56 protein-coding genes (1 of these 56 running past the window's edge) are annotated in these 57,671 nt (G+C 40.4%); 41 read left to right on the forward strand and 15 right to left on the reverse strand.

The features are described from left to right. Positions 1 to 517: 517 nt before the first annotated feature. From SFU91_15020 to SFU91_15030, 3 genes are read left to right on the forward strand one after another with little or no spacing between them, the layout of a single operon-like run. The gene (locus SFU91_15020; protein ID MDX2130345.1) at positions 518 to 1,900 is read left to right on the forward strand and encodes a DUF262 domain-containing protein; all 1,383 of its coding nucleotides are present in this window, start codon (positions 518 to 520) and stop codon (positions 1,898 to 1,900) included. Then, positions 1,900 to 3,033, forward strand: coding sequence for a DUF3696 domain-containing protein (locus tag SFU91_15025; protein ID MDX2130346.1), 1,134 nt, complete (start codon positions 1,900 to 1,902; stop codon positions 3,031 to 3,033). The genes SFU91_15020 and SFU91_15025 overlap by 1 nt, the downstream gene beginning before the upstream one ends. Beyond that, positions 3,030 to 3,845, forward strand: a complete 816-nt coding sequence (locus tag SFU91_15030) for a hypothetical protein (protein ID MDX2130347.1) — start codon at positions 3,030 to 3,032, stop codon at positions 3,843 to 3,845. Before SFU91_15025 ends, SFU91_15030 begins: the two co-directional genes overlap by 4 nt. A 263-nt stretch (positions 3,846 to 4,108) precedes the next feature. Here SFU91_15030 and SFU91_15035 read toward each other — a convergent pair whose 3' ends face one another. Then, positions 4,109 to 5,053 (reverse strand): SDR family oxidoreductase, encoded by a 945-nt coding sequence (locus SFU91_15035; GenBank protein MDX2130348.1) that lies wholly within the window; start codon positions 5,051 to 5,053, stop codon positions 4,109 to 4,111. Between the two features lie 170 nt (positions 5,054 to 5,223). Here SFU91_15035 and xrtK point away from each other — a divergent pair, with 170 nt between their 5' ends. From xrtK to SFU91_15055, 4 genes are all read left to right on the forward strand, one after another. Beyond that, positions 5,224 to 5,766, forward strand: coding sequence for an exosortase K (gene xrtK / locus SFU91_15040; GenBank protein ID MDX2130349.1), 543 nt, complete (start codon positions 5,224 to 5,226; stop codon positions 5,764 to 5,766). Then, entirely contained in the window at positions 5,726 to 8,656 is a 2,931-nt protein-coding gene (locus SFU91_15045) for an MSEP-CTERM sorting domain-containing protein (protein ID MDX2130350.1), read from the forward strand. The genes xrtK and SFU91_15045 overlap by 41 nt, the downstream gene beginning before the upstream one ends. Before the next feature lie 228 nt (positions 8,657 to 8,884). Beyond that, positions 8,885 to 9,094, forward strand: coding sequence for a hypothetical protein (locus SFU91_15050; protein MDX2130351.1), 210 nt, complete (start codon positions 8,885 to 8,887; stop codon positions 9,092 to 9,094). After that, a complete protein-coding gene (locus SFU91_15055; GenBank protein MDX2130352.1) occupies positions 9,081 to 9,299 on the forward strand; it encodes a type II toxin-antitoxin system PemK/MazF family toxin in 219 nt (72 codons plus the stop codon). Before SFU91_15050 ends, SFU91_15055 begins: the two co-directional genes overlap by 14 nt. A gap of 243 nt (positions 9,300 to 9,542) precedes the next feature. Here SFU91_15055 and SFU91_15060 read toward each other — a convergent pair whose 3' ends face one another. Continuing rightward, positions 9,543 to 10,289 (reverse strand): succinate dehydrogenase/fumarate reductase iron-sulfur subunit, encoded by a 747-nt coding sequence (locus SFU91_15060; GenBank protein MDX2130353.1) that lies wholly within the window; start codon positions 10,287 to 10,289, stop codon positions 9,543 to 9,545. 61 nt (positions 10,290 to 10,350) lie between these two features. Here SFU91_15060 and SFU91_15065 point away from each other — a divergent pair, with 61 nt between their 5' ends. Continuing rightward, positions 10,351 to 10,599 (forward strand): hypothetical protein, encoded by a 249-nt coding sequence (locus SFU91_15065; GenBank protein ID MDX2130354.1) that lies wholly within the window; start codon positions 10,351 to 10,353, stop codon positions 10,597 to 10,599. Here the strand turns inward: SFU91_15065 and SFU91_15070 are convergent. The 3 genes from SFU91_15070 to SFU91_15080 form a co-directional block, all read right to left on the reverse strand. Beyond that, positions 10,574 to 10,732: a YqaE/Pmp3 family membrane protein gene (locus SFU91_15070; GenBank protein MDX2130355.1), complete on the reverse strand. Its 159-nt coding sequence runs from the start codon at positions 10,730 to 10,732 to the stop codon at positions 10,574 to 10,576. The two genes, SFU91_15065 and SFU91_15070, sit on opposite strands and share 26 nt — an antisense overlap. Positions 10,733 to 10,902: 170 nt before the next feature. Next, positions 10,903 to 12,927, reverse strand: coding sequence for a fumarate reductase/succinate dehydrogenase flavoprotein subunit (locus SFU91_15075; GenBank protein MDX2130356.1), 2,025 nt, complete (start codon positions 12,925 to 12,927; stop codon positions 10,903 to 10,905). Between the two features lie 462 nt (positions 12,928 to 13,389). After that, entirely contained in the window at positions 13,390 to 14,082 is a 693-nt protein-coding gene (locus SFU91_15080; GenBank protein ID MDX2130357.1) for a succinate dehydrogenase cytochrome b subunit, read from the reverse strand. Positions 14,083 to 14,346: 264 nt separating this feature from the next. Between SFU91_15080 and SFU91_15085 the strand changes: the two genes are divergently transcribed. The 6 genes from SFU91_15085 to SFU91_15110 all read left to right on the forward strand — a co-directional run bounded on the left by SFU91_15085 (position 14,347) and on the right by SFU91_15110 (position 25,791). After that, positions 14,347 to 15,099, forward strand: a complete 753-nt coding sequence (locus tag SFU91_15085; protein ID MDX2130358.1) for a hypothetical protein — start codon at positions 14,347 to 14,349, stop codon at positions 15,097 to 15,099. A 714-nt stretch (positions 15,100 to 15,813) separates the two neighbouring features. Next, the gene (locus SFU91_15090) at positions 15,814 to 19,224 is read left to right on the forward strand and encodes a helicase-related protein (GenBank protein MDX2130359.1); all 3,411 of its coding nucleotides are present in this window, start codon (positions 15,814 to 15,816) and stop codon (positions 19,222 to 19,224) included. Between the two features lie 2 nt (positions 19,225 to 19,226). Beyond that, on the forward strand, positions 19,227 to 20,282 hold the full coding sequence (locus SFU91_15095; protein MDX2130360.1) for a PDDEXK nuclease domain-containing protein: 1,056 nt from the start codon (positions 19,227 to 19,229) through the stop codon (positions 20,280 to 20,282). Further along, a complete protein-coding gene (locus SFU91_15100) occupies positions 20,272 to 24,123 on the forward strand; it encodes a TaqI-like C-terminal specificity domain-containing protein (protein ID MDX2130361.1) in 3,852 nt (1,283 codons plus the stop codon). Before SFU91_15095 ends, SFU91_15100 begins: the two co-directional genes overlap by 11 nt. Positions 24,124 to 24,337: 214 nt before the next feature. Beyond that, complete coding sequence (locus tag SFU91_15105) at positions 24,338 to 24,607, forward strand: DUF2442 domain-containing protein (GenBank protein MDX2130362.1); 270 nt, start codon at positions 24,338 to 24,340, stop codon at positions 24,605 to 24,607. A 68-nt stretch (positions 24,608 to 24,675) separates the two neighbouring features. Beyond that, entirely contained in the window at positions 24,676 to 25,791 is a 1,116-nt protein-coding gene (locus SFU91_15110) for a glycerate kinase (protein ID MDX2130363.1), read from the forward strand. Between the two features lie 694 nt (positions 25,792 to 26,485). Here the strand turns inward: SFU91_15110 and SFU91_15115 are convergent. From SFU91_15115 to dnaN, 5 genes are all read right to left on the reverse strand, one after another. Continuing rightward, a complete protein-coding gene (locus SFU91_15115) occupies positions 26,486 to 26,827 on the reverse strand; it encodes a hypothetical protein (GenBank protein ID MDX2130364.1) in 342 nt (113 codons plus the stop codon). Positions 26,828 to 26,935: 108 nt separating this feature from the next. Then, positions 26,936 to 27,346: a DUF6157 family protein gene (locus tag SFU91_15120; protein MDX2130365.1), complete on the reverse strand. Its 411-nt coding sequence runs from the start codon at positions 27,344 to 27,346 to the stop codon at positions 26,936 to 26,938. A gap of 174 nt (positions 27,347 to 27,520) precedes the next feature. Continuing rightward, a complete protein-coding gene (locus SFU91_15125) occupies positions 27,521 to 27,778 on the reverse strand; it encodes an HAD hydrolase-like protein (GenBank protein MDX2130366.1) in 258 nt (85 codons plus the stop codon). Positions 27,779 to 27,810: 32 nt separating this feature from the next. After that, positions 27,811 to 28,263, reverse strand: a complete 453-nt coding sequence (locus SFU91_15130) for a DUF5362 family protein (GenBank protein MDX2130367.1) — start codon at positions 28,261 to 28,263, stop codon at positions 27,811 to 27,813. Positions 28,264 to 28,349: 86 nt separating this feature from the next. Further along, complete coding sequence (dnaN, locus tag SFU91_15135) at positions 28,350 to 29,492, reverse strand: DNA polymerase III subunit beta (GenBank protein ID MDX2130368.1); 1,143 nt, start codon at positions 29,490 to 29,492, stop codon at positions 28,350 to 28,352. A 384-nt stretch (positions 29,493 to 29,876) separates the two neighbouring features. Here dnaN and SFU91_15140 point away from each other — a divergent pair, with 384 nt between their 5' ends. The 3 genes from SFU91_15140 (at position 29,877) to SFU91_15150 (ending at position 32,598) form a co-directional block, all read left to right on the forward strand. Then, complete coding sequence (locus SFU91_15140; GenBank protein MDX2130369.1) at positions 29,877 to 30,338, forward strand: VOC family protein; 462 nt, start codon at positions 29,877 to 29,879, stop codon at positions 30,336 to 30,338. Between the two features lie 87 nt (positions 30,339 to 30,425). After that, the gene (locus SFU91_15145; GenBank protein ID MDX2130370.1) at positions 30,426 to 32,393 is read left to right on the forward strand and encodes a LamG-like jellyroll fold domain-containing protein; all 1,968 of its coding nucleotides are present in this window, start codon (positions 30,426 to 30,428) and stop codon (positions 32,391 to 32,393) included. Between the two features lie 46 nt (positions 32,394 to 32,439). Further along, positions 32,440 to 32,598, forward strand: coding sequence for a hypothetical protein (locus SFU91_15150; protein ID MDX2130371.1), 159 nt, complete (start codon positions 32,440 to 32,442; stop codon positions 32,596 to 32,598). Between the two features lie 27 nt (positions 32,599 to 32,625). Here the strand turns inward: SFU91_15150 and SFU91_15155 are convergent, their stop codons facing one another. The 4 genes from SFU91_15155 to SFU91_15170 form a co-directional block, all read right to left on the reverse strand. Continuing rightward, positions 32,626 to 33,045: a putative toxin-antitoxin system toxin component, PIN family gene (locus tag SFU91_15155; protein MDX2130372.1), complete on the reverse strand. Its 420-nt coding sequence runs from the start codon at positions 33,043 to 33,045 to the stop codon at positions 32,626 to 32,628. Positions 33,046 to 33,051: 6 nt separating this feature from the next. Continuing rightward, positions 33,052 to 33,336: a hypothetical protein gene (locus SFU91_15160; protein MDX2130373.1), complete on the reverse strand. Its 285-nt coding sequence runs from the start codon at positions 33,334 to 33,336 to the stop codon at positions 33,052 to 33,054. Between the two features lie 94 nt (positions 33,337 to 33,430). Continuing rightward, positions 33,431 to 35,149 carry a cation:proton antiporter gene (locus tag SFU91_15165; protein ID MDX2130374.1) on the reverse strand — a complete coding sequence of 573 codons (1,719 nt, stop codon included), beginning with the start codon at positions 35,147 to 35,149 and terminating at the stop codon, positions 33,431 to 33,433. A gap of 116 nt (positions 35,150 to 35,265) precedes the next feature. Continuing rightward, on the reverse strand, positions 35,266 to 36,075 hold the full coding sequence (locus SFU91_15170) for a dienelactone hydrolase family protein (GenBank protein ID MDX2130375.1): 810 nt from the start codon (positions 36,073 to 36,075) through the stop codon (positions 35,266 to 35,268). Positions 36,076 to 36,229: 154 nt separating this feature from the next. Here SFU91_15170 and SFU91_15175 point away from each other — a divergent pair, with 154 nt between their 5' ends. The 15 genes from SFU91_15175 to SFU91_15245 all read left to right on the forward strand — a co-directional run bounded on the left by SFU91_15175 (position 36,230) and on the right by SFU91_15245 (position 49,172). Then, positions 36,230 to 37,045: a class I SAM-dependent methyltransferase gene (locus tag SFU91_15175; protein ID MDX2130376.1), complete on the forward strand. Its 816-nt coding sequence runs from the start codon at positions 36,230 to 36,232 to the stop codon at positions 37,043 to 37,045. Between the two features lie 103 nt (positions 37,046 to 37,148). After that, complete coding sequence (locus SFU91_15180) at positions 37,149 to 37,658, forward strand: DUF1648 domain-containing protein (protein ID MDX2130377.1); 510 nt, start codon at positions 37,149 to 37,151, stop codon at positions 37,656 to 37,658. Between the two features lie 181 nt (positions 37,659 to 37,839). Then, a complete protein-coding gene (locus SFU91_15185) occupies positions 37,840 to 39,795 on the forward strand; it encodes a tetratricopeptide repeat-containing sensor histidine kinase (protein ID MDX2130378.1) in 1,956 nt (651 codons plus the stop codon). Positions 39,796 to 39,843: 48 nt separating this feature from the next. Further along, entirely contained in the window at positions 39,844 to 40,407 is a 564-nt protein-coding gene (locus SFU91_15190; GenBank protein MDX2130379.1) for a hypothetical protein, read from the forward strand. A gap of 14 nt (positions 40,408 to 40,421) precedes the next feature. Continuing rightward, entirely contained in the window at positions 40,422 to 41,009 is a 588-nt protein-coding gene (locus tag SFU91_15195; GenBank protein MDX2130380.1) for a hypothetical protein, read from the forward strand. Positions 41,010 to 41,030: 21 nt separating this feature from the next. Further along, positions 41,031 to 41,576, forward strand: a complete 546-nt coding sequence (locus tag SFU91_15200; protein MDX2130381.1) for a DUF1697 domain-containing protein — start codon at positions 41,031 to 41,033, stop codon at positions 41,574 to 41,576. 49 nt (positions 41,577 to 41,625) lie between these two features. Further along, positions 41,626 to 43,509 (forward strand): tRNA uridine-5-carboxymethylaminomethyl(34) synthesis enzyme MnmG, encoded by a 1,884-nt coding sequence (gene mnmG / locus SFU91_15205; GenBank protein MDX2130382.1) that lies wholly within the window; start codon positions 41,626 to 41,628, stop codon positions 43,507 to 43,509. Between the two features lie 65 nt (positions 43,510 to 43,574). Further along, on the forward strand, positions 43,575 to 44,072 hold the full coding sequence (locus SFU91_15210) for a hypothetical protein (GenBank protein MDX2130383.1): 498 nt from the start codon (positions 43,575 to 43,577) through the stop codon (positions 44,070 to 44,072). 83 nt (positions 44,073 to 44,155) lie between these two features. After that, on the forward strand, positions 44,156 to 44,557 hold the full coding sequence (locus SFU91_15215) for a nucleotidyltransferase substrate binding protein (GenBank protein MDX2130384.1): 402 nt from the start codon (positions 44,156 to 44,158) through the stop codon (positions 44,555 to 44,557). Further along, a complete protein-coding gene (locus SFU91_15220; GenBank protein MDX2130385.1) occupies positions 44,554 to 44,883 on the forward strand; it encodes a nucleotidyltransferase domain-containing protein in 330 nt (109 codons plus the stop codon). The genes SFU91_15215 and SFU91_15220 overlap by 4 nt, the downstream gene beginning before the upstream one ends. Positions 44,884 to 45,062: 179 nt before the next feature. Further along, positions 45,063 to 45,533 (forward strand): hypothetical protein, encoded by a 471-nt coding sequence (locus SFU91_15225; GenBank protein ID MDX2130386.1) that lies wholly within the window; start codon positions 45,063 to 45,065, stop codon positions 45,531 to 45,533. Continuing rightward, positions 45,520 to 45,717, forward strand: coding sequence for a DUF433 domain-containing protein (locus tag SFU91_15230; GenBank protein MDX2130387.1), 198 nt, complete (start codon positions 45,520 to 45,522; stop codon positions 45,715 to 45,717). Before SFU91_15225 ends, SFU91_15230 begins: the two co-directional genes overlap by 14 nt. 25 nt (positions 45,718 to 45,742) lie before the next feature. Then, positions 45,743 to 46,966, forward strand: coding sequence for an efflux RND transporter periplasmic adaptor subunit (locus tag SFU91_15235; GenBank protein MDX2130388.1), 1,224 nt, complete (start codon positions 45,743 to 45,745; stop codon positions 46,964 to 46,966). 28 nt (positions 46,967 to 46,994) lie between these two features. Next, positions 46,995 to 48,446, forward strand: a complete 1,452-nt coding sequence (locus SFU91_15240) for an AAA family ATPase (protein MDX2130389.1) — start codon at positions 46,995 to 46,997, stop codon at positions 48,444 to 48,446. 48 nt (positions 48,447 to 48,494) lie between these two features. Beyond that, positions 48,495 to 49,172: an ABC transporter ATP-binding protein gene (locus SFU91_15245; protein ID MDX2130390.1), complete on the forward strand. Its 678-nt coding sequence runs from the start codon at positions 48,495 to 48,497 to the stop codon at positions 49,170 to 49,172. Positions 49,173 to 49,198: 26 nt separating this feature from the next. Here the strand turns inward: SFU91_15245 and SFU91_15250 are convergent, their stop codons facing one another. Next, positions 49,199 to 49,426, reverse strand: a complete 228-nt coding sequence (locus SFU91_15250; GenBank protein ID MDX2130391.1) for a hypothetical protein — start codon at positions 49,424 to 49,426, stop codon at positions 49,199 to 49,201. Positions 49,427 to 49,658: 232 nt separating this feature from the next. Between SFU91_15250 and SFU91_15255 the strand changes: the two genes are divergently transcribed. The 9 genes from SFU91_15255 to SFU91_15295 all read left to right on the forward strand — a co-directional run. Further along, the gene (locus SFU91_15255; GenBank protein ID MDX2130392.1) at positions 49,659 to 50,813 is read left to right on the forward strand and encodes an FtsX-like permease family protein; all 1,155 of its coding nucleotides are present in this window, start codon (positions 49,659 to 49,661) and stop codon (positions 50,811 to 50,813) included. A 419-nt stretch (positions 50,814 to 51,232) separates the two neighbouring features. Next, the gene (locus SFU91_15260) at positions 51,233 to 52,399 is read left to right on the forward strand and encodes an FtsX-like permease family protein (protein MDX2130393.1); all 1,167 of its coding nucleotides are present in this window, start codon (positions 51,233 to 51,235) and stop codon (positions 52,397 to 52,399) included. A 20-nt stretch (positions 52,400 to 52,419) separates the two neighbouring features. Further along, positions 52,420 to 52,962: a hypothetical protein gene (locus tag SFU91_15265; protein MDX2130394.1), complete on the forward strand. Its 543-nt coding sequence runs from the start codon at positions 52,420 to 52,422 to the stop codon at positions 52,960 to 52,962. After that, complete coding sequence (locus SFU91_15270) at positions 52,928 to 53,284, forward strand: hypothetical protein (GenBank protein ID MDX2130395.1); 357 nt, start codon at positions 52,928 to 52,930, stop codon at positions 53,282 to 53,284. Before SFU91_15265 ends, SFU91_15270 begins: the two co-directional genes overlap by 35 nt. Positions 53,285 to 53,347: 63 nt before the next feature. Beyond that, positions 53,348 to 54,109 carry a YoaK family protein gene (locus SFU91_15275; protein MDX2130396.1) on the forward strand — a complete coding sequence of 254 codons (762 nt, stop codon included), beginning with the start codon at positions 53,348 to 53,350 and terminating at the stop codon, positions 54,107 to 54,109. Positions 54,110 to 54,148: 39 nt separating this feature from the next. Beyond that, positions 54,149 to 54,526, forward strand: coding sequence for a DoxX family protein (locus tag SFU91_15280; protein ID MDX2130397.1), 378 nt, complete (start codon positions 54,149 to 54,151; stop codon positions 54,524 to 54,526). Between the two features lie 107 nt (positions 54,527 to 54,633). After that, a complete protein-coding gene (locus SFU91_15285) occupies positions 54,634 to 55,419 on the forward strand; it encodes a DUF2490 domain-containing protein (protein MDX2130398.1) in 786 nt (261 codons plus the stop codon). A 355-nt stretch (positions 55,420 to 55,774) separates the two neighbouring features. Next, entirely contained in the window at positions 55,775 to 57,532 is a 1,758-nt protein-coding gene (locus SFU91_15290; protein ID MDX2130399.1) for a hypothetical protein, read from the forward strand. Between the two features lie 27 nt (positions 57,533 to 57,559). Next, positions 57,560 to 57,671 carry the 5' portion of a hypothetical protein gene (locus SFU91_15295; protein ID MDX2130400.1) on the forward strand. It continues 416 nt past the right edge of the window, so the window shows 112 of its 528 coding nt (coding positions 1-112); it begins with the start codon at positions 57,560 to 57,562; the stop codon falls past the right edge of the window.

Below are 57,671 nucleotides of genomic sequence, written 5' to 3' on the forward strand. Positions count from 1 at the left end.
GATATTCACAGATCATCCGCGCTAATCTGCTCAATCCGCGTTATCCGTGTTCTATTTCTTTCATGACTCAGCAACTTGTTCGGCAACCGATATGCCTTACAACATTTCTTCACCTCACTTAAAATATCCCTTTCAAAATTCCTTTCCCTTTTCTAAATTCTAAAATCTTTTTTTTTGCATCGATGTAATACAATGAGCGGATTTTTTCACAAATTTTAGTTTATTTCGCATTAATAATTGAATTAGATGTTTTTATGACTAATTTTGGTCTAGGTATTGGATGTGCCTAATTAATTGTTATCCTAAACTTCGCTTTTTTTCGATAAACATCAAGTTATCCAGAATCATTGGGCTGCCTTGTATCTTTCAATCCTGTATGCCCACTTTCCATTATAACCAATGATTATAATGACAAATTATTAATTAAATCTAATTGGCATTCATAAATTATAAGAATAATTTGATTTAGAAATCAATAAACAAAAAGGTATCTTTGTAGCTAAAAATTATTATATCAATGAACTATACGGACATATATTTAAGAGTCAATGAAAATGAAGAAAGGCTTCTTCGTTTGAAAATTGACAATTCCCAAGCAACAGACGGCATAGTGGTGTTCGATTTAGCTTCCGTTGCTGACGGTCAAAATTTACTCAAACTAGAATTAAAAAATGACAAACTAACCGTTCTGAATAAGGCTATTGAGTTTGAAGAAGACATTGACCAACTCAAAGAAATTCTTGAAGAATATTTAGTTCAAAATAATCCGCATCAATTTGGTTCCGAAGACACAGAAATCGAAGAAGAAGACGATGAAACACCTTACGACCCTGACAAGATAAGGGTTGACACCAAGAATTTTTCTTTGCATCAAATCTACGATATGATAAAAAGAGAAGACATTAATCTAACTCCAGACTTTCAAAGAAACCTTGTTTGGGATAATCAAAGAAAATCAAGACTTATTGAATCAATCTTGATGAGAATTCCTTTACCAATGTTTTACTTTGCCCAAGATGATGAAGGAAGAATATCAGTAGTTGATGGATTACAGCGACTAAGCACCATCAGAGATTTTATGGACAACAAATTTCAACTCCGAAAACTTGAATATTTGGGTGATAAATGTGACGGAAAAGTTTACACACATAAAAACCCCAAAAAAGCAATTGATGCAAAATATTACCGTTGGTTCAATATGACTCAAATTACGGTGAATGTAATTGACCCTTCTTCCCCATTCAAATTGAAGTATGATATTTTCAGAAGAATCAATACAGGTGGTCAACCACTAAATGCTCAGGAAATTAGAAACTGTTTATCCAGTGATGACCTACGAAAAGCCCTTAGAGAAATGGCTAATCTGCCAAGTTTCAAAGAAGCAACAGGGTATAGCATAAAAGATGTGCGAATGGAAGCACAGGAATTAGCTTTACGTTTTATAATGTTTTACAGAAAGTATGCTGCTGATAAAACGCTAAATAATTACAGCGGAAACATAGAATCTGAACTGAATTCATTGACAGAAACTTTGAGCAAGGACAAAAAATTTGATTACTCAAAGTATGTAAATCTCTTTGACAATGCAATGAAGAACGCTTACCATTTATTCGGCAGATACTCCTTTAGAAAATGTAAAGTTGAACATATCAATTCAGACGCATACCGCCAGTTAATTAACAAAGCATTATTTGTAAGTTGGAGTGTATTGTTGAGTGAAATCGAATCTATTAAATTGAAATCATCAAATCAATTTGAATCATTTGCTATGAATTTAGCTGAAAAGGTTTCTAATGAAACAGAATTGTTTTTGTATCTATCATACAGCACAAACTCTAAAGCAAATATTCAAGCAGCATTTAAGGCTGCCGAACAATTAATCAGCAATAATTTGAAATAATGAATCATTTAAAAATTAATCAATTCAAATGCTTTGTTGATACTGATATAAATATCAATCAACTTACAGTAATGGCGGGAGCAAATGGTAATGGCAAAAGCACCGCAATTCAAGCATTACTCTATTTTAGAAGAACCATAGAGCATTGTGGAGAATGGATAAACGGGCAATACCAATTGAATAAAATAAATGGGTTAAATGTTCAACTTAATGGAGCATATTGTTTAGCTCTCGGAAACAGCAGTTTTGTCTTGAATAGAAATGCTGAATTAAATCAAATTACCATTGGTCTATTCAATGAACAGGAAGAAGTAACTGTAACTTATAATGTAGACAACAGAGATGCTAAACTTTATTTGACACCCAATGTAATCAACAAAACTGATGTTGCTAATTTTCCTATATTTAACCAAGAGTTTTATTACTTAAGTGCAGAACGATTTGGCCCTAGAATTAATCAACAATTACAATTTTTTGATTATCCAAATGCTGGTTGGCAAGGTGAAACAACAGCCCAATTAATCGGTTTAGAGAATGGCTATTTTAAAATTGAAAATGAAAGACGATTTGGCGAAACACAAACTAACTTTCTTATAGACCAAGTAAACAATTGGCTTGACTTCATAATGAAAGGCGTAAAAGTTAGAGTTGAAACAAGTCCAAATACATTGACGGCACAAGTGTTAATTGAAAATCAATTTACTATTTCAGACCCAACTCTTTCAACTAATTTGGGTTTTGGAATTAGCTATATTCTACCAATTATTGCAACTGGCTTAATTGCCAAAAAAGGTAGTTATTTTGTTATTGAAAATCCAGAAGCCCACTTGCATCCATCTGCACAATCAAGAGTTGGCAGATTTTTAGCTATGGTGGCAAGTTCAGGAGTAAATGTAATTATAGAAACACACAGTGACCATTTGATTAATGGTCTTCAAATAGCTGTTGCAGAGAAGAAGATTTCTAATAACGCTGTTACAATAAACTTTTTCAGTCATAAAGAAAAAAGCATTCAACCTGATGTTCAACCAATTTCAATTACAGAAAAGGGAGAGTTGACGGTTTGGCCAAGTGGATTTTTTGATCAAACTCAAATTGATTTTGCTTACTTATTTAATTTAAGGAAAGGATGAACAACTTTTATCTATTCAAAGATGCCTTAAATACAGCAACACTTGGTGATTTTGAAAACGGTATCAAATCGTTAAATGAAGTTGTTGCGAAAAGGAATACACAGACTGATAATCTTATTCGTTATGAAGATTTCTGGATGCAAAGTTGCGTTCACGGAGTTTTTTATGAATTACCTCTGAGTCTTACCAATGAGTATAAGGGTTTAGTTGTTAAGTTGTTTAATTCATTTTCTCCCATCGCATTTGATATACCCAACGAAGCTGATTTTGATATTCTTTACAATAATGACTGTAACGGTTTTAAAGGGTTTGACTTTACATTAACGGCAATACTTCCAAATAGACAAATAGCAAATTTAGTTAGTTTCAATGAATTTAAATTTAATTGTGCGAAACAAGTTGCTTACAAATCAATTCAAAATTATTGGGACAATAGAGATATTCTTTTTCCAAACCTTATTTTTTGTGATAGAGTATTGGAGCAAATTCGGCATCTTTCTGTAAATGATGACCGTTTTGGATTAATAGACCAAAAGCTTAAGCGACTTAACTTGTTTACTGGAACTTGGAAACACGGTAATTTTGATTATTCAAATTTGGGATTGGATAATTCCCCTGATACTCCTACTCGTATAACTAATTCACTTGCATTAAGAACTTTCAATTGTCCGGGCATTGGAGACCGTGTATTTAGTCTTCATATTAAATGGTATTTTGGTGGTGAACCCTTTAGGTTATATTACTTCCCAAACAATTCAAATAGAAAAGTTTATATCGGCTATATAGGCCCAAAAGCTGATATAGGATTTTGAATTATTTTCAACCACTCATAATGTTAAACACATTAATAGAATTATTTTGACTGAATGATTAATTGAGACCGCTGGCTATAGTACAAATTTTCGCAATGGGTTAGACGTCGTTAATTTAAATTTTGTGTTTATGTCATCTTTAGTGATAGACTGACCGTAAAGTGCCTCGAAATCCCCTCTCAGGAGCAATTGCCAAGTAACATTCAGCCAGAATACTTTTCACACCGTCGATTAGCGGTTTTGCTTTAGTCTGTATTCTTTTTTCACCCCACCAACAATTTCCCCCCATACTTCTTCTCATACGCTTCGGTGATATAGGCTTCGAGGGTCATCATGTCTTCGGTGATGCCCAAGAGGCGTTTGGGTTCGGTCATGTCGCAGGCCATTGAGTCGTAGCTGAAGTCGAGCAGGTGAACAAGGCCCCACGCTTGCTCATAAAAAGGCTTAATCATTTCGGCAAGGATTCGCGTTGGGGTGAGCGGGATGTGCATCGGCAAAACCGATTTCCCTTCAACCTTTTCACGCACGCGCGACCACTCGGCAATCAGATCATCGAATGTCATTATTCTCCCGCCACCGATTTCCAACGTCTTTCCAAAACACGCCGCATTACCCACCGCCGCCGCATACATTTTCGCAACATCTTGCTCGGCAAGCATTTGTGTGGTGGATTTTCCATCGCCCAGAATGGGAAACATATTCGTGGCTTCCACAAATGGGGCGCCGCGGTAATAGAGTTCGTAAAAAAAGCCGCACGGTCGGAAGATGGTGTAGGTAAGGCCGGAGTCGCGCAGTTTTTCTTCCGTCATGAGCTTTGCCCATACAAAGCTGTAGCCAAGCGCATTTTTTGGAAAGAGCGTTGAAGTGAAAATAAATTGCTTCACCGCGTTTGCTTTTGCGGCATCGATGAGGTTCATCTGCCCGAAGTGCTCGGCATTCCCGCGCGATTCCGCCGTTCGGTCTTGCCCGGCGCTCACGGCACTAATCACCACATCGATGCCTGTCGTCGCTTCCAAAAGCGACGCTTTATCCATTATGTTGCCAAACACGGCCTCGAATTCGGGCAAGCCCTCGGCCATTGCCTTTTCAAGTTTCTCTTTCGATTCAGGTCGCACAAGCCCGCGAACCCGAAGCCCCTTTGCGCTTAAGCGCGGAATAAGCTCTTTCCCCAAAACGCCCGTAGCGCCTACAATTAAGACGGATTGCATGTTTAACTCCTCTCGTTCTGTTTCTTTAAATATGTTGATTAAATCCCAATAATTTGCTCTTCTAATTGCTTAATTCTTCTCTGTTGAAGGTCGTTTTGGACGAGTATAGGGGAATATTTGCACCCTTAAATGTCAACTTCACTCGATATCTTTGAGAATAAAAATACTTTATGAAAAAGCTCCTCATTATTTATGTTCTTCTCGCAGCCATTATTTTCGTTGGGTTTAAGTATTTCTTTAAATATGCAGCGTGTGAAGACATGCTCTTTCTACTTTCTCCGGTAAATTTTCTTGTGAGTATTCTATCAGGGTCAGAGTCGATTTACTCTTCTACTTATGGTTACTTTCATCCCAGATTGAATATTACTATCGAAAAGGGATGCTCTGCTTATAACTTTTTCATGATGCTTTTTCTCCTGTGCGTGTATCATTATTCAAAGCTGATTAAAGGCTTTTATAACATTTTTCTCTTTAACATTCTCTCTCTTTTAATTGCGTATGTTGTGGTTATACTTGCAAATACCGCAAGAATATTATCTCGGATTCATTTCAACTCAACGCCTTTGGTTTCTCAATTTCAAAATCCATTACTTATTCATGAAGCAATTGGTATCATTAATTTTTTCTTTTTTTTGATAGCCTTGAACTTCATACTAATAAAAATCATTGATTATGAAAAACCAACTTCATCCCGCGCTATTCTTCATACTTAGTATTTTCCCTGTTGCCATATTTATTTATTTCTTTCTTTCCGATCTTGTTTCTGTTCATCATCAGTTATCACGATATGCACTCGTAACGTGGATTGGGTTGATTGGCTTCTTATTGGGTATCATTATATATTCTTCTTTTCATTTATATAAAAGAATTCGAGAAAAATCGTTTTTTCACTTAAATGACGCTTTTTCGATATTTGTTTTACATTCTGCATTTATCATTTCCTATTTTGTTCTTTTCAGTCTTTTTACCCCGTCAACTCCTATTTTCGATTTTATCCCAAATAAGCTTTCTTTTATATGCCTAATCCTTTTATCTCCGGGTGCTTTCGCCGGTTTTGTGATATTTTCAATTTTAACTGAAAGAACAGATAAACTTCCTTTTTCATCGTCTTGGCTACTTAGATTATTTATTTTACCTACTATTTTTTATGTTTCTTTCGTCATTATTTTTCCTCTTATAATCTCACAATTAAAGTTGCTTGGTTTTTGGTTTAATGATACGAATCCCTTTTTTAATGGAATTGAAGTAACGGCATTTATTTTTCATTTTGGTTTAATATTTTTGGGCTTAATTTTTGTTTATTTGCTTTTTCTTTTTGTTCGCTTCGTTTATTTTAGAGTTTTTGAAAATAATGAGCGTTCTTTAATCAATTCTTCACTCTTTCGCTTATTTTTCACCCTTCTTTTACCTATCTTTGGTTTATACCTTAATAACTACATATTCTCAAACCACTCTTATGATGATTCGTTTTCTAATCATTCAGGAATGTTTGGCAATTTTAATCATGTAGGATTTTACTTTTTAGCAACTCTTACCGGAATTATCCTTACATTCTCTTCATTTATTCCTCCTAGTTGGACTTTTTTCAGATTTTTGCTCCTCTCAATTACTTTTTCTTATACCTTATACTTTACTTTGGTATTTCTTCCACTAATCCCGCTTGCTGCATTAGCCATCTTAGCCTTTGGTTTGGGCGGTTTGATGTTTGTTCCATTTGTATTATTCATAATACACTCTTTTCAACTATTTCAAGATTACCGCTTTCTCAGAACTAATTATTCTACTCGCTTTTTATCGCTACTTTATTTCTTTTCCCTATTCATTATTCCACTTATTATTTTTGCTTCAAGTTTCCGAGAGAAAGCAAAATTTGATGAAGCATTTGAATATGTTCTAAATCCTATTGAAGGGAAAGAGTATGCGCTCGATTTAGATAAACTTTACCCCTATTTTCGGGAAGTTCTTGAGTTTGGTTCACGAGATAGAAACTCATTTTATTCTAATAAATCCATTCCTATTATTGAATCAGTTCAATCTTATTTAATTTTCGGTCATACATCATTATTCGATAATCGATTTAGTTTCGTTTATTCTGCTTTATATGGCTCTTCTCATGATAAAATATTTTCCCCGTTAAATGAAAATCCTGCGGCTGTAAAACCCACTATAATTGGCTCTTTAGTTAGTTCCGAATATGACTCGGTGAATGGTTATTGGAAAAGTTGGGTTCATTTGGAAATTCAAGGTGACGAAAGGCTTGGTATGAGCGAGTATCAAACCTCTTTTCATTTACCAGACGGCGCATTAATTTCAAATTATTACCTTGATGTCAATGATCGGAGAAAATACGGACTACTTACCGAGCGAAAAGCTGCTTTATTGATTTACAAGGGCATTTTAAGACAGATGCAAGACCCGGGTGTCATTTATATGAATTCTCCTAATTCTTATTCTCTTCGTGTTTTTCCATTTTCAAAATCTGAAATTCGTCGGACGGGTTTCCAAATTTGTCATAAAGAGCCATTCTCTTTTCAAATTGACCAATTAAATATTCAGCTCGCGTCTTCATCTAATTTACCACAAAATCCAATTGAGTTCTCAAATGGAATTTATATTCCTCCATCATATAAAGTTCAATTACCAAAAGTAAATCGATCTCCTTATTTTCATTTTGCCATTGACTGTTCGCGAAATGCAGAATTTATTCTTAAATCGAGTATTCAAGCAATTGATTCCCTACTATCAGCCTATCCCGAATTAGTTCCGAATTCTAAGGTATCATTTGTTGGTTATAAAGTAGAGACTTATGATTTAAGCCAAGTATATGATATTAAGAATAAAGTCCTACTAAAAAATCCTACCTTTGAAGGTGGGTTTTTCTTAGATCGATTAATTAAATCCATTGAGAAAAATTCTATTCAAAACCCGTCTTCTGATAAGTATCCTATTCTTGTTCCACTTACCCGAAATTTTTATAATTCAGTAATATCAAATAGTTATCCATTGTACAAACAACTATTTCCTGAGGCCCCATCATTATTTTTCCATATTCCGGGTAGGCCTTTAGCTGAATATAGTCTTGCGCGCGATTTTCAGTTGGTAAATAGGGAGTGTTTCCCTATTCATTTAGTTAATCGAAGTGTTTATGTTTATAGTAGCCCAAGCCAAGTTTCATACTTTTTGGATGATAAAAAGGAAGGATCGCTCATATTTTTTCCCAATACTCCGCTTTTAGAAAATCATTTATCTCATAATATTTGGGAAGCGGGACTGCAACTTGCTGCATTTTCGGCTTACCTCGAAAATAATAATTCATTCCTTTCAACAGATTGGCATAAAGCTGTGTATTTTTCCGTCACAAAGTCACTTTTAACTTGTTACACCACTTTTATTGTTGTTGAAACAGATGCACAGCAAGCGGAATTGCTCCGTAAACAGAATGAATTGCTTAGTGGAAATTGGTATCACAGTGATGATATGGATCCTATGAGTATGGATGAACCGCTCGTTTTCGAATTTCTTTCTTTCATTTTATCGCTGCTTCTGTTTGGGGTTGCGGCCTATAAACTTTATGTGATGCATCACTTACGAGGGATAAAGTAGCATATAGAAAAACCGAATCAAGAAAATTCATAAGTTCGTTTCTTGATTCGGTTTACTATTTTACACCCCAAGCAATTTAGCGGGGTGCGGCAAAAATTGTGATTCTGAGGTCATGAAAACAATTTTTACCTTTTCCTCTTTTTTGGATTTCAGTAAATAGATTAACTTTCATTTTTGAAAATCCTTAAAATATTTCCTCTTTTTCTACAAAAATTTTATTCGAAGAATATGACGATTCACCTCAATATCGACGAGCATCAAGAAAAGTCGCTTTCTTTAATGGCAAAAAAGCAAGGAATATCTCTTCATGCGTTCATTGAAGAATTGCTTAACAGCTATATTTCAGAAAAGCAAGAAACACTTGATTTGATGAGGCTTTCTGAGCAATCGTTCAAGGAATGGGATAACGAAGCCGATTCCATTTATGATCGATTGTAATAAAGGCGACATCGTTCTTGTACCCTTCCCATTTACGGATTTATCCGCCATAAAACGCCGCCCTGCGCTCATTCTCTCACCGGAAACTTACAATCAAAGCGGCGATGTGGTTATCGCGTTCATTACCAGTAATTTAGAAACACCAAAACGGTTTGGTGACTATTTTATTCAAGAATGGAAAGCGGATTACCTAAGCCTTCATTAATTCGAATGAAATTCGCTACGATTAATCATACGATCATCATCAAAAAAATAGGCAAGTTGCAACAGAGCGATTTGGTAGAATTTGAAAAGATTCTCATAGATTTTTTTAGAGGTTAGTTTGCTTAATCCGTCCAAGAAAATCACATTCTATTTCATTTTGGTTTGAAGCAATTGTTGACAAACTCTAAACGAAACCCTTTTCAGCTAAATTAAAGAGAGACTCTCCCGCATTCCTTTGAGCGACTTACACCCCAAGCAATTGCGCCGTATTGTATTCCCAATTCATCCGTGCGATATTCAGCACCGAAACGCCCATTGGGCATTCGGCTTCGCAGGCTTCAGTATTGGTGCAGTGGCCAAAGCCTTCCTTATCCATTTGTTCAACCATTGCCGTAACGCGCTTTGCCGCTTCAACCTTGCCTTGAGGCAATTTTGCCAAATGCGTGATTTTCGCCGAGGTGAATAGCGCAGCACTGCCGTTTTTGCATGTCGCAACGCAGGCTCCGCAGCCTATGCACGCTGCAGAATCGAAGGCTGATTCGGCGACCTCGTGAGAAATTAAAATGTTATTGGCTTCAGGTGCCGAGCCGGTGCTCGCGGAGATGAATCCGCCCACGGCGATAATGCGGTCAAACCCAGAACGGTCAACACGCAAGTCTTTTCGAATCGGAAATCCTTTTGCGCGAAAAGGCTCAATGTTGATATGATCGCCATCGTTGAACGAACGCAAGTGCAATTGACATGTAGTTATCCCGCTGATAGGCCCGTGCGCTTGGCCGTTGATCATCATTCCGCACTGTCCGCAAATGCCCTCGCGGCAATCGTGATCAAATACTACAGGCCTTTCCCCTTTCTTCACCAATTGAATATTAAGCGCATCGAGCATTTCGAGGAAAGACATATCGGGTTCCATTTTTTCAAGGGTGTAGTCCTTGAATTCCCCTTGCGCTTCCGGGTGAGCTTGTCGCCAAATTTTAAGATGTAGCTTCATTGTTACTCCTTTTACTTCTACTTCAAAAACAAATTCAATTTTCTCTTTTGGTCAAGTCGGGTTGATTGAGCTTGTCGAAATTAACCCGATGGTTGTCGTGCTCACGGTGGTTTCAACCCTTCAACCACTTCATTTTGTGCGTGCTGAAATTCTGAGATTTCTCGCTTCACTCGAAATGACTTGGTTACTGTATGTTGCAAACGACTCGGTGGTTTCGACAAGCCGTGGCCACCTCAATTCTTCGCGCGCTGGAATGAAATATTATTGTCTCGATTTTTCTTATGTCAATCCTTTTGCTTATTCAAAATAATAAGCGCTGCGATCACACCCGGAACCCAACCGCAAAGCGTAAGAATAAACACAATCACAAAACTCCCACAGCCTTTATCGACCACAGCAAGCGGCGGAAATATTATTGAGAGGATGACTCTGATGAGACTCATTTTACTTGAATGGCTATCTTTTTTTCAATTCGATCGGTGGATTCTTCACTTCATCCCCTTCGTTTTGGTACGTGCTGAAATTCTGAGATTTCTCGCTCCGCTCGAAATGACTTGGTTACTGTATGTTGCAAACGACTCGGTGGTTTCGACAAGCTCAACCACCTCGAATTTTACTTATACGACCGTTCAGCGAGTTTCACCGCTTCGAACTCGAGCGACTCGCGATGCAGAATCGGTCCGTTACCTTTATTCCACTCCCACGCTGAAATAAAGCGATAGCTGTCATCATTGCGCTTGGCTTCGCCTTCGCCGGTTTGGAATTCATCGCGGAAATGCGCCCCACACGATTCTTCACGCGTAAGGGCATCGAAGCACATCAGTTCACCAATTTCAAAGTAATCCGCCACGCGCCCCGCTTTTTCCAATTCCACATTCATTGTATCCGGATTTTCAGGAACCATCAAGCGGGTATAGAATTCGTCTTTGAGTTTTCGAATCTCGCGAATCGCGGTTTCAAGCCCTACGCGGTTGCGCGAAAGTCCGCAGTAGTTATACAGCAGCTTCCCGAGTTCCTTATGAAATTCTTCCGCCGTTTTATCGCCTTTGATTGCGACAAACCGATTTAATTGCGCGCGAACTGCCGCCTCAGCTTCATCAAACACGGGATCTTTCGTGCTCACCAAAGGCGTCTTCAATTGTTTCGAGAGAAAATTGGGAAGCGTGTATGGCAGAATGAAGTAGCCATCCACGGAGGCTTGCAAGAGTGAATTGGCGCCTAATCGGTTTGCGCCGTGGTCGGCAAAGTTGGCTTCTCCGGCGGCGAAAAGGCCGGGGATGGTGGTTTGCAAATCGTAATCGACCCACAAGCCACCCATCGTAAAATGTGCTGAAGGTGAAATCTTCATCGGCTCTTCATACGCATCGATGCCGGTGATTTTGCGGTACATATCAAAGAGATTTCCATACTTTTCGGCAATCTTCTTTTTGCCTTGCGCTTTAATGGCGGCGGAGAAATCGAGATAAACGGCATTCTTTTGCGGCCCTACACCAAAGCCGGCATCAATGCGCTCTTTTGCGGCACGCGATGAAATATCGCGCGGGGCAAGATTACCAAACGAGGGATATCGCCGCTCGAGATAATAGTCGCGGTCTTCTTCCGGAATTTGATTCGGATGTCGGCTTTCATCCTTTTTCTTCGGGACCCAAATTCGCCCGTCATTCCGAAGCGATTCAGACATTAATGTAAGTTTCGATTGATGTTCACCCATTTGCGGCAGCGATGTCGGGTGGAATTGAATCCAACTCGGCGAAGCCATAAACGCGCCCTTTTTGTGCGCTCGCCAAATCGCCGAAGCATTGCAACCCATTGCAAGCGTAGAGAGGTAGTAGATTTTTCCGTATCCGCCGGTCGCCAATATGACGGCGTGCGCCGCGTGCCGCTCGATTTCACCGGTAATCAAATTGCGAGCAATCACCCCAACGGCACGACCATCGGAGAGGACGAGATCGAGCATTTCATGACTGTGATTCAATTTCACTGTGCCCGCACCGACTTGTCGCATCAGGGCTTGATAGGCACCGAGCAATAATTGCTGTCCGGTTTGCCCGCGGGCATAAAAGGTACGGCTGACTTGCACACCGCCGAAAGAACGGTTATTGAGATAGCCGCCGTATTCGCGAGCGAAGGGCACGCCTTGCGCCACAGCTTGATCGATGAGCAGCTGCGAGCACTCGGCAAGCCGATACACATTGGCTTCGCGGGCGCGGAAGTCGCCGCCCTTGAGTGTATCGTAAAACATTCGAAAAATGCTATCGCCATCGTTCTTATAATTTTTGCAGGCGTTCACACCGCCTTGAGCGGCCACGCTGTGCGCGCGCCGCGGGGAGTCTTGAAAGCAGAAGGATGTGACATTGTACCCCATTTCCCCAAGCGAGGCCGCGGCAGAAGCGCCGGCGAGTCCGGTACCGATGACAATGACATTGAGTTTTTTTCGATTAGCGGGGCTGACAAGTCCGGCGTGGTCTTTAAAGTATTGCCACTTTTTTTCCAAGTCGCCGGGCGGAATTTGCGCGGCAATCGGTTTGCCTTCGGTGATTCCGAATTCCGGATATTTTAATTCGAGCGGGGTGTTTTCGCGAAGTGCTTCAATAGAAGCCTTGCGTTCTACGGTTTCGGGTGTATTTAATGCGGCCACGGTGTACTCCTCCTGTGGTTTAGTGTTTTGGCAATGCTTTGCCGTTCAAAGTGTCCTTTTTTTCTTGGTGGTTGAGCTTGTCGAAACCACCGTCAATAACCCTTTCATGTCATTCCCGCAAGTCGCTACTGCGACGCGTCGGGAATCGGTGTGCCCTACATGTCATTCCGGCTTGTCCGGAATCTGCGAGCCCTTCATCTTTATGGTGGTTGAGCCAGTCGAAACCACCTTACAATTTTTCTTTTCTCTTGGTGCTCTTTGTGGCTTTTCTCTGCGTCCTCCGTGTTATTGAATTACAAACACAAAGTTCACAAAGGAAGAACTCAAAGGACACTGAGAATTAATCAATTAAAAAAAAAGACATAGCGACTTTTTCATACAATTTTCTCATCACCTCTGTGGTTTTGATAAGCCGAGGCTACTTCTAATTGCCTCGTGCAGGATTACACAGTCCTTAACTTCCTATTTCACCTGCAAAAACGAGAGCACCTTCTCTTGATGCTGAACAAAGAAGACATAAATCGGAATGATGGTGAAGCCGCCGGCAATGATGACGGTATAGGCCACGCCGGCGAATTTCACGGCATTGACATACTTAGGATGATATAGCCCCAAGGTTCGCACTGCGCTGTAAACGCCGTGCAAAAGATGATATCCCATTGCAATCATCGAGACGACATAAAGCACCACATACCAACCGTTGGCGAATAAATTCACAACCGCGCTGTATAAATCCTTTCGACCCCACGCATCAAGTGGCATTGCGGTGAACTTGTAGTAATACCAGAAGTTTTGGAAGTGAACCACAATGAACACAAAGAGAACCGTCCCTAAAACGCCCATCGAGCGGCTATACCACGGGCTGACTTTACTGCGGCTATCGTGCGTGTAATTTCCGCCCGATTTGCGATTGTAAATCGTAATGACCACGGCATAAATGGCATGCGCCAAAATGCTGAGATACAGCACAATCGAGACCACTTTAATCAGTGGGTTACCGGAAAGCAGTTGAGAATAGGCGTTGAATTGTTCTTGCGCGTGTTCTTTTGGCAAGAAGAGTTGAAGGTTTCCAAGGAGATGAATCACAAGGAAAACACAGAGGAAGAGACCCGTAAGGGCCATTACGAGTTTGCGAAGAAGCGTCAGCTGAATCATACTACGGTGCTGATAAGTTGGCAATGCGCGCCCGCATTGTCTCCGCTAAAAAGTCGGGAAAAGGGACATTCTGAAACGGGTGTTAGACTTCGCAAGGAAATCGCACAATGATTTCAGGTTCATTTTTAACAGAGAAGAAAATTACTTCATAACTGCTATAAACGTACGGAAATGGATTGGGGTGTGCAAGTTTGTTTTTTGCTTTTCAAAATTGATTAACAATTATTACATTAAATAATCTCGATTAACAAAACATTTCCACCTATGACCTGCACACCACGACAATTAGAGAAGATAGAAGAATTACGCTGTAAAAATCCTTTAAGCGAAACCCAACCTTTTCCTACAAAAGGAAAGCTAAAAGCCAACATGAATCTTTCCCTTAGAGACTTAAAACAAAGACTTAAACAAAGTGGTGGGAAAGAAGTCCGAGCTTACATATTAAAGACTTTTGATTGGAAAGGAGAAACTCTTATTCAATATGGTTCAGGACCTAACTTTCAGGGAGGATTGATTACACTTTCTACATGTAAGCATCACATGCGAACTTATTATTCATCAACTGATTGGGTCGGTAATTGGGTTTTAGGCAAAATGAAAAAGAGTGTTGGTGAAAATGCTTTATTTTATTTGATGAAAGTAGCTCACGCTTATGATTCACAATATGACTATTGGCAAAGTTTAGATGAAAACGTAAAGAAAGCAAAAAACTCGCGTTATAATATCCTTGGCGATGCATTTGAACCTAAACGAGATGTATTATCCGGAAATGCGAGATATACCCCTAATAATTATTACAAACCCCATACTAAACACTCACACTATAACGGGTGGGAAAATGATATTGAATATAAAAGCAGAACTCGTTATACATCAATTTTAGTTGGTGATGTTAATAATAGTTTTCTTTGGACAAGCCCCAAGATATATTTTCATTCAAACAAGAATAACACAAGAGGGGACAACAAATGTTCTATGGATGAATTTATTGATTGTCTTTTCAATACGCCACTTTAATCCAATATTTAAATTGACATGTTTTTTTTGCTTGTTTACATGATAGAAGCTAAAAAAACGAGTTAAAAGCAATTGATTTCTTTTGCGGTGCTGGGGGTTTTTCTGAAGGATTCAGGCAGATGGGATATGAGATATTTTATAGTTTTGACTATTGGAAACCTGCCATAGACACTTTTAATTAAAATTTTTAATCTAAACTGTGAAATAAAGAATATATTAGATTTTAAATATTTAATTGATGAAATTGAAAATTTACCGAAAACAGAAATCATCATTGTAATTCCGCCTTGTGTAAGTTTTTCAAGTTCAAATAAGTCTGGTAATTCATATAAGTCTTTAGGGGTTGAACTAACGGAAATATTTTTTAGAATTATTGCTGTAAATAAATATCAGCCTAATTCAGTTCTTAAGGCTGGGTTTATGGAGAACGTAGAAAACTCAAAAGGTATTTGCAGACCGCATATACTTTTAAGGACTTAGGGCTTACTGAGTGTGCAAATAAAAATAGAATTGCCCTCCTTAAATTTCTATACACCGATAATAATTCACTTCATTTATTAATTCTACTTTATTCGATTCTTATATTTTTAATAATTTTATTTACTGGCGAAAGAATAACGAGTTTATCTAATTTTCCTATACAAACCAGATTCGGAATAAAACCTCTTTCCCTCCAATAACAAATGTGAATTAATTAAGATACTTATAAATACAATGAAAGAACCTGTAATTACTAAAAGTGTTATTAGCATTAGAGATAACTTTTCTAATGGCAGTGTTGGCGACTTCTTAGTTGACAACATTGTAAACAACTCTAACCTTTCCTTTGTTACTGCATATTTTACCATTTACGCCTACGAAAAACTTAAACCCCAACTTGATAATGTTAATTCTTTAAGACTTCTTTTTGGCGAACCTCGCTTTATAAAAAGTGTGGCTTCTTCTACAGAAGCAAAGAATTACAAAATAGAGGATGATAAACTTGTTATTCCTGTTGAGAATAGACTTCAACAAAAAGTTATAGCCAAACAATGTTCAAACTGGATAAGAGAGAAGGTTGAAATTAAATCTATGGTGCGGCCTGACTTTTTGCACGGCAAACTCTATCATATAGAAAAACCTAATGGCGTGGAGGAGGCTATTACAGGAAGTTCCAATTTTACTGTGAATGGTCTTGGATTAGGTGCTCATCCAAACATAGAACTTAACCTAGTGGTTAACGACCGCAGGGATTTAACTGACTTAAAAGAATGGTTTGACAAATTATGGAATAATGAAATGGAAGATGTTGAGGTGGAAGATGTAAAAGAGCAAGTTCTTAAATACATAGAACTTCTTCATCGTGACAATAGCCCTGAATTTGTCTATTACAAAACTTTATTCCACATCTTTGAACAATATTTGAATGAAACAGATACTTCGGGACTTTATGACATTAAAGCCAATCTATACGATTCAGAAATTTGGAAAACCCTTTTTACTTTTCAACAGCACGGAGTTAGAGGAGCAATCAATAAGATCTTAAAATACAATGGTTGTATCATTGCTGACAGTGTGGGTTTGGGTAAAACCTATGAAGCATTAGCGGTAATCAAGTATTTCGAAATGCTTAACTATCGCATTTTGGTTTTAACGCCCAAAAAATTGCGAGACAACTGGACTATTTATCAAGCTCATAAAGGACATACCTTAAACCCTTTCCCCAAAGACCGTTTTTCATATACTGTAATGTATCATACCGATTTAAGCCGTGAAATAGGTTTTACAGAAGCGGACAACATTGATTTATCGAATTTCAATTGGGGAGCTTACGACTTGGTGGTAATCGATGAAAGTCACAATTTTAGGAATAATAAAAAGGGAAAGAAAGATGAGGAAGGTAACACTATTCGTAAAAGCCGTTACGAAAGATTGATGCAAGACATCATACTTGGTGGTAAAAAAACAAAAGTGCTTTTACTAAGTGCTACTCCGGTTAACAACGAATTGAAAGACCTACGGAATCAATTAATGTATATCACAGCAGAAAATGACAATGCGTTTGCAGGTGATGATGACGGAAGATTAGGTATTGAAAGTATTGCCGAATTGCTTAAACAATCTCAAGTACGATTTACCAATTGGGCTAAGGCGAGAATGAAGGAAGAACGAACAACAAGAGATTTGTTAAATAATTTGGATTCTGCTTTCTTTAAGTTGTTAGATGCTTTAACCATTGCCCGTTCAAGAAAACACATTACTAAATACTACAAATCAGAAATGGAAAGAATTGGTGGGTTTCCAGAACACGAACCTGTTCTTTCAATTTACCCTGAAATTGACACTGCACATAAATTCCTTTCATATGATAAACTCAATGAGAAAATAAGCAAATACAAGCTGGTTCACTTTACACCAAGTTCATTTGTATTGCCCGAACACAAAGCGTTGTATGAAGATAAAGTAATGAAAAAATCCGGGCCTTCAGCCGTAAAAATGTTCTCGCAGGAACTACGTGAAAGTTATTTAATTGGAATGATGAAAGTTAATTTCATGAAACGCTTGGAAAGTTCCATCTATTCTTTCAGAGAAACACTGCAACGAACAATCAACCGAATAGAAAACTTAGAAAAACGCATTGACCGTTTCCAAAAATACAAAGATGATAACCCAGATTTAGAAATGGAAGAAGTAGAGATTGATGCCATTGAAGATGATGAATTACGAGAAGCATTTGAGGTAGGTGAAAAGCTTACTTTCAAAATGAGTCACCTGCAATTAAAGGAATGGAGAGCAGCAATGCAGGAAGACAAAGACCAATTGTATGAATTACTGTTGAGAGCAAAAGATGTAGAACCTATACGCGATGCAAAACTTAAAGTATTAAAATCTTTAATTAAGAAGAAGGTTCAAAATCCTACAATTACCAAAACCGGTACTGAAAATAAAAAAGTAATTGTATTTACAGCCTTTGCAGACACCGCCAAATATCTTTATGAGCACTTAGAGCAATGGGCAAAAGAAGAATTAAGAGTAAACATAGCTATGGTTACAGGAGGCAATGAAAACAAAACGACTTTCAAGCCAAAAGGCTTTTCAGAAAACACAGAGTTCAATCACATACTCACCAACTTTTCCCCAATAAGCAAAAAGCGTAGTTCTCAAAAAACAATGCCAAAAGATTCGGATGGTGAAATTGATATTCTCATTGCCACCGATTGTATCAGCGAAGGACAAAATTTGCAAGATTGCGATTACTTGGTGAACTATGATATTCACTGGAATCCCGTTCGTATCATTCAGCGTTTTGGACGTATAGACCGTATCGGTTCAATCAATCAAAAAGTTCATTTGGTAAACTTTTGGCCAACCAAAGACCTTGACAATTACATTAAACTAAAATCACGGGTTGAGGCAAGAATGGCCTTAGTTGATATTAGCGGAACAAACGAGGATAATATCCTGAACACTGAGCAGATTCGTGAATTAATAGAAGATGATTTAAAATTTCGCGATAAACAGTTGAAACGCTTACAGGAAGAAGTTCTTGATATGGACGAACTGAATGAAGGCGGTGTCTCTTTAAGTAATTTCTCATTAGACGATTTCCGAATGGACTTGCTCAACTTCATTGAAGCAAATCGAAAACAATTGGAAACTGCACCTTTGGGTATTTATGCTTTAGTTCCTCATACAGTGGAAGCTTCTTTATTTAATCCCGATGCAACGGATGTCGTAAAACCCGGTGTAATATTTTGCTTGCGTCAATTGGGCGATAGTGCAGGAAACGAAAAGGTAAATCCTTTGCAACCATATTTCTTAGTTTATGTTCGCAATGACGGTACCGTTCGTTACAACTTTACACACCCAAAACAAATACTAGACATCTACCGCTTGCTTTGCACAGGCAAGAGTGAGCCGATTCAGGAATTATGCGATTTGTTTAATGAAGAAACCAACAACGGATTAAACACAAGCCAATATGCGGCTTTGCTCGCTGAAGCTGTAAAGGAGATTACAAGCACTTTCAAGAAAAAGAATTTAGGTATGCTTTCAGGTAGCCGCAGCGCAACCATCATTCCACAAGAAAAACAAATTGATCGCGCAAATCAATTTGAACTCATTACTTGGTTGTTATTAAAATAAAAATGGCCAAAAGAAAAATAGAAACTGATCGCAGCCAGTTACTTTTTGATTCTATCAGAACTCTAATCAACGAGAGTAAATCGGCCATCGCCATTTCAGTTAATCGGCAATTAACATTGCTGTATTGGAATATTGGGAAAACGATCAAATCAGATATTCTTCACAATAAGAGAGCAGGATACGGAGAACAAGTCATTGAAACCTTATCCCTTAAACTCACCGAAGAATTCGGGAAAGGCTGGACTAAACAACAACTTTGGAATTGTCTCTACACCGTAGAGACAATTCCTTCCAAAAAAATTATCTATACACTGTCGGGAGAATTGAGCTGGTCACATATCAAAGAACTGATTTACATCAAAGATGATTTGCAACGAGAGTTTTATATGCAACTTTGCAAAAATGAACAGTGGAGTGTACGCCAGCTTAGAGAAAGAAAAGATAGTATGTTATATGAACGAACCGCCTTATCTAAAAAGCCTTCAAAACTCATTCAAAAAGAGCTAAAAGCCCTGCAAAATCGACAACCCGTTTCGCCCGACGTATTTTTCAGAGACCCTTACCTACTCGACTTTTTGGGATTACAAGATGCTTTTAGTGAAAAAGATCTTGAATCAGCGATTATTGCAGAGTTACAACGCTTTATTACTGAACTTGGAAATGATTTTGCTTTTCTGGCACGGCAAAAACGGATTTCGGTTGATGGAGAAGATTATTACATCGATTTGCTTTTTTATCATCGGCAACTGCATCGGCTTGTTGCCATTGACCTGAAACTCGGGAAATTTAAAACCGCTTATAAAGCACAAATGGAATTGTATCTCAAATGGCTAAATAAATACGAAAAAAAGGAACATGAAGAGTCACCGATTGGCTTGATTTTATGTGCCGATAAATCACAAGAACATATAGAATTACTTGAACTCGATAAAGGGAATATTCGCGTTGCTCAGTACTACACCATTCTTCCATCCAAAAAGTTGCTCCAAGAAAAACTGCATAAAGTCTTACTGAAAGCCCAACAAAATGTAACGTCTATACATAACAATGACAGATAAAGACTACGATAAACTCAAGCAGATAGAAGCCGCGATTCAGGGTTTCAACAATAAAAACCTGTATGAAAGTAGTTTGGCTTTTTATAAAGCTTTAGACTATCAGAGCCATAAAACACAACGCATAAGTCCCGCCACTTTTGAAGGATTTATAGATAGTTTCAGCCTCACAAAAAACGCCATCAACCAAGAGAAAGCGTTGGTTAGCCATTGGCAAAACATTGAGTTTATTTTTCAATTCTCTGATGCAGAAATTACCCGTGTGCAAGCGCTGTTTGAAACTGGCGAAGTGGACAGAAACGAATACCAAAGCTTCTTGTTTTTCACCATACAACTGAAAGAAGAAAGCTACAAAAGAAGCGAGCTTGTAAAGATTACCCGGGAACTGAATGTGCCCTTTAAAATGCCGGTAATCGTTCTGTTTCATTACGGTAACAAACTCACGCTTTCCATCATTGACCGCAGGTTGCACAAAAAAGACACCAGTAAAGATGTATTAGAGAAAGTTACCTTAATTAAAGACATTGACATTACCAATCCACAAAGAGCACATAAAGAAATTCTAAAAGACCTGAGCTTGAATGAACTTTATAATGAGCATAAGTTCACCAGCTTTGTAGAACTGCATAAAGCGTGGAAAGCTACGCTCAATATTTCTGAACTCAATAAAAAATTCTTTCAGGAGCTTTCCAATTGGTATTTCTGGGCAATGGACAATGTTTCTTTCCCGGACGATTTGGAGAAAAAGAAAGATGTTCGAAATGCGACGAATCTCATTCGCCTGATTACTCGCGTGATTTTCATTTGGTTTATCAAAGAAAAATCACTCGTCCCCGATGCACTGTTCAGAAAAGAATACTTAGAAAAAATCTTGAAAGACTTCAACAAGAATAAGAAGTCTGCAAACTACTATAATGCCATTTTGCAAAACTTATTTTTTGGAACGCTAAACCAAAAAATGGATGAACGAAAATTTGCTAAAGATGGAGACAGGAAAACAAATGAAGAAGAATACACTGTTAAAAATCTTTATCGTTATGCTGATCTTTTTAAAATTAGCGAAAATGAAGTAGTTGAAATATTCAAAGATATTCCTTTTTTGAATGGTGGTTTATTTGACTGTTTAGATAATCCTCAGGGGAAAAATATTTATGTAGATGGTTTTAGCCGCAACCCTAAGAAGCAAGCTTATGTGCCCGACTACATTTTCTTTAGTGAAGAAATAGACATTGACCTTAATAAGGTTTATGCCACAAAAAATAAAAAGTACAAATCAAAAGGCTTATTCAACCTCTTACATAGCTACAAATTCACTATTGCAGAAAACACTCCCATAGAGGAAGAAATTGCACTCGATCCGGAACTCTTGGGCAAAGTCTTTGAAAATTTGCTTGCCAGTTATAACCCCGAAACCCAAACCACCGCAAGAAAACAAACGGGCAGCTTTTATACCCCGCGTGAAATCGTAAACTATATGGTGGATGAATCGCTCTTGGAGTATCTTAAAAATGCATTGCTTGATGAACCGTTGGGTCAACTCACTATTGGTGACGAGCAGATTGATGCCTTTGGAAATGATACCCGCAGCGGACAGTTGAAATTGGAAGAAAAAGCAAACCTCAATCCTTGGAAGGGAAAAGAATCGGAGTTAAATCTGAAACTGCGTGACTTATTTGCCTACACTGTCTCAGCAAATCCTTTTAATTACACCGATACCCATCAACTGATTTCTGCCATTAACCGCTGCAAGATTTTAGACCCCGCTTGCGGCTCCGGTGCTTTTCCGATGGGTGTGCTGCATAAACTCGTGCATCTGCTCGGCAAACTTGACCCAGATAATAGCAAGTGGAGAACCGAACAAGAAAAAAAGATTATCGGTGATAAAATTTATGAACTTGAAAAAGATAAACGCGCCATTGAGGGCTTAAACGATGCCGCAGTAAAAGAAAAAGCAATCCAAGCTGTTCAAGAGCGATTGAAAGAAATCAAAGATATTTTCAATTGCGAAAACAATTTTGATGACTACTCTAGAAAGTTATTCCTTATTGAAAATTGCATTTACGGAATAGATATCCAACCCATAGCCGTTCAGATTTCAAAACTACGTTTTTTCATCTCGCTCATTATTGACCAAAACAAACAGGCAAGCAAAGAAAATTTTGGCATTAGAAGTTTGCCCAATTTGGAAACCAAATTTGTTGCGGCCAATACGCTGATTGGTTTGGACAAACCCGCACAAACACTTTTACGCAACCCTGAAATTGAAGTAAAAGAAAACCAACTGAAAGAACTCCGCCACAAATACTTTACAGCCAATACCCGTAAAGAAAAACTACAATACCAGAAGCAAGACAAAAAGCTACGACAGGAAATTGCTAAAATGCTGGAAAGCGATGGCTGGCAAACTTCAGTAGCTAAGCAGATTGTGGCTTTTGACCCTTACGACCAAAATACATTTGCCCCTTGGTTTGACCCCGAATGGATGTTTGGACTTACCAGTGGTTTTGATATTGTAATTGGAAATCCACCATATATTTTTACACGTGATGCTGACTTTTCTGATGAGTTTAAAGACTATATTTCAAAAATATATTTTTCACTGTTAGCCTCAAAAGACAAAAAATCAAAGGCTAATCAATCTGGTAAAATTAATCTATTCGCCTTATTCATTTTAAGAGGTTTATTCGAAAGTAGAAAGAATGGAATAATAACTTATATAGTTCCAAACAACCTATTGAGAACAACAACCTACGACTTAGTTCGCAAATACCTTTTAGAGAATTCAAAGATTGATGAACTGGTTGATTTAGGAAGCGGAGTATTTGATAATGTTACTGCCTCAACAATTATTTTTCGGTTGAATAACCGAAAACCAACTATCTCCGATAAATCAAAAATTATTACCAACATTAAAGACATTACAAAAGAAGAATTTGATATTTCTGAAATAGAACAAAACCAATTCTTGAAAAATGTAAGTTTTACATTTAATCTTTTTGCAGATAGCGATACGAATGAGTTATTAAATAAAATTTATGACGGAAAAAAGCATTTAGGGGATTTTTGTATTGATATTATTGAAGGGATAGTTGCACACAAACATCTTGTAATAGAATCAAAAGTTAAAAATAGTTTTCCTATGCTTGAAGGAAAAACGATAAGAAGATATGGTCTGAATTCAGTAAACAAAAACATAATTTGGAATAAAGATGAAATTCATAGAACTCGCCCTGACTACCTTTGGGAGGCACCTGTAAAAATATTAATTCAACGAATAAGCGGTGGCACAAATCCATTAACAGCAACAATTGATATTGATAGGCATAAAACTTTTGCGTCAATTAATAATCTTTTACTGAAAGAGAAGTATAAAAATATGTACGAGTTTTTTGTGGCTTTACTAAACTCAAAGATTTGGAATTGGTATTATGCAAATAGTTTTTCAAATAACTCCGAATTAACTGTTAATATCTCAAAGACTTATTTAGAAAAACTTCCTGTAGTTGAATATAATGAAAAACTTCTCTTGGTTTTTAAAAAAATAGTTGACTGCATAATAATTTCAAAAAGAAATAATAGCGATTCAAATGTTTCATTTTTTGAACGACTTATTGATGCAATGGTGTATGAATTGTATTTGCCCGAAGAAATAAAAGCCGGTGGTGCAGAAGTATTAAAGCATTTGGGCAATTTACCGGAACTGAATGAAGGGCAAGACGAGAAGAATTTAAAAACTATTGAAAAGGTTTATAAAGAACTATCAGACCCCAAGCATCCTATCAGTGCTGCATTGCAAAATCTTGTTCAAATCGAAGAAGTTAAAATAATTGAAGGAATAAAATGAAATGAATCAGTTAATAGGATAGGGAAGTAAGATTGCACTTTTGCAAGCCGCACAAGCCCAAATTGTGTTATTCCTCTTCAAATCAAAGCATCAATTTCATGCCCACGATTTTTTTCATTAATCAACACAAAAGATAAACGCTAAATCAAGAAAATTATTTTTGAACATTTTGAGTTAATTGAAACAGAATGGAATCGAATTCACGGAGGGAGAAATGAATAAGTATCATGAGATTCAGGGTATTGATTTTATCAACGATAATTTGCATATCGTTATTGATGGTAAAGCGTATGAATTTCCTTTGCATGTGATTTCTAAACGATTATTTAATGCCTCGGATATTGAACGGCGGACTTACCACATTTCATCCTCCGGTTATGGCATTCATTGGAAACTCATTGATGAAGATTTATCCATCGATGGATTATTAGGAATTCATCATTCTCCCGCCTTTACCAATGAAGTAAACCCTTTTCCACAATAATATTTTTTATTTACATATTCCCCCTTTGGAATTTGTTATTCACCAATTCGTAATTCATCGTAACAGCTTTGCACATCACCATTGCCCCCGATTCCTTCAAAGGCACTTTTACCGCTCACGAAATCGCGGCGATGATTCGCGATGCACTCCATTCTTCCTTTCACACTACCCTTCTTCCAATGGCCGATGGCGGTGAGGGCACTGCGGAGATTTTAGCCAATCACTTTCATGCAATTCCTCATTCTGTGAAGGTTTTAGGTCCGCTTCAAGAACCCCTTTCGGCTTCGTTTTACTTCGACGCTCAACATCAACGCGCATTTTTGGATATGGCGAGTGCTTCGGGAATCACACATTGCCGCACGCTTCAACCACATTTGGCAACCACTTATGGCACCGGCGAATTGCTCAAACACGCCGTGGCCTTAGGTGCTAAGGAGATTGTGTTGGGAATCGGTGGTAGTGCTACAATTGACGGTGGGGCGGGGTTTTTGATGGCTCTGGGCGCAAAATTGCTCGATGCAGAAGGGAATTCTATTCCGCTCGGTCATCACGGTCTTCATCGCCTTGAAACGCTTGATCTTCTTCCCGCAATTCAATGGCTGGCAGACGCTAGTGTCACTTTAACGATTCCAACGGATGTCACGAATCCGCTCCTTGGCGCGCGCGGCGCGGTTTCGGTATTCGGTCCACAGAAGGGCGTTCCCATTTCGGAATTCCCCGATTTTGAATTCGGTTTGAATCATTTTGCAGAGAAGCTTGAATCGGCGGTTGGCCAATCGCTTCGCGACTGCGATGGCACGGGTGCAGCGGGTGGTTTGGGGTTTGCGCTTTTGGCGTTGGGGGCAAGGTTGGTTTCAGGGAGTGAATTTGTGGCTGAGGTAATTGGTCTAATTGAATCAATTGCTCAGTCAGATTTGGTGATTACCGGAGAAGGGAAGGCTGACGCGACTTCGCTTTCGGGGAAGGTGACGGGATATGTGATTTCCCTTTCTTTGAAGAAAAAGAAGCCGGTTTTGCTGATTGCCGGAACGCTTGATCAAGAAATTGAGAGACAACTACCTAATGAGTCTCGGGTTACGATTCGAGGGCTGTTTTCGACGCCGCCGATGAGTTTAACTGCCGCAAAAAGTGAAACACCAACGCGGCTGCGAGCGGCGATTCAAACTTTTTTTTCGGAAAAATAGGTGATAAGGGTTTTAGCGCCGAGAAATTTACTTGGATTCTTTGAAATTAAGGTGATTATTCTTCATACGCAACTTGGCGATTTCTTCACTCTTATTGCTATTACATCATTTAATTTCATAATTGCAATATGTGGTTATTTGTAAATGGATTATTCCCTTTTGCTATTAATTTATTCTAAGGCGGATTTGTTTCATTTTAAATCAAAAATCGGATTTGCGAAAGTTTAGGATATTTTGCGGATGCTTTAGTACAAGTTGCGGGTATCATTTTTCAAATTGACGGAGTCTTAGTACAACTTGCGGATGCCTTAGTACAAATTCACGGAGGCTTAATACAACTTGCGGATTCCTTAGTACAAATACACTAAGGCTTAGTACAACTTGCGGGTGTCTTATTATAATTTCACGGAGCCTTAGTATAACCTGCGGATGTCATATTATAATTTTACGAAGGCTTAGTATAAATTCACGAAGTCTTACGTTTTATTCACGGGAAGTAAAATCATATCAACTTTGGGGGAACTGATTCATGAAACAGCACTCGCGAGCCTAAGCGGCGAATTCGCGCACGTAGTGACGAGTGAGGGGGTTCTAAATCATTTCTAAATTAGTTTTTTTAATTTTTCTTTTGAAAATTCTTCTTTTTAGGGAATCGTCTTTATCAAGCTCTTGATTGATTCAATTTATTCTTCCTTTATCTCTCTCCAACCAAAATTTTCTTCACATCTCCTTTTTCAACGTAGCTTAAATAAAGCACATATCCTGCAAAAGCGATAATTCCCAGTACCATAGCTGCAAACCCAAACGCGATAGATGATATTGAAAAGTTATTTCTCCACATAATCCACAGCCCTGAAAGTAATAAATATGTGCTGAAATCAAGATTAAATTGGCCATTCCAACCCATAACCTTTATATTTCCAAAAAAAACTGAAAATAAATCCCAACCTTCGTTTGAACCCGCAATGATTGTATAAATTGAAACGCTAACGATTTGCAAAATTAAAATAATTCGAAGAAGGCTTGCTTTATTCATAAATAATTAATTGATGTTGATGAATGGATTCATTGCAATTCGTAGGGTATTCAAATCTAAGGAAATTCGGTGAGTTTGAAAAGATTTCAGACTGTTTTTACATTCCGTTTATTTTGAGCTTCTCATCGCTTTGGTTTTCTTTATTTTCTCATCTGAAATGAACCTTTGATATTCTTTTGATTCCATTGGAATGAGTGCCATTTTTCCATTTTCATCATAATGAACGCCAAACCCGTGCGATTTCGTTAGTGGCGAAGAGCGGAAACACGGCTGTCCTTTTGAGAAAAAGGTCGTTTTAGCCTCTGCAATTTCCGCCTTTGGGATTTCATTCCGAATGGCATAGATGTGAAATAGCACTTCATCGGAGGTGTATCGATAGGGATTCGGGGAAATCATTTCAAATTGCATTTCAGCGACGGACTTACCCGATTTTTTTGCGGTGGGTAAGGTGGATTGATTCACCTTTGTATCGGGAGCGACTTCAATCAAGGTGTTATAATAATTTGTCGTATGTGTCATGTTCATTGATTTTGATTGATTGAATTATCGAAATTTTCAATAATTTTTTTCCCTAATTTATTCCCTAAATTAATTTTGGTTATTTCTTCTCTTTTATTTGAGAGCACTGCGCAGCGTATTTGTTTTTTCTTCAAGGTTTTGAGGTAATTCGAGAATTCCCTCATAGGGATTTGTTTAATTGGCACTTCTTGGCGTATAATATGCAATCATTTCTGCGGTGCATTGTTCAATCATTTCAGGTGTGCGGGCGGTTTCGGGCAAGGATTTTGTAACAAGCATTTTTAATCCCTCGCCGGTAAAGGGTTTATAGGCTTCGTGTGGATGGGTTGGAAAATGATGCTTTTGCAAGACGAAATTTATTGATTCGGCGATATCGGCGAGTGTGCCGTCAAGGTCGAAGATAATTCCTTTAATTTTGGAATTAAAATTCATTTCATTGCATGTATATTTTAAATCAATTTTTTTTATTTAGCAATTCCCGCGTTTACCATAATCACTGTCATAATGATAAATAAAACAATGGTTACGGGAATTGAAATTAAAATCATGAGAACAATATATTTGAAGTATTTGGATAAATGATCAATGCTTTGTTCAAATAGTGACTGATCTCCAAGATTAAGAGACTTATCAATTTTATCAGAAAATCTGCTTAAATTCATCACAGGAATTAAAATTACCCCACCATAAATTAAATAAACAATACCAGCCGCGAAATATATCGGGCCTATTGCGTCAAATCCTTTTGGTAGATTTGGCGCGGAGGAAATAAATAATCCCCCTAAAATCATTCCGAAACCAAGGATAGAAAGAAGAGCAATGATCGTAAATTGAATGATCGTAAAATATTTTGTCCATCGCGCACTTTCTTTCATCAGTGCAACGGTTTCGACTTCGATTTTTAAGTTTCGGAACATTGATTTCTATTTTGTTAATTTGGGAAATTTTTGTTTTTCGATGAAATTAAAAAAGCCCGCAGTTGCGGGCTTTAGATTTTAGTCACTTAGTTATTGAGTCGGTAAGGCATCACGAGCATCAGGATATCTTCCGGTTTTTTTTCTTTGGTTTCATCGTGTTTTGGCTTAACGATGGTCGCTCGGGTTGGAGAGCTGAATTCAAAAACGACATCTTCGGTTTCTAAATGGTCGAGTGCATCGGCGATAAGGTCGGATTTAAATCCGATGAGCATTCCGTCGTTTTTATATTCACAGAGCAACGTTTCTTCCGCAAATGAGCCTTCGTTTTGATTTTCTGCGGATACCTTAATAGTATTTTCACTGACTTGAAGCCTCACATCACGCCGATCGGAGTAGCGCCCAACGCGGCGAACGGTTTGGAACATTTCTTGCCTCTTGATGACGAGTCGCTTGTCATTTTCGAGCGGAATGACGGCTTCATAGTTTGGATAGTTTTCAGCAATCAAGCTTGCAATCAGTCGAACATCACCACATTCAAATGAGATGCGTTGGACTTTTAAGTCAAAAGTCAGCACCACTTCACCTTCTCCCGGAAGCACGCGCGCTGCAACAGAAAGCACACGGTGTGGAATAATCACTTTTGTTTTTTCTTTGGCACCGGTATCGAATTTCTTTGTTGCTCGAACCAAGCGTTGCCCGTCGGTCGCGACAGCCCGCAGCATTTTTGGTTCCAATTCAAAAAGCACACCGGTCATTGAAGGTCGCATGCTATCGGTACTTACAGCAAAGAGTGTTTTATCGGCAATGTCTTTGAGTTGCAAGACATCAAGCTTAATTTCAAGGTCATTTGATTTGATAATATCTTCCTTCTCAGTTTTTTCACTTCCTCCGGCCACTTTATAACTTCCAAGATTGGTTTTAATCGAGAAACTCATTGTTCCTTCGGCTTCCTTTTGCTCTGCTTTGAAATCAGCTTGGGCATCATAGAGGTTGCTGACGGCTTCATTGAATCTTCGTGAGGGAAGCGCAATTGCACCGTTTCCATCACCCTCAACCGTGAGCCTGCGGGAAAGCGAAAACTCGCCATCTGAGGCAAATACTGTGAGTGTATTATTTTCTAAAGTGAGTGCAATGGAATCAAAGCGTGGGTCGGCGGCTTTTGCCGGAAGAACAAGGGTTGCATGACTGACAGCTTCTGACAGCTTTTTAATGGAAGTGGAAAATTTCATTCTTTCTTTCTTCTTCTTTTAAATTTTTTAGATGAATTGTTTTAATACGTTGTGCTTGTGGAAATCTGAATAACTTGTTTGATATACGGATAAATATCGGTAATATCATGTCTTACGGGAGAAGAAGATATTCACATAATACTTATGACTATGTGAATAAGTATTCATTTTATCCACATAAAATAAAAGTCAGTTTCGAAGTTAGTCATTTATCCACTTTCTTTCAACAGGATATTCACCCTTTCTTCATATCTATCCACATTGTTTTCCACTTGGGGATAAGTGTCTTGAATTCGATGAGAGATAAGAGATTTACATAAAAAAGCGCTTTCGTTGCTTGGTCTTAATTTTATTCTGATCTGAAAATTTTTTTCAATCAAAGTGATGACAAATATGATTCAAGAATCGTTTCAATATAGCTCTCCGGAGCTTGAGCCAAAGGTGGTTGGTCTTGGCGGTGTATTCTTTTTTTCGGATGATCCGGCGAAATCGCGCGAGTGGTATGCCACGCATTTAGGACTTGCGGTGAACGATTACGGTTCGTCGTTTGAGTTTCGCAATGCGAATCGACCGGAAGAAATTAACTACTTGCAGTGGTCGCCTTTTAAGAAAGGCGACGCCTATTTTGCTCCGTCCACAAAGGAATTTATGATTAACTACCGCGTTCAAAATCTTGAAGGTTTAGTGAATAAGTTAAAAGGAAATGGTGTAACGGTGCTGGACGAAATTGCGGTATATGACTACGGTAAGTTCGTTCATATTCTTGATGCTGAAGGAAACAAGATTGAACTCTGGGAGCCCGTAGATCATGTCTTTACGGCAATGGGCGGCGAGACGACGAAGTAAATGCCGATTTCAATTCTATCACTACAAGTCATATGAATTGATTGACTATTTTCATTTCATTATCAATACCTAAACACACGATAATCTATGAGGAAATATCGCCACTTTGTCGCTTTGATAATCGTCCCATTGATAACTGCCTTTCATGCCAATGCAGTGACAAGAACAGTGAGTAATAATCCCCAATTTACTGCGGCATTTACAACCATTGCAGCTGCAATCACGGCATCGTCGGATGGTGATACCATTGTTGTTGTTGGTTCTTCTACCATATACGATGCCAATTTAGTGATTGCGAAACAGCTTGTGATCATTGGACCCGGCTATCTTTTGGATCAAAACATCGGATTAAACCCTAACCCTCAAGCAGCAACGATAGGGAATAATCCAACTTTTGCAGCCGGCTCTAGTGGCTCAAGTATTCAAGGGATGAGATTTATAAATGTATTTACAATTGCTGCAGACGTGTCTGATATTTCAGTGATTCGTTGTATGACGGGTAATGGGTATGGCGCAACTTTTGCGGGGCAAATAAATATCGGGAAGAAGTGTAATAATATTTTGATTCAGCAATGCTTTATGGCAACCCGAATCAGTATGGCCGATAGTTGTGCAAATTTTACTTATCGAAACAACATGAGTTATGAAATCATTTTTGCACCCGCTTCTACCACCAATATGATTTTCGAGTATAACTTGATTGGCGGCAATATCGGGCTTTCAGTATTTAATGCAACGATTCGCAATAATATTTATCAGAATTCAGCATCAATTGCAAATGTGGCAAATAATGTTTTTCAAAATAACATATTCACCGGCGCACAAATTCCGGTTGGGACGCTCGCCTCAAATCAGTTTAATGTGAATTTCACTTCAGTGGTTGTTGGAGACAGTGCCAATTCACCCGACGGGATTTATCGCTTGAAGCTTGGTTCTCCTGCTCTTGGTGCCGGAGTCAATGGAAGCGATATCGGGCCTTTTGGCGGGGAGACACCGTATCAGATTTCCGGTGTGCCGATTGGTGGATTTGGAAATCATGTGACATTAAACGGCATAAATGATTATATCCAAATTTCTGATCGAGTTGAACTTCGCCCTGCAGCTGTAACAATTGAATCAAGAATTAACCTCATTGCTTTTCCCACTCAAAATATTATTGGAATTGTTATCAAGCGGACGGGTCAAGTCACGAATAATGCCAATTGGCAACTTGAACTTTTCAATCAGAATAATATTCGGTTCAGTTACTATGATGGTTCTGTATGGCGAAATGTCGATACAAATACCCAACCGATTGCAAACTTAAATGAGTGGTATCATGTTGCCGCCACGTTTGAATCCGGGACGGCACGTCTTTATGTGAATGGGAACCTTCTCACCACTCAAACCGGATTGCCTGCAATTAGGACTGACTATGCCGGACAGGTGCAAATTGGGCGTGGGTTTGAAGGTTACTTCAATGGGAAAATTGATGAAGTACGTATTTGGAACAAAGCACGAAGCCAATCGGACATTCAATCAACAGCCCAAAGTATCTTGCGAGGCAACGACGCCGGCTTAGTTGCATATTATACTTTCAATGAGAATACATTGAATGGTCAGGGTAGGCAAGTCTTAAATCGCTCTACATCCGTTTCTACAAGACACGATGCGACTTCATTGAACGGATTATCGTTTGGGACTGAACTAACGCCTATTTTTCTCCCGCCAACTCAACCGCTTTCGATTCAACTTAAAGATACAAAGCGTCAAAATTTCTTTTTATCTCAAAACTACCCCAATCCATTCAATCCTGCAACAACAATTCAGTATCAACTACCTTTCGGCGGCGAAGTGAAGTTGGTGGTGTATGATATGCTTGGGCGCGAGGTGCAGACGCTGGTGAACACAAGGCAAAACGCGGGCAGCTATCAAGCGAGATTCAACGCAAGCAATGTTTCAAGCGGCGTGTATTTTTATAAGCTTGAAGCGCGCTCGGCGGATTCGCGGGCAAGCGCGACGATTGGAGCGTCCTCTAATTTTGTGCAAACGAGAAAGATGCTCTTAGTGAAATAATTCGATATCAGACATAAAACAAACAAGCAAAAAGGGAGAAACAACGATGCAAATGGGAGATAAACTCTTGGCAAAAGGCATTTTAACTTCCGATCAATTGGCGCAAGCCCTTGCTGAACAAGCCAAGACAAAAGAGCGACTTGGCGATGTGATTGTGAAGCTTGGGTTTTCGACGAAAGAGAAAATTGATGCGGCGCTCGCGTGAGAGAGCGAAATGGAATTCATCGATTTCTCAACATAAATACATTGGAAATTCATTGATAAATTCCGAGGGTTTTATGATAGGTATTTTTTGAAATGGGTTGAGAACAAGTAAATCTTTATCTCCACTAACTATACATGATGCTTTGCACTCAATGGCCAGATTCAAAAATTTAATATCGTTGATATCTCTACAAACATTCACAAGAGTTGTTTTTATATTGATGATTTCAGATGATTCAATAAGTTGATTAGCTCTTGAAAGTCGTTCTGTTAAAGGAAGATATTTATTGAACTTTTCTCGTTGAATTGCTAGGAGATATTCTTCTTTTGTAATTTCTGAGAAAATAATTGTACCGAGTTTTTTCGCTTTATCAAGTGCTTGGGCTGGAACACTCTCTGTTTTGATAATCGCGCTAACCAATGTATTTGTATCAAATACAAATAGCATGAATTCCTACTTCATAAAGTCTTCAAAAACTTCAGCTTCTAAGTGAGTTAAGAAACTAATTTCTTCTCTCTTTACACCAGCTTCCGCTAAAACAATTGCTAATTCCAGTTTTTCGATACCTGACGGAAAAACCTGTCCCTCTAAAACTGCCTTAATTGATTTCTCTGCTAATATCTTTTGTGCAGATTGAGGAAGTGATAACCACCTTTTTGCGAGTTGGTCATCAAGCGTGATGGTATGCGTCTCTTTTTCTGTTGATAAATTTGTTCCCGAATCAATACGAATAATCATAAGTTCTAATTTAGGTTCATTCCTAAGTGTCTAATAAAATACTACCCAATTCCTTCTCACCAAATTGAAATATGAAGTGCAAAATTCAATTTCCCTAAGGCAAGATTTCACTTCGTGCCATTAATTCTTTATAACTTTGCGTTTCTTTGCCTTCTTTTCGCCACGAAAAGGATTTCTCAAGAATCTCCGTTAGTTGTTCAGAAACGCGAATCCTTGGAATCACCACATAATCTGCGCCGGCATTGTATAGGTCAACCGCATATTGAACATCTTCAGAAATGACAATAACCTTTGCCTTTGGAGCATGTTTTTTTGCAGATTTTAAGATGTTCATGTTTGATGTCCCTTTTAGAAGCGAATCCGGCACGGTGGAAATGATGACCTCGGCGTGTTCAATTCCTAAGTGATGCAAGGTTTCAAAGTGAGAGATATCGCCATACTGCCCATCGAATCCAAGTGCTTGGATTTTTTGAAGCACTGTGGGGTTGTAGTCAATTACTCGGATGCTGTTTTTAAGCGGGTTTCCGGTCGTTTCAATTTGGTGCACCAACGCGCTGGCATACTTGAAGAATCCGAGGATGAACACGCCTTTGGTATGAAAATCTTTTGAATCCTCCGCATCGATTCGTTCTTGCCACCCAAGCTTTTTGAATACTGGTACAAGCGATAAATAAATTCCGTGACTTTGCTTAATACAATAAGTTGAAAGTACCGCCGTGATGACCAGCGTAAAAACAATCACCGATACGGTTTCATCTGATATATGATTAAAGCCGAGCCCAATTGAAAATGCCACAAGAGAAAACTCCGAGACCTGTGCAAGGTTAAGGCTTGAAACCAAGCTAACACGCGGACCCTCGCCAAGCCCCATCAATACAGGGAAAACGGAGATCAATCGGCTGATTAAAACAATTGCTGTAAGCCCAAGTGCAGCGAGAAGGATGCCCACAGTCGGCATCGGAATAGCCATTCCGAGTGCCACCAGAAAAAGCATAATGAAGAAATCTCGGATGTTAATCACCTTTGCCACCACATCCAAGTTGTACGGGAATGTTGAAATCGAAAGCCCGGCAATAAGTGCGCCCATTTCTTTTGAAAGCCCCGCCAGTGTTGCAAGTGAAGCCACGAGAAAGCACCACGCGAGTGACGCCACAAGCATAAACTCCGGCATTTTTGCAATTGTGTTAAAAAGCGAGGGTAGAACATACTTGCTCAAGAGAAGGCAGAATACAACCAAAGCCACGCCTTTCCCAAACGAGCCTAAAAGCGTAAGGACTTCGGGATTTTGTAGGTTGGGTTGCACCGCTAAAAAGATAATTGCCCAAATATCTTGAAAAACCAAAACGCCCAATGTTATCCGCCCCGCGATGGTATCGAGCTCATGCTTTTCATAAAGCGCTTTCACCACAATCATCGTAGAGCTGATGGATAGCCCAAATGACAAATAGAAAAGCTCAAATTGGCCGTTTTGATTGCGAAATCCCACAAGCCATAATATTGCCGCGGTTATTGCCGCTGCAATAGGTGCTTGTAAAAGCCCTGTAATGGCTACGGCTTTCCCGGCCTTGAAGAGTTTTTTGAGATCAATTTCTAAACCGATGATAAAGAGAAGAAGTATGAGTCCGATTTCAGAGATGGATTGAATCTGCTCTTCACTTTGAACCCAACCGAACCCGATTTTGGGGCCAATAACGACGCCGGCAACGATATAGGCCACAAGCAGCGGTAACTTGAGAAAACGGGCAATAAACGCAAGCGCTGTGGCTGATATAACACTAACCGCGATGGCAGAAAGCAAGTCTCCGTGATGCATGTGTGTGATAAATTTCTATTGGGTTTAAACAAAGCAGGAATTGTAAAGATGCATCTTAATTTTCGAACGACCAATAAAAGACAATGACTTGAAATAATTTATTTTTCAAAATTCTTTTATTTCAATTCTTTCTTCAAAAACTTTATCACGCGGCTTCTTGAACTAATGGCGGCTTTGGCTTCGATGCCGTTTTTGGGCCTCATAAAGCCTCGACGTGCGCCGGCGTGAATGCGAAAATCAAAGTCAAGAAATTTTCCTCGCCCGCAGGCAATTAATCGCTGCTTAAAGTTTTTGACTGCATCGGGCGGTGTCCCGAGATCCTTTTCTCCAAAATTTCCAATGAGAGGTAAAAGGTAAGGTGGTAATATTTTTTGAAATAAATCGGATGTTGGCGTGAAGGGCAACGCTGCTATGGTTATGGCTGCGGCTGTAAATTTTGTTGGGAGAATGGTGTCGGCTAATAGGGCTTCAACGGCGGCTGTTGCACCCATTCCGATTCCGTAAACCCCAATCTTTATTGGCTTTCCTTCTGCTTGTGCAAGAAGCGTGTCACGGGCAATGTTTAAGAGTGAAATAAAAGCACCTTCAGGTTGTGCGCGTTCGATTTCATGCGCTTCCATCGCGTCTTCCGGTACACGTCCTAAAAGATCAGGTGCGATAACTGTAAACCCGGCATTCGCAATCTCTTTACACCACAATAGCGCAAGCGAATCCAAACCCCATTCATCGTGCAAGTAAATGACAGCCCCCACTTGTTTCCGTTTAGTTTGAATTTCATTATGAAGAGGGTCGATTATTGCTGCACGATGGGTTTGGTTCAATTTAATCCAACGGACTTGTGTCTGCGATTGCGCCGGCAAAGGATTTAGAAATTGTATGCAATACAAAAATATGAGGACTCTGAGTTTAATAACGATAAGCTTCATTTGGTACTAAGTTTTATTGGTATGCTTGTTTTACGGGTAACCATTCAAAAAAACCCGTATCAAATCTGTATATTTCGCACCCTCAAGGATAATCGAAGTTTCTAATTTAATCAATTGAGCTGTGAAGGCTTGATTTTATTACTGTTTTCAGTGTATGCAATACGACCCGATAAAACGAAGCATAGGCAATGTCGTGCGTGAAAATGTGTTACTCCGGAAGATATTCTATTTTTTACTTGGCGTTCTTTTTCTTCGTGAGTGGTATGTCAAGCGCGAATTGGCATCGAGATTAAGAGGCGGACGGTTCGCAATGTACGATGCAGGTTCGGGGTTTGGTCAATATTCCTATTATGTTGCTTCACATTTCCCTGATGCTGAGGTATATGCCGTTGATGTGAAAGAGGAGCAAATTGATGATTGCAAAAAATTCTTCTCTGCGGCGGGATTGCGCAATGCTCAATTTGCTGTGGAAGATTTAACGAAGGTCACGCATCATAATAAATTTGATGTGATTCTTTCAGTCGATGTGATGGAGCACATTTTAGATGATGTGGCAGTCTTTCGAAATTTTCACCGAGCATTAAAAGAGGGAGGCACACTCATTATTAACACCCCATCCGATTTGGCGGAAGATCATGACCACGACGACCACGCGCACGAAGGAAGTATGACTTTCGTTGATGAACACGTTCGCGATGGCTACAGCCCGAAGGATATCACAGAGAAATTAACCGTCGCCGGTTTTACTGAAATTCGCACTTCCTACACCTATGGGTTTTGGGGAAATTTGTATTGGCACTTGGCATTGAAAGTACCGCTTACTTTACTTGGTTTTTCAAAACTACTTTTTATTTTTCTTCCGATGTATTATTTGCTCACCTTCCCATTTGCTTTGGTTTTTATGACTCTTGATATAAACTCAATGAATGAAACGGGGTCTGGAATTATGGTCGTGGCAAAAAAAGGTTAGTGAATTATTTAACCAAAATGTTTCAGGTTCCTTAAGTATTGGATGCTTTTGAAACTTAGTTTAATTTTGAGCGTTATTCAATTTTATTTTAATAATTTTAGGTATGTTCTCACAATCGCAAGAATCACGGCCAATTTTAGATATTCCATTGAAGAGGCTGGATTATATTTTGGAGATATCCGGTTGGATGACTTTAGGGGTACTATTTTTGTTTTCATCGCTAATCTTTACAGGATTGCCGGAGATTATTCCTTCTCATTTTTCATTCTCCGGTGAGCCGAATGGCTTTAGTAACAAATGGTCGTTTTTGTTTCTTCCAATTTTGGCATTGTTTATGTTTGTTGGGTTTACTTATTTAGGTCGTGAACCACACAAGTTTAATTACTTAAACCCGATTACTCCTGAAAATGCTTATTCCCAGTATGTTGGTGCTCTTCGGTTTTTGAAGGCAGCCAAAATTTTTATCGCTTTGCTGTTTTTGATTATTCAGCTTCATACCGTTTCAGTTGCCTCGGGCGGGCCTAAGTTTTTTATATATGCTGTATTTCTTTTCATCACAATTTTCCCTTTGATATTCTTCTTTTTCACCGAGTCATCTAGTACGCGTGCATAGTGTTTCTTTTTTCTCCGAGTTCATTTTATATATTATCAGGTGTTTTTACTTTCATTTGTGCTTTAAATCTTTAATGGAGAAATTTTTTTAGACTTTTTTTGGGTGAGTTTTCCATACCCAAGAACATTTGAATGATTAGCCTTGACACAGTGTTAAATTTGTCATAGCTTCTTTCTCTTCAATGATGAAAACCCGTTTACTACTCGTATTGATTCTCTTCCTTTTTGGAGTAGAGAAGGGGTTGTCCCAACCTCAAAAGATTGACTCATTAAAAAAATTAGTTGCCTCGATTTCCTTGTCAGGAAATGTTGATACAGGCTATGTTCTTTTATTGAACCAACTGGCGTGGGAACTTCGTGGTGATGAAATGTTGCTCGCAATAAATTATGCTGTACAAGCAGAATCGTTATCAGTCACGCTGGGTTACGAACGCGGGTTAATTCAGTCTAACAATTATCTTGGTGTCATCTATCGAAACCTTGGCAATTATGCGAAATCGCTTTCTTCCTATTTTACCGCGCTGGCACATGCGGAGCAAACCGGAAATCGAATTGAGTATGCGTATGCAACAAATAACATTGGCGATCTCTACAAACTGCAAGGTGACTATAAGCGAGCGAAAGAATTTGGAATGCGTGCTTATGCTATTTTTGATTCTTTAAAGAATGGCCGAGGAGTGGCTTATGCTTTGATACGTTTGGGCGAAGTCTCAATCATCGAAAAGAATTTTGTTGAGGCAGAGCAATATTTAACACAATGTTTATCGATTCGCGAAGCGCTTGGTGATACCATCGGTATTTCTAATGCACTTTCTCGGATTGGTGAAATGCATTTGAAATCCGGGAATTTCGCGAAGGCAATTGAATTTAATGCGCGTTCAACCGAGATACTTCAAATTGCAAAATTAGATTTGGCACAGGTGGTGACCAATCACTTAAACATTGCACAAGCGTATTTTTTGAGTGGCGATTACGCCAAAGCGATTGAACGCGCCCGCTTGTCTTATGACATTTCAGGTAGAATCAAGTTTCGCAAGCATCAACAGCATAGCGCTGAGCTTTTGGCGAAATGTTATGCAGCTCTTAATGATTTTCGTTCGGCTTATCACTATCATATTCGCTATTCCGAAATCGCCGATTCCATTTCCGGCGCAATTACGAAGCGAGATATGCAAGTCCTTCAATTGGCCTATGAGTCGGAGAAAAGAAGGGCATCGATTGAGTATCTGACCAAACAAACCGAAACTGAAAAGAACATCCGTTACATTTTATCAGCAATAATTTTCTTGATTGTAATTTTTGTATCGATCATCATTTTTAATTATCGTGAAAAACGGAAACAAAACCTTCGGCTTCAAACACTTAATACCCTTTTAGAAGAAGAGAAAGAAAAGGCACTGAGCGCGAAGCAAGATGCCGAAAATGCCAATTTAATTAAAACGAAATTTTTAGGAATCGCTTCTCATGACCTCAAAAATCCATTAACCAATGTTTTGGGTTTTTCTCACCTCATTGAAGAGGAAGAACGAATTTCAACGACAGTGAAAGTCTATGCAGCGCAAATTCGTGTCAGTGCCAATAAAATGCTGCGACTTATTTCAGACTTGCTCGACACCGTCGCGCTTGAAAGTGGCTCAATTGAACTGAATAAAAGCACCGTATCGTTGAAGAACGCTGTCCTTGATGCAATTCAACGAAATCAACCAGCGGCACAAGCCAAGCAAATCGTATTGGAGTATAATGATAGTGATGATGACCTCTTCGCATCCCTTGATCTTGAACGATTTGATATGGTTTTAGATAATTTAATTTCTAATGCAATCAAATACTCCCCACTAACCAAAACCGTTTGGATTTCTCTGAAAAAAAACGATGAATCAAATACCCTTAGACTTATGATTAAGGATGAAGGCTTAGGGATGACTCAGGAAGATTTGTCTAAACTTTTCGGACGATTTACGCGCTTAAGCGCTCGTCCAACGGCCGGCGAATCCTCAACAGGCTTGGGCCTTTCTATCGTAAAGGAATTGGTTCAATTGCATAATGGGAAGGTTTGGGCTGAGTCAGATGGACAAGGAAAGGGAACCACCTTTTTTCTTGAGTTGCCCCTTTCCCTTCAAACCGCGCCTTTGGTTTAGATCCATCGAGTTTCACGTGAAACATTTCAATTTCTAATTTAAATCTGTATGAGAAATAATTTTTATAGACATTTGGTTGTCTCGACTGTGTTACTCCTCTTGATTGTGGAAATCTCGTATGCGCAACGTAGCAAAGACGATGACTATTTTGGTATTTCAGCCCGATTTGCTTTCCCTCAGCAAAATATGAGCAACTATAATACCGGTTTTGGCGGACTCCTGATGGACGAATTGGTACTCTCCAAAACGGTCAGTTTAGCGGCTGAAATCGGCTTGTGGCAATTTTCGGCCAAAGACAATATTCCGACTCAAACAACCGGCTCCTTTGAAAATACACTTCGTACCATTTCTCTAATGGGCGGTGTGAAGTATTATTTTGGCGATTTCTATGTAATGGGTGTCGCGGGACTCCTGTATTCATCCTTTGAATCTAAACTTCTGGGTGAATCGATATTCTTGAACCGCGCCGGACTCGGACTTCAGCCTTCCGTTGGCTTGCATTACGGCATCTTGGATGTCGCTGCCGAATACACCTTTAAGATTAGTTCCGACCCTCTCCGAAGTTGGATTGGGCTTCGGGTTGGGGTATATCTCTTGGATTTTCACTTATAACAGACAATATAATTATGCTCAAACAAATCTGGATCAAGAGAAGCGCAATTGCTCTGATAATTCTATCATTGACAATTTTTGGTTTCTTTTGCGCACAAGGATTTGCACAAGATTCTGTTTTGGTGAAAAGCGAGCGCTGGGGAATCTCGGGAGGACTTATTGCTCCCGGAAGAAATCTCAGTGGGTATTCGATGGGATTTGGGGCTGAACTCTCGGGGTATTTTCCGCTATCCGATCACTTCACATTGAAAGGAAGTTTGGGCTCAGATTGGTTTGGAGAAAATTCACGAATTCTGGGCGTGGATGAAGAAGGCGAGCGAAAGCGCGAAATGCTGTATCTTGGCGGGGGTGGAGTTTATGAAATGGGACAATTTTTTGTGGGTTCTTCTGTGCTGTATCTAATGTCATTTGAAACACGGGAGTTCAACAAAGTCCGCGAATCCAAAACCACGGAAATGTTCGGTTTACGCGTGGAGGCCGGTGTTTTTCTTCTGCGTCACATTCGAATTGCGATAGAATCGAATTTTCTAGCCCGCCCAAGCGGTTCTTTTGGGTCTCGGGTAGAAGGGTGGTATGCCCTTCGGGTTGGATTTCTTCTCTGAAGTATCTAAGGGATGTTTCACGTGAAACCACAAAAATATCTCGCCCTTCTCCGTGGAATAAATGTTGGCGGAAACCGAATTATCAAAATGGAAGCGTTGAGGAAAGCTGCCGAAGGATGCGGTTTCCTTGATTGCCAAACATACATTCAAAGTGGGAATTTAATCTTCACGACTTCGGAGAAAAGGGAATCCGTTACAGAAAAATTGCAAGAAACCTTGCGAATAGCATTTCAATACGATTCTACCTTAATAATCTTGCCACAAGAGGAAATTCGAAGCGTTGTGGAAAAAAAGCCGGAGAAATTTGGAATCGATGGAGAGAACTACAAATACGATGTCCTATTTCTAAAGCACGGAATTAAAGCGGAATCAATCTTTGAAAACATTCCACTGAATCTGAATGTTGAAAAGGCAGAAATCAGAAACGGGGTAATCTATTTTACTCGGAATAGAGCGTTGGAGACGAAATCTGCTCTTGATTATTTGCAGAAAAAATCAATCACCCACGCCGTGACTATCCGAAACTGGAATACGACCCAAAAGCTCTGGGAAATGATACAGGGTTAATTGATAATGGTGAAAACCAAAAATTAATAGAAAAAAATAAGTATTCGAAATGAATAGAGATTACGATGTGATAGTAGTGGGCGCAGGCCACGCCGGTTGCGAAGCGGTGCTTGCCGCCGCACGAATGGGGCAGCACACCTTGCTGATTACAATGGACTTAATGGCGATTGGGCGAATGTCGTGCAATCCGGCCATCGGCGGTGTTGCCAAAGGCCAAATGGTGCGCGAAATCGACGCGCTCGGCGGCGCGATGGGCGTTGTCACCGATAGAGCCGGAATTCAATTCCGAATGCTCAACCGCGGCAAAGGCAGTGCAATGTATTCCCCGCGTGCACAGTGCGACCGGGTTTGGTATTCCATTGAAATGCGCAAACTCATCGAAGCCGAGCCGCTCATCGATTTGCGTCAAGATTCCGTTCTGGGTATCAAAGCCGAAAACGGTGAAATTCGCTCCGTCATCATTCGCGGCAATCAAGAAATTACAGCGAAAACTGTGGTACTCACGAACGGGACTTTTTTGAACGGAAAAATTCACGTTGGACTCAAAAATTACTCCGGCGGGCGAACAATGGCAGAACCGGCTTCTCTCGGAATGACGGAATCGCTTCAAGAACTTGGGTTCATCTCAGGTCGAATGAAAACCGGAACACCACCGCGAATCGATGGCCGAAGCGTGGATTATTCAAAGGTTAAAGTTCAAGCACCCGACGAAGTAATCGAGCCGTTTTCATTTGAAACGGATTCACAAAGCTTTCAAGGAAAACGGCAAATCTCGTGCTTTATCACCTATACCAATGAAGAAACGCACAAAATTCTTGAATCCGGTTTCGACCAATCGCCAATGTTTCGCGGGATGATCGATGGCGTGGGTCCACGCTATTGCCCGAGCATCGAAGATAAAGTGAATCGATTCCGCGATAAAGATCGTCACCAACTTTTCTTGGAGCCTGAAGGATTCGACACCAACGAAATGTATGTGAACGGTTTTTCAACCTCGCTCCCCGAAGAAATTCAACTCGCCGGCATGCGCACCGTGCCCGGACTGGAAAATGTAAAAATGATTCGCCCCGGCTATGCAATTGAATACGACTACTTTCATCCGCATCAGCTGAAGCCCACGCTTGAAACAAAATTGGTGAAAGGGCTGTATTTCGCCGGACAAATTAACGGAACTTCGGGCTACGAAGAAGCCGCCGCGCAAGGGCTGATGGCCGGAATCAATGCGGCGCTATCCTCAAAAGGCAGTAGTGAAGAATTCATTCTCAAACGGAACGAGGCGTATATCGGTGTTCTGATTGATGACCTCATCACCAAAAGCACGGATGAACCGTACCGAATGTTTACCTCACGGGCCGAATACCGAATTTCGCTACGGCAAGACAATGCCGATCGAAGGCTTCGCCGAAAAGGCTTCGAGATTGGGCTGGTCAAGCCTGAAATCTTTCAGCGCTTTTTGCAGAAGGAATCGGAAATTGTGGAGCTCAAGCGATTTTTAGAAGCGGAACTACTTCAAATGTCCGCCATTAATCCATTGATTGAATCGAAAGGCGGCTCCGCTTTTATAAAAAATCCGAGGGCGATTGAAGTTCTGAAACGGCAGGAAGTGGAACTTGCGACACTTTTAGGCGCATTGCCGGAATTGAAAGCGAAGGTGGAGGCCATAAGCAAAAACCCGAAAGTATTGGAGCAAGTGGAAATCGATGTGAAATACGAAGGGTATTTGCGCCGCGAGCAGCAGACGGCCGAAAAGCTTTCGCGATTGGAAGATGTTGTGATTCCAACAGTTTATGATTTCGATCGGGTTCACGGGCTATCATCCGAGGGAAGAGATAAACTCAAGAAAGTGAAACCAACTTCGCTTGGGCAGGCCTCGCGCATTTCGGGCGTAACTCCTTCGGATGTGTCTATTTTATTGGTGCATTTGGGGAGGTGAATGTTAAAAAATTTGAAGAAAATTATAATAATGAGTTTTTGAAATAAAAGAGAAAGGAAGAAACGATGAAAAAGGTACTATTTACAATTGTGGTTCTCATTGGGGTTTCATTCTTAGGGTGCGAAAATCCAATTGGAAACGGAGAAGTTGAAGCAATTAGCGGAGGATTTCGAGTGAGATTTGAGTTACAGTCTGGCTTAAGCAATAGGAATCAGTCGGTGTTTCGATCGAATGATACAATTCGGTTTCAATCATTTTTCATAAACATAAGAAATAAGCGCAGTGTATTTTATACTGGGCCATTATTCGATATTAATATTAATCAATCTGAAAAAAAAGTGATTGGTCAATGGGATGGCTATTTATTTCAACGTCCAATTTTTGAGATTAAAATAGATGAAAATGATACGCTTCGTAATAATTGGAGTGTAGCAGCGAATCGATTAAAGCCCGGCAATTACAAAGCAGAATTGCTAACCAATATCTATGAAGAAAACCGTTATGTATATGATGAAAATGGCAAAAGATTCAAGTTGGTTCTAGATATTGAAATAGTCCCGTAAATTGAAATTTCTCCAACATAAAAACGATTGAATCGAAAAATGGAATGAATATTTCTTCAAAATAAAATGAAAGAGGTAATTTTTTGCAAAAGGATATACGTTGGAAACAGCGATTTGAAAATTTTTCAAAAGCTTTTCATCAGTTAGAAAAAGCGATTCAAACCGTTTCAAATCCAAGCGATTTGGAAAAGGAAGGAATTATTCAACGATTTGAGTTTACACACGAACTCTCGTGGAAAGTTATGAAGGACTTCTTGGAAGAAAAAGGAATTCGGGAAATCATTGGCTCAAAAGATGCAGTAAGACTTGCATTTCAAAATGGAATAATTACAAATGGGGAAGTCTGGATGGAAATGATTGAAACAAGAAACAAAACCGTACATTCCTATCTCGAAGAAATTCTTAACCAAGAGTATAAAAAGATTAGAGAAAAGTATTATCCATTGCTTTCAGACTTTCACAAAAAAATGGAAACCTACCAATGACCTATGGCCTTTCTGAAGAAACCGTAGGGAAAATGACTTGTGTGTTTACTCAATTCCCCGAAATCGAGCAAGTGATTATCTACGGCTCGCGAGCAAAAGGCACGCATCGAGAGGGAAGTGATATCGATATCACCCTAATTGGGAATGAAGTTACTGAAGCGATTCGAAGCAAAGTTTGGCTTGCGCTTGACGATCTCAATATGCCCTATATGATTGACCTCTCCGTTTTCAATTCCCTTACCTCTCAAAGTTTAATTGACCATATCACCCGAGTAGGAAAATCGTTGTACCAACGAACTGGTGCCAAAGAAATAAAAGAAATGTAAGACAGCGAATAGTCCCCACTATTTAAGTTTAGAGTGCCAAACTTAAATAAGAAACCCCTTATTTAAGTTTAGTGGCACTAAAGTTAAATAAGAAAATTTTTGGTTAACTTTTTAATATTCATCGAAAGAGAATTCCCCAAAAAATCTTTTCAAGCACTCAAACAAACGATCTAAGTCAAATGAAAAACAGTTTTCTCATACTCATTCTAATCCTTTCCTCATGCTCAAGCAAAGAAATCCAAACAGTGCAAAAAAAAGAGATTAAAGTCAACCAAACCGCGCGATTCGAAGGCGACCGATTGATTCAAACGCTTGCGCTTCAAGACGAGGGAAATACCGTAAAAGTAACAGGTGAAATAATCAACCCGTTGAATACAGAATTAACACTCCAAACTGCGAATCCAACGTTACATTTGGAGATACTTCACGGCGGTTCGATGGTGCTCGACCAATACGAGGGAATGATGTTCACGATGGAAATTCGTGAACTGAAAATCGATGCGAAAGGAAAGAAAACCTTTGAGTGGAAAGTTGAGAAAAGCGCCCTTCCAAACGGCCCGCTCAGTGTGAAAGGAAAGTGGAATATCTTTCTCGGCGAAAGCCAATCGGAGATACAAAAAGAGCAATCGATAAATTTTGAAAAGAACTAATATGTGGAGAGATTACATTCTTTCCGACCCAGAGATTCTATTGGGCAAACCCGTCATTAAAGGAACACGACTTTCGGTTGAACTCATCTTAGAATTATTTGAAAATGGGTGGAGAGAAAAAGACATTTTAGAAAGCTACCCGAAACTTCATAAGGAAGAATTGAAAGCAGTAAAAGAACTGTAAAATAAAAAAGCGATTTAAAATAAGAATGAACGACTTATCCAGTCTGAAAATAGACAAAAGCCCTACGACGGCACAACGGCCACAGTCTTCAGAAACATCACCACTGTTGAAATGGGGCATCATCGCTGCAATTGTCATCGTTGTGATTATTGGGTTTTTCTTTCTCAAAGATACACTCAAAGCACCGGTGGCTGTTAAGACCATTCGCGTTGAAATGTCGAACGCACGAAGCGCACAAACCGGAACGCTCACGGCATCGGGCTATATCGTACCGCAGCGTAAAGCGTCAATCGCTTCAAAAGCAACCGGGCGCTTGGTGTGGTTGGGTGTGAAGGAAGGCGATAAAGTCAAGCAAGGTGATTTAATTGCACGCATCGAAGATGCCGATGTTTCGGCAAGGCTTTTGCAAACAAAGAGTGCGCTCTTGGCACTTCGAGCAAGGCAAATACAAGAAGAAGCGGAAGCGGAACTCGCGAAATCGGAACTTGAACGCAATCAGAAAATATTTGCGGAAGGTGGAATTTCGGCATCGCAATTTGATCAAGCAAAAAACCGGTATCGGGTTGCAGCGGCAAAGGCAGAGGCAGCGAAAGCCGATGTCGAAGCTGCCGAAGCAAGCATGCAAGCAGCGGAGGTAGAATTGCAAAACACGCGCATTGTCGCGCCCTTCAGCGGAACCATTCTAACCAAAGGAGCGGATATTGGCGAGGTGGTTTCGCCCATTTCAGGTTCGGTGCAATCGCGTGGTTTTGTGGTGTCTTTAGCGGATATGACCACATTGGAAGCTGAAACCGATGTTTCGGAATCGAACATTGCGAAAGTAAAAGTAGGCTTGCCGTGCCTCATCACGCTTGATGCATACCCACAAGTGCAGTATGAAGGAACCGTTTCCGCGATTGTTCCAACAGCGAACCGAAGCAAAGCCACGATTCTCACCAAAGTGAAATTCAAGCAGTTGGATGAACGCGTGTTGCCAGAAATGAGCGCAAAGGTCTTGTTCTTGGAAGAGAAAAAGGAAATCGCGTCGGATACCACGGCGGCTTTAGCTATACCGCTTGATGCTATTACCACAGTGGAGGGAAAGAAAGTGGTGTTTATTGTTGAAGAAGGCAAGGCAAGAAAGGTAGAAATCGGAACAGGCCGATTGATGGGCGAAAAAGTGGAAGTGAAATCGGGAATAACAGCCGGTCAGCGGTTGGTATTGAACCCGCCCAAAGTGCTCAGCGATGGTGATAAGGTGAGCGAGTGAGCATAAGTGAAATCGTCAGAAAACGTGTATGGAAAATATTTTAGAATCATACCTTGAAAGCACTAAAGTAAAAAGGGATGACATTCAAGTTAAACTCCATCATCCAATCACTGAAGTAAAGTATCCTCAAAGGTTCATTTTTGAAGAATTAAAAGAATTAGCAAAAGGATTTTATAGAAACGGCTACGAACCCCGAATGGTCGCGCTCGCTGGGCTTCGAGGCGTGGGTAAAACAACCCTATTGTGGCAATTAGCCGAAGAAATCAGCCACGATAAAATCGAAAATATTTACTTCATTAATGTCAGTACCCTCAATTCAATGGGTATAGACCTTCATTTAGCCCTTGATATTTTTCAAAAAAAAATTCTGAAAAAACGGTTTAGTGAATACAAAGAACCCCTCATTCTCTTTTTTGATGAAATTCAAGACGACCCCAAATGGAGCATCACGCTTAAAGTACTTTTTGAAGAAGCGCGCTCGGCATTTATTGCCGTTACAGGCTCTTCGGCGTTGCTGCTTCAAAGCACGGCCGACTTGGCAAGGCGGATGCTGACCAAAAAAGTATATCCCTTTTCATTTACAGAGTATTGTATTGCAAAAATTCAACTGAGCGAGAAGAAAAAAAAATCAGAACTTCCTTCAAAAGGGATTTCCGATGCGTTGAAAAATGCGCTGTTTTATAGTGAGACTGTCGCGGGTGCATTGAATGCGCTTAAAGCCTTAGAAATTCCGATCGAAGACTTTTTAAGATCACGAGAAAAAAATATCGACGAGGATATTCAAAAATATATCGACTATCAAAATTTTCCCGCCCTGTTATTCTACAACAATCGAAGCGCCGCCACAGTGCAACTCCAAGACTTAATTCAACGCATCATCTATACGGATATTCCTTCATTAAATAAAGAGAGAAGTGATACTCAAAAAATTGAACGGCTCTTACTGCGGCTTGCTGCATCCGATGAAATTAATCCTGAAAAATTAGCGAGTTTAATTGGGGTTAAATCCAAAGAAATCAGTGACTACTTGGAACTTCTCTCAAAGGCGGAACTCCTTCATATTCTTATGCCATACGGAGGAATTCATTCAAAAATAATGAAGAACCGAAAAGGATATTTTATGTCGCCCTCGCTTCGGCGTGCCCTACTCATTAAGCTGCTCGGTGAACCTCTCACACCAGAGGTTCAAAGCAAACTAATTGAAGACACAGTGGTGATGGTCTTAAAAAAAATTTTTTTTTTGGCTGATACCCTCATCTCATTTACAAGCGGCTCACACGAAGCCAATCCCGATTTCATTATAGAAACGCGTGATAGTCCTGTAATTATCGAAGTGGGAGCAACAAAGAGAAAATCACGGCAAATTGAAAATTCAGAAATCAAAAGCCGGTATGGCGTAGTAATTTCAAATGGGATTGAAAGCCCAACGCTTGTGAGAAACGTAATTCAATTACCAATGAAATGGTTTTTAATGCTGTAGAATTAGAGAATTACTTATAAATTAAATCGAAATAAAAACAAAAAACATATGTCATTCATCAGCATCGAAAACGTCGTGAAAACCTACACCCGTGGAACCGAAACACTTAAAGTGCTAAACGGGCTAAGTTTGAAGATTGAGCAGGGCGAATTTGTCGCGCTGATGGGGCCTTCGGGCTCGGGAAAATCAACGCTGCTCAATTTCATCGGCGGCATTGATACGCCCAACAGCGGTACGGTGAAAGTCGGCGACGATAATCTCTCTTCGCTTTCCGCCAATCAACTAACCGAATGGCGCTCGAATCATGTCGGCTTCATTTTTCAATTTTATAATCTCATTCCGGTACTGACTGCGTTTGAAAATGTCGAGCTGCCACTTGGGTTGCTGAAAATGTCGAATGAGAAGAAAAAGCAACAGGTCGAGCAGGTTTTGCAATTGGTGAATCTTTCGGATCGCAAAGATCATTACCCGAATCAACTATCCGGAGGACAGCAGCAGCGCGTCGCGATTGCGCGAGCCGTTGCCACCGACCCAACCGTCATCGTGGCCGACGAACCAACTGGAGATCTTGACCGCAATTCGGCCGATGAAATTCTGAAACTCATGACTCGGCTTAATAAAGAACTTGGCAAAACCATCGTGATGGTCACGCATGACCCACACGCCGCAGGCTATGCCTCAAAACGATTTCATCTCGAAAAAGGAGAATTGACAGAAGACAAGTAAGAGTAAGTCAGTTAAGAGTAAGTCAGTTAAGAGGGAAGAGTTATACAACCCCCGCTTGTCATTCCGGCTTGTCCGGAATCAAGCATGCGAAAATTGAGGTGGTTGAGCTTGTCGAAACCACCGTGTCGGGAAGGGCGGCATCTCGACAGGCTCAATGACCCTCTTCGTGCCGTCATTTCGAACGAAGCAGCGCGAAGTGAGAAATCTCGGATGTGCACAAAGTCTAAGATTTCTCGCTGTGCTCGAAATGACATAAAAGTGCTCTTTGTATCATTCAAGAAATTGAGGTGGTTGAGCCTGTCGAAACCACCGTGTCGGTAAGGGTGGCATTTCGACGGGCTCAATGACTCCCTTCGCGAGGTCATTTCGAACGAAGCAGCGGGAAGTGAGAAATCTCTGGCTTGGGAAAAGGTTGAGATTACTTGAAGAGCGCAAAATGAGGGAATTAGTGTGTAAGAACTCGGTGAAAAAAAAATTAAATCAGGTATGACATTCAAAATCATTTATCGAAATCTCCTTCGACACAAGCTTCGCACGGTGCTTACCGTAATGGGTGTGGCGATTGCCGTTTCGGCATTCGTCTTTTTGCGGACTACCATCAACATGTGGTATGTCAGTGCAGAGACATCGGCAGCGAATCGATTGGTTTCGCGCAGTTCGGTGTCGATTGTCTTTCAATTGCCGTTGGCATACAAAGAGCGAATAAAGTCGATTGAAGGCGTTGAGGAAGTCTCGTACGCCAATTGGTTCGGCGGGATATACAAAGACCCAAGTCAATTCTTTGCGCAGTTTGCGGTAGAACCCGAAACATACTTCAAGGTATATCCGGAGTTTGTGGTTGCACCCGAAGAGATGCAAGAATTTTTAAATGATCGAACGGGCGTGATTGTTGGGCAAAAACTCGCCGAGCGATACGGATGGAAAATCGGCGATCGCATTCCTATAACCGGTACGATTTACAAGGGCGATTACACCTTTACGGTTCGCGCAATTTACAGAGGGTCAAAGCCCTCAGTCGATGAAACGGCGTTCATCTTCAATTGGAAATATTTGGATGAAACAGCCAAAAGCGTATTGCCTGAAGCGGCAGGACAGGTGGGCTGGTATGTCTTTCGAATCAAAAATCCGGATGATGCGCCAAAAGTTTGCACGGCGGTCGATGGGCTTTTTGCGAATTCGCCAAACGAAACGCTGACCGAAACGGAAAGTGCTTTTCAATTAAGTTTCATTCAAATGTCGGAGGCGATTATCGGGTCGCTCCAAGCAGTGTCGTTTGTCATCATCGCGATTATGCTTTTAGTCATTGCCAATACAATGAGCATGTCGGCCCGCGAGCGATTAAAGGACTACGCCATATTCAAAACACTGGGTTATCAAAACGGATTTATCTACACGCTTGTTGTGGGCGAAGCCACGCTGATTTCGTTTGTCGGGGCGCTATTGGGATTAATCATTGCGGCACCAATCACCAATGGTTTTGGTCAAGCCGTGGCGATGTTCTTCCCTGTGTTTGAAGTCAGCCCGCTTGTCGTGGTTGGTTCGGCGGTGGCGGCAGTCATTGCAGGGGCAGTGGCAGGGCTTGTTCCTGCAGGCAACGCCGCGAAGACGCCAATCACTGAAGGCTTAAGAGATGTGGGGTAAAAGAATAGAACGCGGATAACGCGGATTGAAATGATGCTCGCTTACTAAATTAAAGGCGTTTGTCATTCCGACTTGTCCGGAATTAAGCAAGCCTTTCATTTGAAGGAGTCATTTCGAACGAAGCAGCGCGAAGTGAGAAATCTCTGGTGTGCGGAAGAACTGAGATTTCTCGGTGCGAGCTTGACGAGCATCTATAATGCTAGAAATGACAAATAGATGTTCTTTGCATCATTCAAGAAATTGAGGTGGTTGAGCTTGTCGAAACCACTGTACGCACGCTGACTTCGGGTTAATTTCGACAGGCTCAATCAACCCGAAGGTCGTGAGCAACTCATAGAAGAGCGCACCGATTTTTAATGCGCGGGTGAAGTGACACGCATGAATGAAAATTATAAAGTAACGAACAAGTAAAAATTCAAATGCCAATTCCAATTAAATACTCGCTCAAAAACGTCATCATTCGCAGCCGAACCGTGGTGTTTACCATCATCGGGATTGCCTTGGTTGGTTTTGTCTTTACCGCCGTGCAGATGCTCACCGAAGGAATTCGTACAACGCTGGTTGGAACAGGTTCAGAAAAGAATGCCATCGTTATTCAAAAGGCATCGCTTGCAGAAACAACCAGTGGTGTCGATCGTGAGCAAGCCAACATTTTGCGCACCCTTGCCGGAATTGAAAAAGATGCCAAAGGCGACCCGCTCTGTATGGCCGAGGGCGTCGTGCTCGTTACGCTGCCAAAAAAGGGAACAAGCACAAAGGTAAATGTCACGCTGCGTGGCACAAGCGAAAAGGTATTAGAAATTAGAGATCATATCAAGCTTGCGGAAGGGCGAATGTTTACACCGGGTACAACCGAAATCGTGATTGGCAGTGGCGTTCGGCGGCTATTCGAAAATATGGAAATCGGAGGCTCGATTAATTTCTTTCAGCGCAAGTGGACTGTTGTCGGCATTATCGATGCCGGTCGTTCGGGGTTTGATTCCGAAATTTGGTGCGATGTCGTTCAAGCGCAGCAAGCTGTTCGTCGCGACGGGTTTTCTTCCTTCACCGCACGAATCAGCGATGCTTCCGCGTTCGATGCTTTCAAAGCAGCCGTCGATGCTGATAACCGCTTGAAGCTCGAAGTAAAACGCGAAAAGAAATTTTATGCCGATCAATCAGAAAACCTTGCAACCTTTGTCGGCATTTTAGGATCGATGGTATCATTTATTTTTAGCATCGGAGCGATTGTGGGAGCAATGATTACAATGTATGCTGCGGTTGCAAATCGCACACGAGAAATCGGAACGCTGCAAGCTATTGGGTTTAAGCGCTGGGAAATCGTTATCGGATTTTTGCTTGAAGCCGAAACCATCGCGCTTTTGGGTGGATTCGTGGGCCTCATCATTGCCTCGGTGCTGACAACAGTCTCATTTTCAACCACCAACTTTGATTCGTTTAATGAAACGGAGTTTAAGTTTTCACTTAGCTCGTCGGTCATCATCAAGTCGCTTATCTTCTCTTTGGTAATGGGCTTCTTGGGCGGCGTGCTTCCAGCCATTCACGCAAGTCGTATGAAAGTGGTGGACGCCTTGAGGAGTGTATAAGGAATTCATCTTCATGAGAAATGACGAAAGAAGAAATTATAAGTGCAATGGAAGCACTTAACGAAGTGCTTTCAAAAAAGGATGTTTCAGGGGAATGTTGTGTTTATGGTGGAACGGTGATGTGTCTTGCGTATGATGCAAGGCCTGCGACAAAAGATGTCGATGCCGTCTTTGCGCCAACAAAAGAATTCCGTGAAGCCATTCAGGAAGTCAGCCTAAGCAAAGGTCTTGATGACAATTGGCTCAATGATGCAGTCAAAGGATTCCTTGTTCCTCATCCAAAGGAAATCTACAAAGAATACTCTCATCTTAAACTCTTTATTCCCTCAGTGGAATATCTCATCGCGATGAAAGCATTGGCCGCACGGTTAGATACCAATGACAAAGATGATCTTAAGTTTCTAATTCGGAAGGAGAAAATCAATTTAAGCGAAACTGTTTTTGATCTTTTGATGAAATACTATCCCAAAGCGCAGATAAAAGCGGCAACACGTTTTTTTATAGAAGAACTCTTTGATGAAATCAAACATGAAAAGACAAACCCTTCAGGAAACGAAGCTTAAGATTGTCTCCGACCCGAAGCACCAAATGGTGTATATAATGGATTTTGTCGATGATTTCCGCAAGGCCAAAGACCCTGCGCTTGCTGAGGATTTCATTCCTGAAGACACGCCCTTGGATGCGCTTTTGGCGTCGATTGTCGAGGCGCTCTGCTTGGAACTGAATCTCGAACCGCCCGATGTGGTTTTTAATGTTCCGCCGCTCAAGTCCCCGTATTTTGTCTCGGGCATTGAAAGCTTAAAAGCCATCACAATCGTCGAAAGCCCAGTTACATTTAAACGACGTAATATATTCGTGTTGAAGAATTTTTTGGTGAGAGTATAATCAATTCAATTACCTTCCAAAGGATATTTTGTGATTGGATATAATTGAGAAAAAAAAGGATTTATGTTTCGCCAACACGGTCATTTGCGAACCTACGCTCATAACTTAAGGATTGCATCGTTTCTTTCATTCGTTGCCGGTTCGGTAAATTCAATCGGTTTTCTTGCTGTTGCACAGCTGACAACCAATGTTACCGGGCACTTTGCGTATTTCGTAGAAGAGGTTTTTCAGGGAGATGTGTATCAAAGTGCTATATTCTTCTTATTCATTATGTCATTTTTTGTTGGATCGTTCATTTCAAACGTGTTGGTGGAGTGGATGGAAAAGCGAAATGAAAAGAGACTTTTTGTTTATCCTGTTATTGCCGAAAGCCTTATTCTCTTAGGAATGGCAATCTTTGGAGATGGATTAACCAAGTGGAAACCAAATGCAGTGGCAATCATTCTCCTATTTGCGATGGGATTGCAAAATTCACTCGTCACACGAATTTCAAATTCTGTGGTACGCACAACACACCTGACCGGACTTTTTACTGATCTTGGAATAGAAATCTCCCAACTCATTTTTTACAAGCAACCTGAGCAACGCACAAGGCTTTTTGGCTCAATTCGGCTTCGGTTTCAAATCATCATTTTCTTTCTCATCGGTGGATTATCAGGGGCATTTCTTTTCGGGCATTTCAAACTGTTGGGGTTGTTCCTAACCGTGATTGTTCTTGGAATCGGGTTGATATATGATGTGCTCACCATAAAAATGTTCTTTTGGGCGAAGCGAAAATTGACCAGCACCGGAGTTATAAAAGAACAAAGAGTTAAAATAAAATAATTAATACTATAAGATTCTAACACAAAACAAGAAAATGCAATGAAGAATCGTAAGCTTTTTTACTGGGTTGCAACAAGTCTCTTTGCGGGATTTATGGGTATTCCGGCGATATTCGATGTCATCAAAACACCCGAAGCGGTGGCATTTATTGGGCACTTGGGCTATCCTGAGTATTTTGTTCCGTTTATTGGTGTGGCTAAAGTCTTGGGCGCGGCTGCAATCCTGATACCTCAATTCGATAAAATCAAAGAATGGGCATACGCTGGGCTTTGCTTTGACCTCATTGGCGCGGTTTATTCAAATTTAATGGTGGATGGCGCAAGTGCGGGAATGTTATTCATGATTATCCCGTTTACACTCTTAGCGGTTTCATATCACTTGAATCAAAAAGTAAACGCTGAAGTAAAAACCGCTTAGCATAATTCCCCTCAAGCATCCCTCGAAGTTGGGCAATGAATATGCCTAAACCTCTCCGGTTTTGTTGTACTTGGTTCGCAGGAGCAAAGAAGTAACAGCATCATTCAATGGCGTTCGAATCGGCATCGAGAATGGCCGAAATCACCATACACCGCATTCAAAGAAGCATACGTGTTCAAATTTCTTCCACAACTTTTTTCTCTACTCCAATTTACAAGGTCAAGATATATTCAATTGGGTTTGTCTTACTTTTATTGACATTCCAAGCGATGACACTTCGCGCCCAGCCTGCCGATATCGGCAACTGGTATATCTATTTCGGTAATCAAGCCCTTAACGAAAAGTGGAATTGGCATAATGAAGTGCAGTATCGCAATTTCAATTTAGGCGGCGACCTTGAGCAATTGCTTCTGCGCACAGGAATCGGATATAATCTTGAACCGAACAATCACAATGTGCTTCTAGGGTATGCATTTATTCGTGCTGAGCCGTATATCTCCGGCACCGATAATCGCCGTGTGGTGGATGAGCATCGCATCTTTGAACAGTACATTTTCCGCCAAAGGCTTGGCGCATTATTCATAACGCATCGTGTGAGAGCAGAGCAACGAATTTTTCAAGATGACTTTCGTCAGCGCTTTCGCTACTTTCTTTTTTTGAACTATCCGCTCAACCAAGGAACAATGACCAAAGGGACCATTTACGGCTCAACATACGCAGAGATCTTTATAAATGGCGAAAGAAATTTGTATGATCGAACTCGGCTATATCTTGCAGTGGGATATGCGTTTTCGGACTATATAAGAGTTGAAATCGGGTTTATGTCTCAAGTATTTTCAACGACCTCTCGAGAGCAGTTTCAAGTGGTGTTGTTTAATAACTTACCTTTCTAAAAAAAAAATTTAAAAAAAATTTGAAGAGTAAAATATTTTTTTATATTCACAGCAAGTACAACATTAAAGAACATTAAATCAATTTCGAATGACATTAAGAAAAATCCTTATTTCGCCTGAGAATTCCCTCATTAGCTCCTTCAAATACCAAGAAAAATTAAGCTTTCAGAGAAGTTTTGCAGTAATGTATGAAAGCAACTTTTGTTTCCGGTTTGTAAGTTAAACGCGTTTCGTTGCCTTAAGAATAAAGCAACAAAACTGGCATTTCTGTTCTTTGGAGTACCGCGGAACACCCGCGTAGAATTTTTTCTATGACAAACAACATCACATTAATAACATTTTTTTGGAGGAATATATGAGACGATTGTATATCGCGCTATTCATTCTCTTCGCTTTAGCAGTGAGCGGAAAAAACGCCGTTGCGCAAGGGATGGATGGCTATGGAGGCGGAATCAAAGTGTTTTTGAATAAAGACAGCACGAGCTTTATTCGGCTCTTGATGTGGTCGCAAATTCAAACGCGATTCATGACCCAAAACCCGGGTAGTGCTTCGGTCAACAACCCCAACGAGCAAGCCGCATTTGATATCGCCATTCGCCGTTCGCGTATGCTGTTTCACGGGCAAATTGGCGAGCGCATTTTGGTATTCTGGATTATCGGGGTCAATAACCAAACCTTTAACAGCGGCGGATTCGGGCTTGCTGCAGGGGCTGATAACTTTACCGACGGTAAACGCCAAAGCGCCTTTGTTCACGATGCTTGGACAGAATTCAAGTGGAGCCGAGAACTTTACATCGGTGCCGGTCTTCTCACTTGGAGCGGGCTTTCTCGCCAAACCAACTGGGCAACACTTAACTTCCTCGGCTACGATTCACCCGCTTATGGTTGGGTCACCTTAGATGCGACCGACCAATTTGCGCGTATGTTCGGGATCTATGCCAAAGGCTCTATCGGCAAATTGAACTATCGCGCCGTTTTAACAAAACCTTTCGCTATTCCAAACCCGGGTATTGCCGGTGCAACGGGTGCAACGCCACCCAACTGGGCAGCTGGACTCACCACTTTGCCAAACGCCTATAACATTGCGCAATGGGCCGGAGATAACAACCGATTGCTTTATCAAGCCTATGTCAATTACGACTTCTGGGAACAAGAATCGGCCGTCCTTCCCTTTATGGTGGGTTCGTATTTGGGAACCAAGAAGGTGTTCAATATCGGTGCAGGATTTATGTTTCACCCAAGAGCTCACTGGAGCCTCTCTCGCCCTGAAGGAAATGCAAGAGATATCTTAAACCAAGTTCTTTCACGTGAAAGCGGAGCAGCTGCACGCTTTAATAGCCTTTCAACCGCAAATCGCACAGCCATTGTAAATGGATTAAATGCTGGCATTTTTCCAACCACAACGGCCACCGGACCGGGTGCAGCACCTTTGAACAGCAATCCAAACGGTAGCCCGCTCAATTCCAACGCATTTTATGGAGCCTTTAATGCGTGGAATACACTCAGCGCAAGCGATGTAAATGCGGTTCGTGAAGCCTTTATCGATACATCCTATACCAATCAATTCCACTTTGCGGTTGATTATTTTATGGAATTGCCGTTTGAAGAAAAAGCCGACGGCTCGCCTGATCCGAAGGGAATGTCTTGGACATCGCACGGAGCGTTCTACCGCTTAAACTTCGGTCCAAACTATGTACGCAACATCGGCTTCCTTCCCATTGCTCAAGCCAATCCCGGAAATGCTGCGCTCTATCAGCAACCGGAATTCAATGGCCCTGCAAACGGATTTCCGGTTCACGGAACAGGTACCGTGCTCTACATGCAAAACGGACTTTTGTTACCGTATGAATTCACCGAAGGTTGGGGAAGATTGCAGCCTTATGCCGCAATTTCGTATGTCAATTTCGATCGCTTAGCTGAAGCATTTATTATGCCGGAACTTGGGCTCAATTGGATTCTTTCGGGGCAAAATGCAAAGATTACACTTCACTGGCGTCCACGCCCGATTTATGGCCGCGCCATCAGTGTTGAACCGGGTCGTGAACTCTTGGGCGGAATGCAGCGCATTGGAACAGAGCATGAAGTGATTACCCAATTCCACATTTATCTTTAATAACCGACGAAAACAAGGAATAAACTTATGAAAAACAAATCATTGAGCTTTATCGCACTTTTCGCGGTCGTGCTGTTAAGCGTCGGCTGCGATGCCGATTATTTTCCTAGAACCGGAACCGGCGATTGGTCCGGCTCTT

The sequence above is a fragment of the Chloroherpetonaceae bacterium genome, assembly GCA_033763895.1.
GTDB lineage: Bacteria > Bacteroidota > Chlorobiia > Chlorobiales > Thermochlorobacteraceae > JANRJQ01.

What these genes read in the sequence shown, in the direction of transcription:
- SFU91_15020 (MDX2130345.1), top strand. Translation starts at nt 518, where the DNA reads ATGAACTATACGGACATATATTTAAGAGTCAATGAAAATGAAGAAAGG.
- SFU91_15025 (MDX2130346.1), top strand. Translation starts at nt 1,900, where the DNA reads ATGAATCATTTAAAAATTAATCAATTCAAATGCTTTGTTGATACTGAT.
- SFU91_15030 (MDX2130347.1), top strand. Translation starts at nt 3,030, where the DNA reads ATGAACAACTTTTATCTATTCAAAGATGCCTTAAATACAGCAACACTT.
- SFU91_15035 (MDX2130348.1), bottom strand. Translation starts at nt 5,053, where the DNA reads ATGCAATCCGTCTTAATTGTAGGCGCTACGGGCGTTTTGGGGAAAGAG.
- xrtK (MDX2130349.1), top strand. Translation starts at nt 5,224, where the DNA reads ATGAAAAAGCTCCTCATTATTTATGTTCTTCTCGCAGCCATTATTTTC.
- SFU91_15045 (MDX2130350.1), top strand. Translation starts at nt 5,726, where the DNA reads ATGAAAAACCAACTTCATCCCGCGCTATTCTTCATACTTAGTATTTTC.
- SFU91_15050 (MDX2130351.1), top strand. Translation starts at nt 8,885, where the DNA reads ATGACGATTCACCTCAATATCGACGAGCATCAAGAAAAGTCGCTTTCT.
- SFU91_15055 (MDX2130352.1), top strand. Translation starts at nt 9,081, where the DNA reads ATGATCGATTGTAATAAAGGCGACATCGTTCTTGTACCCTTCCCATTT.
- SFU91_15060 (MDX2130353.1), bottom strand. Translation starts at nt 10,289, where the DNA reads ATGAAGCTACATCTTAAAATTTGGCGACAAGCTCACCCGGAAGCGCAA.
- SFU91_15070 (MDX2130355.1), bottom strand. Translation starts at nt 10,732, where the DNA reads ATGAGTCTCATCAGAGTCATCCTCTCAATAATATTTCCGCCGCTTGCT.
- SFU91_15080 (MDX2130357.1), bottom strand. Translation starts at nt 14,082, where the DNA reads ATGATTCAGCTGACGCTTCTTCGCAAACTCGTAATGGCCCTTACGGGT.
- SFU91_15085 (MDX2130358.1), top strand. Translation starts at nt 14,347, where the DNA reads ATGACCTGCACACCACGACAATTAGAGAAGATAGAAGAATTACGCTGT.
- SFU91_15090 (MDX2130359.1), top strand. Translation starts at nt 15,814, where the DNA reads ATGAAAGAACCTGTAATTACTAAAAGTGTTATTAGCATTAGAGATAAC.
- SFU91_15095 (MDX2130360.1), top strand. Translation starts at nt 19,227, where the DNA reads ATGGCCAAAAGAAAAATAGAAACTGATCGCAGCCAGTTACTTTTTGAT.
- SFU91_15100 (MDX2130361.1), top strand. Translation starts at nt 20,272, where the DNA reads ATGACAGATAAAGACTACGATAAACTCAAGCAGATAGAAGCCGCGATT.
- SFU91_15105 (MDX2130362.1), top strand. Translation starts at nt 24,338, where the DNA reads ATGAATAAGTATCATGAGATTCAGGGTATTGATTTTATCAACGATAAT.
- SFU91_15115 (MDX2130364.1), bottom strand. Translation starts at nt 26,827, where the DNA reads ATGAATAAAGCAAGCCTTCTTCGAATTATTTTAATTTTGCAAATCGTT.
- SFU91_15120 (MDX2130365.1), bottom strand. Translation starts at nt 27,346, where the DNA reads ATGACACATACGACAAATTATTATAACACCTTGATTGAAGTCGCTCCC.
- SFU91_15125 (MDX2130366.1), bottom strand. Translation starts at nt 27,778, where the DNA reads ATGAATTTTAATTCCAAAATTAAAGGAATTATCTTCGACCTTGACGGC.
- SFU91_15130 (MDX2130367.1), bottom strand. Translation starts at nt 28,263, where the DNA reads ATGTTCCGAAACTTAAAAATCGAAGTCGAAACCGTTGCACTGATGAAA.
- dnaN (MDX2130368.1), bottom strand. Translation starts at nt 29,492, where the DNA reads ATGAAATTTTCCACTTCCATTAAAAAGCTGTCAGAAGCTGTCAGTCAT.
- SFU91_15140 (MDX2130369.1), top strand. Translation starts at nt 29,877, where the DNA reads ATGACAAATATGATTCAAGAATCGTTTCAATATAGCTCTCCGGAGCTT.
- SFU91_15145 (MDX2130370.1), top strand. Translation starts at nt 30,426, where the DNA reads ATGAGGAAATATCGCCACTTTGTCGCTTTGATAATCGTCCCATTGATA.
- SFU91_15150 (MDX2130371.1), top strand. Translation starts at nt 32,440, where the DNA reads ATGCAAATGGGAGATAAACTCTTGGCAAAAGGCATTTTAACTTCCGAT.
- SFU91_15155 (MDX2130372.1), bottom strand. Translation starts at nt 33,045, where the DNA reads ATGCTATTTGTATTTGATACAAATACATTGGTTAGCGCGATTATCAAA.
- SFU91_15160 (MDX2130373.1), bottom strand. Translation starts at nt 33,336, where the DNA reads ATGATTATTCGTATTGATTCGGGAACAAATTTATCAACAGAAAAAGAG.
- SFU91_15165 (MDX2130374.1), bottom strand. Translation starts at nt 35,149, where the DNA reads ATGCATCACGGAGACTTGCTTTCTGCCATCGCGGTTAGTGTTATATCA.
- SFU91_15170 (MDX2130375.1), bottom strand. Translation starts at nt 36,075, where the DNA reads ATGAAGCTTATCGTTATTAAACTCAGAGTCCTCATATTTTTGTATTGC.
- SFU91_15175 (MDX2130376.1), top strand. Translation starts at nt 36,230, where the DNA reads ATGCAATACGACCCGATAAAACGAAGCATAGGCAATGTCGTGCGTGAA.
- SFU91_15180 (MDX2130377.1), top strand. Translation starts at nt 37,149, where the DNA reads ATGTTCTCACAATCGCAAGAATCACGGCCAATTTTAGATATTCCATTG.
- SFU91_15185 (MDX2130378.1), top strand. Translation starts at nt 37,840, where the DNA reads ATGATGAAAACCCGTTTACTACTCGTATTGATTCTCTTCCTTTTTGGA.
- SFU91_15190 (MDX2130379.1), top strand. Translation starts at nt 39,844, where the DNA reads ATGAGAAATAATTTTTATAGACATTTGGTTGTCTCGACTGTGTTACTC.
- SFU91_15195 (MDX2130380.1), top strand. Translation starts at nt 40,422, where the DNA reads ATGCTCAAACAAATCTGGATCAAGAGAAGCGCAATTGCTCTGATAATT.
- mnmG (MDX2130382.1), top strand. Translation starts at nt 41,626, where the DNA reads ATGAATAGAGATTACGATGTGATAGTAGTGGGCGCAGGCCACGCCGGT.
- SFU91_15210 (MDX2130383.1), top strand. Translation starts at nt 43,575, where the DNA reads ATGAAAAAGGTACTATTTACAATTGTGGTTCTCATTGGGGTTTCATTC.
- SFU91_15220 (MDX2130385.1), top strand. Translation starts at nt 44,554, where the DNA reads ATGACCTATGGCCTTTCTGAAGAAACCGTAGGGAAAATGACTTGTGTG.
- SFU91_15225 (MDX2130386.1), top strand. Translation starts at nt 45,063, where the DNA reads ATGAAAAACAGTTTTCTCATACTCATTCTAATCCTTTCCTCATGCTCA.
- SFU91_15235 (MDX2130388.1), top strand. Translation starts at nt 45,743, where the DNA reads ATGAACGACTTATCCAGTCTGAAAATAGACAAAAGCCCTACGACGGCA.
- SFU91_15240 (MDX2130389.1), top strand. Translation starts at nt 46,995, where the DNA reads ATGGAAAATATTTTAGAATCATACCTTGAAAGCACTAAAGTAAAAAGG.
- SFU91_15245 (MDX2130390.1), top strand. Translation starts at nt 48,495, where the DNA reads ATGTCATTCATCAGCATCGAAAACGTCGTGAAAACCTACACCCGTGGA.
- SFU91_15250 (MDX2130391.1), bottom strand. Translation starts at nt 49,426, where the DNA reads ATGTCATTTCGAGCACAGCGAGAAATCTTAGACTTTGTGCACATCCGA.
- SFU91_15255 (MDX2130392.1), top strand. Translation starts at nt 49,659, where the DNA reads ATGACATTCAAAATCATTTATCGAAATCTCCTTCGACACAAGCTTCGC.
- SFU91_15260 (MDX2130393.1), top strand. Translation starts at nt 51,233, where the DNA reads ATGCCAATTCCAATTAAATACTCGCTCAAAAACGTCATCATTCGCAGC.
- SFU91_15265 (MDX2130394.1), top strand. Translation starts at nt 52,420, where the DNA reads ATGACGAAAGAAGAAATTATAAGTGCAATGGAAGCACTTAACGAAGTG.
- SFU91_15270 (MDX2130395.1), top strand. Translation starts at nt 52,928, where the DNA reads ATGAAAAGACAAACCCTTCAGGAAACGAAGCTTAAGATTGTCTCCGAC.
- SFU91_15275 (MDX2130396.1), top strand. Translation starts at nt 53,348, where the DNA reads ATGTTTCGCCAACACGGTCATTTGCGAACCTACGCTCATAACTTAAGG.
- SFU91_15280 (MDX2130397.1), top strand. Translation starts at nt 54,149, where the DNA reads ATGAAGAATCGTAAGCTTTTTTACTGGGTTGCAACAAGTCTCTTTGCG.
- SFU91_15285 (MDX2130398.1), top strand. Translation starts at nt 54,634, where the DNA reads ATGGCGTTCGAATCGGCATCGAGAATGGCCGAAATCACCATACACCGC.
- SFU91_15290 (MDX2130399.1), top strand. Translation starts at nt 55,775, where the DNA reads ATGAGACGATTGTATATCGCGCTATTCATTCTCTTCGCTTTAGCAGTG.